Source organism: Nocardia sp. NBC_01503 (assembly GCF_036327755.1).
In the GTDB taxonomy this organism is placed as follows: domain Bacteria; phylum Actinomycetota; class Actinomycetes; order Mycobacteriales; family Mycobacteriaceae; genus Nocardia.
This window is the reverse complement of sequence record NZ_CP109596.1, coordinates 742832-799184: the sequence shown is the minus strand read 5'-3', so window position 1 is coordinate 799184 and position 56353 is coordinate 742832. Positions and strand designations below refer to the sequence as shown.

At 66.3% G+C, this 56353-nt stretch carries 57 protein-coding genes and 2 tRNA genes (2 of these 59 cut by a window edge); 12 read left to right on the top strand and 47 right to left on the bottom strand.

The features are described 5' to 3' along the window. Nucleotides 1-276, bottom strand: the start of a protein-coding gene (locus OHB26_RS03705) for a helix-turn-helix domain-containing protein (RefSeq protein ID WP_330182829.1). 411 nt of this gene lie to the left of the window's left edge; the window shows 276 of its 687 coding nt (coding positions 1-276); it begins with the start codon at nt 274-276; its stop codon lies off the left edge, out of view. Between the two features lie 370 nt (nt 277-646). On the opposite strand from OHB26_RS03705, the gene OHB26_RS03700 reads away from it, so the two are divergent. Further along, nucleotides 647-886, top strand: coding sequence for a hypothetical protein (locus OHB26_RS03700; RefSeq protein WP_330182828.1), 240 nt, complete (start codon nt 647-649; stop codon nt 884-886). Here OHB26_RS03700 and OHB26_RS03695 read toward each other — a convergent pair. From OHB26_RS03695 to OHB26_RS03605, 19 genes are all read right to left on the bottom strand, one after another. After that, nucleotides 858-1442, bottom strand: coding sequence for a hypothetical protein (locus tag OHB26_RS03695; RefSeq protein ID WP_330182827.1), 585 nt, complete (start codon nt 1440-1442; stop codon nt 858-860). The genes OHB26_RS03700 and OHB26_RS03695 overlap by 29 nt on opposite strands. 11 nt (nt 1443-1453) lie before the next feature. Further along, nucleotides 1454-2809 (bottom strand): hypothetical protein, encoded by a 1356-nt coding sequence (locus OHB26_RS03690; protein ID WP_330182826.1) that lies wholly within the window; start codon nt 2807-2809, stop codon nt 1454-1456. Next, complete coding sequence (locus OHB26_RS03685) at nt 2809-4581, bottom strand: hypothetical protein (protein ID WP_330182825.1); 1773 nt, start codon at nt 4579-4581, stop codon at nt 2809-2811. Before OHB26_RS03685 ends, OHB26_RS03690 begins: the two co-directional genes overlap by 1 nt. A gap of 119 nt (nt 4582-4700) precedes the next feature. Next, nucleotides 4701-5000, bottom strand: a complete 300-nt coding sequence (locus OHB26_RS03680) for a hypothetical protein (RefSeq protein ID WP_330182824.1) — start codon at nt 4998-5000, stop codon at nt 4701-4703. A 3-nt stretch (nt 5001-5003) separates the two neighbouring features. Beyond that, entirely contained in the window at nt 5004-5396 is a 393-nt protein-coding gene (locus OHB26_RS03675; RefSeq protein WP_330182823.1) for an HK97 gp10 family phage protein, read from the bottom strand. A 2-nt stretch (nt 5397-5398) separates the two neighbouring features. Continuing rightward, on the bottom strand, nt 5399-5818 hold the full coding sequence (locus OHB26_RS03670) for a hypothetical protein (RefSeq protein WP_330182822.1): 420 nt from the start codon (nt 5816-5818) through the stop codon (nt 5399-5401). Between the two features lie 10 nt (nt 5819-5828). Then, nucleotides 5829-6188, bottom strand: coding sequence for a hypothetical protein (locus OHB26_RS03665; protein ID WP_330182821.1), 360 nt, complete (start codon nt 6186-6188; stop codon nt 5829-5831). Then, complete coding sequence (locus OHB26_RS03660) at nt 6188-6529, bottom strand: phage head-tail connector protein (protein ID WP_330182820.1); 342 nt, start codon at nt 6527-6529, stop codon at nt 6188-6190. Before OHB26_RS03660 ends, OHB26_RS03665 begins: the two co-directional genes overlap by 1 nt. A gap of 11 nt (nt 6530-6540) precedes the next feature. After that, nucleotides 6541-8082, bottom strand: coding sequence for a phage major capsid protein (locus OHB26_RS03655; RefSeq protein WP_330182819.1), 1542 nt, complete (start codon nt 8080-8082; stop codon nt 6541-6543). Then, entirely contained in the window at nt 8079-8357 is a 279-nt protein-coding gene (locus OHB26_RS03650; RefSeq protein ID WP_330182818.1) for a hypothetical protein, read from the bottom strand. Before OHB26_RS03650 ends, OHB26_RS03655 begins: the two co-directional genes overlap by 4 nt. Nucleotides 8358-8483: 126 nt before the next feature. Continuing rightward, on the bottom strand, nt 8484-9113 hold the full coding sequence (locus OHB26_RS03645) for a M15 family metallopeptidase (RefSeq protein WP_330182817.1): 630 nt from the start codon (nt 9111-9113) through the stop codon (nt 8484-8486). Further along, nucleotides 9110-10255 (bottom strand): phage portal protein, encoded by a 1146-nt coding sequence (locus tag OHB26_RS03640; RefSeq protein WP_330182816.1) that lies wholly within the window; start codon nt 10253-10255, stop codon nt 9110-9112. Before OHB26_RS03640 ends, OHB26_RS03645 begins: the two co-directional genes overlap by 4 nt. Nucleotides 10256-10477: 222 nt before the next feature. Then, nucleotides 10478-11905: a terminase large subunit domain-containing protein gene (locus OHB26_RS03635; RefSeq protein WP_330182815.1), complete on the bottom strand. Its 1428-nt coding sequence runs from the start codon at nt 11903-11905 to the stop codon at nt 10478-10480. Beyond that, complete coding sequence (locus OHB26_RS03630; RefSeq protein ID WP_330182814.1) at nt 11856-12254, bottom strand: hypothetical protein; 399 nt, start codon at nt 12252-12254, stop codon at nt 11856-11858. The genes OHB26_RS03635 and OHB26_RS03630 overlap by 50 nt, the downstream gene beginning before the upstream one ends. Nucleotides 12255-12487: 233 nt before the next feature. Further along, complete coding sequence (locus OHB26_RS03625; RefSeq protein WP_330182813.1) at nt 12488-12751, bottom strand: hypothetical protein; 264 nt, start codon at nt 12749-12751, stop codon at nt 12488-12490. A 6-nt stretch (nt 12752-12757) separates the two neighbouring features. Further along, nucleotides 12758-13027 (bottom strand): HNH endonuclease, encoded by a 270-nt coding sequence (locus OHB26_RS03620; RefSeq protein WP_330182812.1) that lies wholly within the window; start codon nt 13025-13027, stop codon nt 12758-12760. Further along, complete coding sequence (locus tag OHB26_RS03615; protein ID WP_330182811.1) at nt 13027-13233, bottom strand: hypothetical protein; 207 nt, start codon at nt 13231-13233, stop codon at nt 13027-13029. The genes OHB26_RS03620 and OHB26_RS03615 overlap by 1 nt, the downstream gene beginning before the upstream one ends. Before the next feature lie 560 nt (nt 13234-13793). Next, entirely contained in the window at nt 13794-14000 is a 207-nt protein-coding gene (locus OHB26_RS03610; protein WP_330182810.1) for a hypothetical protein, read from the bottom strand. A 155-nt stretch (nt 14001-14155) separates the two neighbouring features. Next, nucleotides 14156-14228 (bottom strand) — tRNA-Lys (locus OHB26_RS03605). Nucleotides 14229-14571: 343 nt separating this feature from the next. Between OHB26_RS03605 and OHB26_RS03600 the strand changes: the two genes are divergently transcribed. Next, the gene (locus OHB26_RS03600) at nt 14572-15762 is read left to right on the top strand and encodes a L,D-transpeptidase (RefSeq protein WP_330182809.1); all 1191 of its coding nucleotides are present in this window, start codon (nt 14572-14574) and stop codon (nt 15760-15762) included. Nucleotides 15763-15866: 104 nt separating this feature from the next. Here the strand turns inward: OHB26_RS03600 and OHB26_RS03595 are convergent, their stop codons facing one another. The 3 genes from OHB26_RS03595 to OHB26_RS03585 form a co-directional block, all read right to left on the bottom strand. Beyond that, nucleotides 15867-16235, bottom strand: coding sequence for a hypothetical protein (locus tag OHB26_RS03595; protein ID WP_330182808.1), 369 nt, complete (start codon nt 16233-16235; stop codon nt 15867-15869). A gap of 115 nt (nt 16236-16350) precedes the next feature. After that, nucleotides 16351-16998 carry a cyclase family protein gene (locus tag OHB26_RS03590; protein ID WP_330182807.1) on the bottom strand — a complete coding sequence of 216 codons (648 nt, stop codon included), beginning with the start codon at nt 16996-16998 and terminating at the stop codon, nt 16351-16353. 23 nt (nt 16999-17021) lie between these two features. Beyond that, nucleotides 17022-18500 (bottom strand): FAD-dependent monooxygenase, encoded by a 1479-nt coding sequence (locus tag OHB26_RS03585; protein ID WP_330182806.1) that lies wholly within the window; start codon nt 18498-18500, stop codon nt 17022-17024. 70 nt (nt 18501-18570) lie between these two features. Between OHB26_RS03585 and OHB26_RS03580 the strand changes: the two genes are divergently transcribed. After that, complete coding sequence (locus OHB26_RS03580) at nt 18571-19254, top strand: TetR/AcrR family transcriptional regulator C-terminal domain-containing protein (RefSeq protein WP_330182805.1); 684 nt, start codon at nt 18571-18573, stop codon at nt 19252-19254. A gap of 68 nt (nt 19255-19322) precedes the next feature. Here the strand turns inward: OHB26_RS03580 and OHB26_RS03575 are convergent, their stop codons facing one another. The 4 genes from OHB26_RS03575 to OHB26_RS03560 form a co-directional block, all read right to left on the bottom strand. After that, nucleotides 19323-20870, bottom strand: coding sequence for an amino acid permease (locus tag OHB26_RS03575; protein WP_442942849.1), 1548 nt, complete (start codon nt 20868-20870; stop codon nt 19323-19325). Then, a complete protein-coding gene (locus OHB26_RS03570) occupies nt 20848-21918 on the bottom strand; it encodes a Glu/Leu/Phe/Val family dehydrogenase (protein ID WP_330182803.1) in 1071 nt (356 codons plus the stop codon). The genes OHB26_RS03575 and OHB26_RS03570 overlap by 23 nt, the downstream gene beginning before the upstream one ends. A gap of 140 nt (nt 21919-22058) precedes the next feature. Beyond that, nucleotides 22059-25535: an indolepyruvate ferredoxin oxidoreductase family protein gene (locus OHB26_RS03565; RefSeq protein ID WP_330182802.1), complete on the bottom strand. Its 3477-nt coding sequence runs from the start codon at nt 25533-25535 to the stop codon at nt 22059-22061. Nucleotides 25536-25732: 197 nt separating this feature from the next. Beyond that, a complete protein-coding gene (locus OHB26_RS03560) occupies nt 25733-26209 on the bottom strand; it encodes an Lrp/AsnC family transcriptional regulator (protein ID WP_330182801.1) in 477 nt (158 codons plus the stop codon). Between the two features lie 268 nt (nt 26210-26477). On the opposite strand from OHB26_RS03560, the gene OHB26_RS03555 reads away from it, so the two are divergent. After that, a complete protein-coding gene (locus tag OHB26_RS03555) occupies nt 26478-27311 on the top strand; it encodes a cyclase family protein (RefSeq protein WP_330182800.1) in 834 nt (277 codons plus the stop codon). Nucleotide 27312: 1 nt separating this feature from the next. Here the strand turns inward: OHB26_RS03555 and OHB26_RS03550 are convergent, their stop codons facing one another. The 3 genes from OHB26_RS03550 to orn form a co-directional block, all read right to left on the bottom strand. Beyond that, the gene (locus OHB26_RS03550; RefSeq protein ID WP_330182799.1) at nt 27313-28884 is read right to left on the bottom strand and encodes an FAD-binding oxidoreductase; all 1572 of its coding nucleotides are present in this window, start codon (nt 28882-28884) and stop codon (nt 27313-27315) included. Nucleotides 28885-28956: 72 nt separating this feature from the next. Further along, nucleotides 28957-29029, bottom strand: a tRNA-His gene (locus OHB26_RS03545). A gap of 67 nt (nt 29030-29096) precedes the next feature. Next, on the bottom strand, nt 29097-29717 hold the full coding sequence (orn, locus tag OHB26_RS03540) for an oligoribonuclease (RefSeq protein ID WP_330182798.1): 621 nt from the start codon (nt 29715-29717) through the stop codon (nt 29097-29099). A 179-nt stretch (nt 29718-29896) separates the two neighbouring features. Between orn and OHB26_RS03535 the strand changes: the two genes are divergently transcribed. Next, complete coding sequence (locus OHB26_RS03535) at nt 29897-31672, top strand: helicase HerA-like domain-containing protein (RefSeq protein ID WP_330182797.1); 1776 nt, start codon at nt 29897-29899, stop codon at nt 31670-31672. A gap of 5 nt (nt 31673-31677) precedes the next feature. Here the strand turns inward: OHB26_RS03535 and lysA are convergent, their stop codons facing one another. From lysA to OHB26_RS03505, 6 genes are all read right to left on the bottom strand, one after another. After that, nucleotides 31678-33024: a diaminopimelate decarboxylase gene (gene lysA / locus OHB26_RS03530; protein WP_330182796.1), complete on the bottom strand. Its 1347-nt coding sequence runs from the start codon at nt 33022-33024 to the stop codon at nt 31678-31680. A 129-nt stretch (nt 33025-33153) separates the two neighbouring features. Next, nucleotides 33154-33948: a mycolate reductase gene (gene cmrA / locus OHB26_RS03525; protein WP_330182795.1), complete on the bottom strand. Its 795-nt coding sequence runs from the start codon at nt 33946-33948 to the stop codon at nt 33154-33156. A 120-nt stretch (nt 33949-34068) separates the two neighbouring features. Continuing rightward, the gene (locus OHB26_RS03520) at nt 34069-34656 is read right to left on the bottom strand and encodes a VOC family protein (RefSeq protein ID WP_330182794.1); all 588 of its coding nucleotides are present in this window, start codon (nt 34654-34656) and stop codon (nt 34069-34071) included. Next, a complete protein-coding gene (locus OHB26_RS03515) occupies nt 34656-36683 on the bottom strand; it encodes an NADPH-dependent 2,4-dienoyl-CoA reductase (RefSeq protein WP_330182793.1) in 2028 nt (675 codons plus the stop codon). The genes OHB26_RS03520 and OHB26_RS03515 overlap by 1 nt, the downstream gene beginning before the upstream one ends. After that, entirely contained in the window at nt 36680-37279 is a 600-nt protein-coding gene (locus OHB26_RS03510; RefSeq protein ID WP_330182792.1) for a PadR family transcriptional regulator, read from the bottom strand. Before OHB26_RS03510 ends, OHB26_RS03515 begins: the two co-directional genes overlap by 4 nt. A gap of 148 nt (nt 37280-37427) precedes the next feature. Continuing rightward, nucleotides 37428-38855, bottom strand: coding sequence for an MFS transporter (locus OHB26_RS03505; RefSeq protein ID WP_330182791.1), 1428 nt, complete (start codon nt 38853-38855; stop codon nt 37428-37430). A gap of 102 nt (nt 38856-38957) precedes the next feature. On the opposite strand from OHB26_RS03505, the gene OHB26_RS03500 reads away from it, so the two are divergent. Continuing rightward, nucleotides 38958-40085 (top strand): helix-turn-helix transcriptional regulator, encoded by a 1128-nt coding sequence (locus OHB26_RS03500; RefSeq protein ID WP_330182790.1) that lies wholly within the window; start codon nt 38958-38960, stop codon nt 40083-40085. A gap of 56 nt (nt 40086-40141) precedes the next feature. Further along, nucleotides 40142-41470 (top strand): MFS transporter, encoded by a 1329-nt coding sequence (locus tag OHB26_RS03495; protein ID WP_330182789.1) that lies wholly within the window; start codon nt 40142-40144, stop codon nt 41468-41470. A gap of 4 nt (nt 41471-41474) precedes the next feature. Here the strand turns inward: OHB26_RS03495 and OHB26_RS03490 are convergent, their stop codons facing one another. Further along, nucleotides 41475-42110, bottom strand: a complete 636-nt coding sequence (locus OHB26_RS03490; protein ID WP_330185484.1) for a TetR family transcriptional regulator — start codon at nt 42108-42110, stop codon at nt 41475-41477. Between the two features lie 177 nt (nt 42111-42287). Between OHB26_RS03490 and OHB26_RS03485 the strand changes: the two genes are divergently transcribed. The 3 genes from OHB26_RS03485 to OHB26_RS03475 are packed head-to-tail and all read left to right on the top strand — an operon-like array spanning nt 42288 to nt 44840. Beyond that, complete coding sequence (locus tag OHB26_RS03485) at nt 42288-43349, top strand: ferredoxin reductase (protein WP_330182788.1); 1062 nt, start codon at nt 42288-42290, stop codon at nt 43347-43349. A gap of 12 nt (nt 43350-43361) precedes the next feature. After that, complete coding sequence (locus OHB26_RS03480; RefSeq protein ID WP_330182787.1) at nt 43362-44510, top strand: fatty acid desaturase family protein; 1149 nt, start codon at nt 43362-43364, stop codon at nt 44508-44510. Continuing rightward, a complete protein-coding gene (locus OHB26_RS03475; RefSeq protein WP_330182786.1) occupies nt 44511-44840 on the top strand; it encodes a hypothetical protein in 330 nt (109 codons plus the stop codon). 3 nt (nt 44841-44843) lie between these two features. On the opposite strand, the gene OHB26_RS03470 is transcribed toward OHB26_RS03475, so the two are convergent. The 4 genes from OHB26_RS03470 to OHB26_RS03455 form a co-directional block, all read right to left on the bottom strand. Next, nucleotides 44844-45644, bottom strand: a complete 801-nt coding sequence (locus OHB26_RS03470; protein ID WP_330182785.1) for an aldose epimerase family protein — start codon at nt 45642-45644, stop codon at nt 44844-44846. Nucleotides 45645-45725: 81 nt separating this feature from the next. Continuing rightward, on the bottom strand, nt 45726-46874 hold the full coding sequence (gene galK, locus OHB26_RS03465; protein WP_330185483.1) for a galactokinase: 1149 nt from the start codon (nt 46872-46874) through the stop codon (nt 45726-45728). Between the two features lie 35 nt (nt 46875-46909). After that, entirely contained in the window at nt 46910-47986 is a 1077-nt protein-coding gene (galT, locus tag OHB26_RS03460) for a galactose-1-phosphate uridylyltransferase (protein ID WP_330185482.1), read from the bottom strand. A 149-nt stretch (nt 47987-48135) separates the two neighbouring features. Further along, nucleotides 48136-48747: a DUF4254 domain-containing protein gene (locus OHB26_RS03455; RefSeq protein WP_330182784.1), complete on the bottom strand. Its 612-nt coding sequence runs from the start codon at nt 48745-48747 to the stop codon at nt 48136-48138. 408 nt (nt 48748-49155) lie between these two features. Here OHB26_RS03455 and OHB26_RS03450 point away from each other — a divergent pair, with 408 nt between their 5' ends. Continuing rightward, a complete protein-coding gene (locus OHB26_RS03450) occupies nt 49156-49476 on the top strand; it encodes a hypothetical protein (RefSeq protein ID WP_330182783.1) in 321 nt (106 codons plus the stop codon). A gap of 367 nt (nt 49477-49843) precedes the next feature. Here OHB26_RS03450 and OHB26_RS03445 read toward each other — a convergent pair whose 3' ends face one another. The 4 genes from OHB26_RS03445 to OHB26_RS03430 are packed head-to-tail and all read right to left on the bottom strand — an operon-like array spanning nt 49844 to nt 53796. Further along, nucleotides 49844-50443, bottom strand: a complete 600-nt coding sequence (locus OHB26_RS03445) for a GTP-binding protein (RefSeq protein ID WP_330185481.1) — start codon at nt 50441-50443, stop codon at nt 49844-49846. Continuing rightward, nucleotides 50424-50774 (bottom strand): DUF742 domain-containing protein, encoded by a 351-nt coding sequence (locus OHB26_RS03440; protein ID WP_330182782.1) that lies wholly within the window; start codon nt 50772-50774, stop codon nt 50424-50426. The genes OHB26_RS03445 and OHB26_RS03440 overlap by 20 nt, the downstream gene beginning before the upstream one ends. Beyond that, nucleotides 50771-51199 carry a roadblock/LC7 domain-containing protein gene (locus OHB26_RS03435; protein WP_330182781.1) on the bottom strand — a complete coding sequence of 143 codons (429 nt, stop codon included), beginning with the start codon at nt 51197-51199 and terminating at the stop codon, nt 50771-50773. Before OHB26_RS03435 ends, OHB26_RS03440 begins: the two co-directional genes overlap by 4 nt. After that, nucleotides 51196-53796 (bottom strand): sensor histidine kinase, encoded by a 2601-nt coding sequence (locus OHB26_RS03430; RefSeq protein WP_330182780.1) that lies wholly within the window; start codon nt 53794-53796, stop codon nt 51196-51198. Before OHB26_RS03430 ends, OHB26_RS03435 begins: the two co-directional genes overlap by 4 nt. A 278-nt stretch (nt 53797-54074) precedes the next feature. On the opposite strand from OHB26_RS03430, the gene OHB26_RS03425 reads away from it, so the two are divergent. After that, nucleotides 54075-54737, top strand: coding sequence for a DUF4389 domain-containing protein (locus OHB26_RS03425; protein WP_330182779.1), 663 nt, complete (start codon nt 54075-54077; stop codon nt 54735-54737). 22 nt (nt 54738-54759) lie between these two features. Here the strand turns inward: OHB26_RS03425 and OHB26_RS03420 are convergent, their stop codons facing one another. After that, a complete protein-coding gene (locus tag OHB26_RS03420; protein WP_330185480.1) occupies nt 54760-55635 on the bottom strand; it encodes an ABC transporter ATP-binding protein in 876 nt (291 codons plus the stop codon). A 104-nt stretch (nt 55636-55739) separates the two neighbouring features. Continuing rightward, nucleotides 55740-56353, bottom strand: partial view of an ABC transporter permease gene (locus OHB26_RS03415; RefSeq protein WP_330182778.1) — the 3' portion only. It continues 247 nt past the right edge of the window; 614 of the gene's 861 nt are visible here — the last part of the coding sequence; its start codon lies off the right edge, out of view; it ends in the stop codon at nt 55740-55742.

Sequence of the window (56353 nt, the reverse complement as noted above, 5' to 3'; positions counted from 1 at the left end):
CTGGCAGCTAACCCACCACAGGCCGGAAAGGTCCGGGCCGGTTTGTGTTCGGCGGAACAGCTGACCGGGCGCGAGGTTGAGAGCGTCGGCGATCTTGTCCAGGGTCGAACCGGACGGCTCTTGGTCGCCCTGTTCGTAGCGGCCGACTTGGCGCTTGGTCATTCCAATCGCGTCGGCCAGCTGTTCCTGGGTCATAGGCGGTACGCCTGTCTCCGGGTTAACGGTCTTGTTTCTGAAGTAGGCAATGTTCTGGGCGATTCGGTCTTTGGCGTTCATGTCTGGCTTCGCCTTCATCTCGCGGGGTGAGTGCTCGCCCCAAATGATCGCAGTTCGGGATGCATGGCTAGTCCTACGAAGACTATAGTCCTCATAGGACTAGTCCTCGGAGGACTGATTAGTCCACCACTAACCGGCGGTGCCGATGGTGCTGCCACATAGGGCAGGCGATCGAGATGAGATGGGACGAAGCGCTAATCGCGAAGGTTGATTGTCGAAATCGGGAGTGGCCCAGCTCGAGTACTACGGCCGCACACAACGCGATGCAGGTTCACCGCGAGTGTTTCGTAGGCGAGTGTGCTGCTAAGACAGCCGCATTCGAGACGTTGCGTGAGGCGGGCAAGTTGGTTCCCGACTCGGGGCGGGTGCAATGACGTCGGCGGCCGACGAACCCGAGTACATGGGATGGGTTCAGAACCACGACGGCACTTGGGCGGCGTTGGACCCCAGCGGCTTTCAGGTGCCGGTCGACGCTCCCGATGTCGATGAGCTGATCTCGGCTGGTCTGGTCGAGCTGCGCGATTTCAGAGTGATCGATGTCGAGCCAATCTCGGTGCAGGACACCGAGATTCGAAACGAGGCTAGGGCACTGCCCGAACGTAGGTCATAGTCAGTCGCCCGCGCACATCGGCGAACATCGTCTGTCCGCCGGTGAGCGCGCCGCCTGAATCCTGGGTGACCAGTAGGCGCAGCACATCGTTCACGGCCAAGCGCTTGACGCCCGATGCCATGACGATGTTGTCCCATGAGTTCGCGTTGTCCGCGCGGGCCAGTATCGACCCGGCCGCGCCGGTGTTGTTCTTGGTGATCTTCAGCGCGCGGCGTCCGGTCGCATTGCCCGCCCATGTCCAGACTGCCTCGATGAGGTACAGCCCGGCGACGCGGCACGTCAGCCCGGCTGTTGAGTACTGGGCTTGACCGCCAGGTGCAGTGTCCCATTCGGCCGACTGCCAGGTGACCAAGGTATCCGCGGAGTTGTTCGCGCTCAGGGCGGACGTGCGCACAGCCGATGCCGACGGCGGCGGCGACGCACCGGGCGGAACAGTAGCGGCGGTGAACGTCGCTTCAATCGCGGTCGCGAGCGACTGCATCTGTTGTGCCCCTTGGTATATCGGGTCGGTCGCGACCGGATAGGGCCAGTGGTAGATGGGTGTTTCGGCGGGCATCTGCGGGTCTCCTAGCTGGGTGCGTAGACCAGTGGATTGGTGAGGTACCGGAAGTCGTTCCAGGACACCGACGGCGAGAGCTGACCGGCGGCGTTGGTGCGCCACTGCAATGAGGTGGCGAGTTGATTCCAGAGCACGGCCGCTGTGGTGTTCGTCTTCCAGATGTATTGCAGGGTGGTGCTGATAATCCATCCGCCGTCGTATTCGATGGTGCCTCCGATGATGGCGCATATCGGAATGATGGACGGCAGCCAGGCGGAATAGACCGATGACGAAACGTACACGATGCCTTGCGTTTCCGCTGCCAGCGTGAACACTTCGGCTTCGGCCTGGGAATGGAATCCATTGGTGCGGCGGGTGTCCCACGTGACCGGTGGGTGTTTGGGCAATGCGCCCTCGTACTGTCCGCGCGCCAGGACTTCGGTCACCATCGGGTCGATATGAATTCCGTTGTCTATCCACGATGTGAATTGCACGGTGCGTCGGCCGTTGGTGTCGCCCTCCGGTACCTGCGCCACGGTGGTCACGTCGCCGCCACCGTTGGGTGCATCCTTCCAACCGACCTGTACGCGAGTCACAACACTGTTGGGGGCCAACTGAATTCCGTCGTCGGCCGTGGTGTCGCACCCCGGTAGACCGACGCCCTTGTAGGTCTGTGAGTCGTAGATGATGTTCCCGGCCTGCACGTAGACCAGGCCGTCGGGCATCTGCACGAGGTATATCAGCGCCTCGTAGCTGCGCCGGTACAGATGCCGAATCACATTGGTGTGCGGGTGATATGAGTACGTGTCACCCATGGACATATAGAACTCATCGCACAGCGAATGCAGATCACGGCCCTTCACGTCCAGCGGCCAGCACGAGATATTCACACTTCCGGGGTAGAAATAGAACGCGCTGATTTCCGCCGGAACGGCAGCGTCGGCAATTCGATTGGCGCGCGTGATCATTGTTTCTGTGGGCCAGGTGCCCGGCGACATGACCACGTTTCCGAGATCGGCATCCTTGGCGGCGGCGGTAATGGCAACGATCCATCCGGCCAGGCCGTCACGGTTCGCCGGGCGTGCGGTCGCGCCGGTCACGCGCCCGGCGAACCATCGCTGTGTGATGCCGCTTGCGGTGTGCTCCCACCACAATTCGATGCGGCGGCCGATGATCTGTTTCGCGGCCACCTTGTCGGCAAAGGTCCCGGTGCGGTCGAGCACCGATACCTGCGCGGTGCCGGGGCGCGCGTGGCTGATGTAGTCGTCACGGCCCCAATCGACTTTGATACCGGCCAGTGCCAGCGCGGCCGTGCCGATCAGCTTCGGGTCGCATTGCAGGCGCTCGCCGTCGAGCACGATGTAGGGCACCGGGTTGTAGGGCATCAGGCCACCCGCAGATCAATGGCGGCCGATGCGCCCACGGTGATGTTGCGCCCGGACAGGATGCGCTGAATCTGCAACGCGGTGGCTTGCGGGTCCACCGCCCCTTCCACGGTGATGTTCACGGTGGTGATCTGCGGGGCCGCCATCGATGCGCCCGCCGCAGCGGCGGCCCAGCCCAGCAGCGGCGGCGCGGCGGCGGTCAGCTCCGGGCCGGGCGCGGCGAAGGCATCGAACCCGGCGGGCAGGAATCGCAGCACATCGAACCCGGCGGCGGCGGGCACACCGACCAGCTCAGCGACCGGACCGCCGAACAGACTGGTTAGCCAGCTGGGCGGCGAAGGCCAGTGGATATTTCCTATCCAGTCGACCAGTGAGCGGATGGCGTTGATCACCGCAGTGATCGCGCCGGTGACGATGCTCATCGCGCCTGCTACCGGACCTTGCAACATGCCGACCAGGGAAGCCGCGGCGTCGACTATCGCGATGATCAGCGGCGACAGCGACACCAGCAATTCCGCGAGCGGGGGTAGCAGGGAGGTCACGAGTTCGGCGAAGGTCAGCAGCAAAGGGGCAAGAGCGACAACGAGATTCACGAACGCGCCCACCAGATCGGGCAGCACCGGGGCCAGGGTGTTGATCGCGGACACCAGGGCGGTACCGATCTGGCCAGCGACTTGCGCGAGGACGGGCGCGAGCTGAGTGAACAGCGACGCGACCACGGGTAGGACCGGCATTAGCGCAGCTGCGAGGGCGGTCGCGACCTGCTGTATCGCGGGCGCGAGGGCAACGACGACTTGGGCCAGGCCCCCGATCAGGATCGCGGCGAGCTGGGCGAAGGGCGGTATCAGCGGAGCGAGCGCGGAGAGCAGCTGCGCGAAGGCATTCGCGATCACCGGCAGCACCGGCGCCAGGGCAGAAAACACCTGGACAAGGGCGGTCCCGATGGTGCCCGCCATCTGCTGTAGCGATGGGGTGATTGCGGTCAGCGCACCGCCGAGCGTGGTCGCCAGCGTGCCGAGCACCGGACCCATCACTACGCCCAGCTGCGCGAGGGTCTGAATCAGCGGGCCGACGACTTGACCGATGCCGGTGATCGCTTGGGCGAACCCATCGAACAACGCGGTCAGCGTGCCGTTCGCGGCGAGCTGGGAGAACGCCGAACCGATCTGGTCGAGCACCGACCCGAACGCGGTTCCGATCTTGCCCGCCACCGGTTCGGCAGCGGCCCCGAAATCAAGAAGACCTTGCGTCATGCTGGCCAGCCCCGACCCCAGCGCGCGAACGAATTGCTGTGCGCCGGAAAGCAATTGCGCGAGAGCGGCCGAACCCGGCCCGGCCAGCTGATCGACTACCGCCCCGAACACCGACGACACCGCCGACGCGATGCCCTGCATCTGCGGTGTGATCTGGTCGAGCAGTCCGCCCAGCTTCTCGAACGACGATGCCATCTCGTTGGCGAAGGTGCCGGACACGGCTTCCTTCAACCGGCCCAACGCCGGGGCCGCGCCCTGAGCGGCTTGCTTGATGCCGTCCATACCCAGCGCGACCGCAGCGATAGCGGGCGCGGCGAGCGCGCCGACACCGGCCAGCCCGAGACCGAGTGAACCGACCGCACCGGCCGCCGCCGCAGCGGCACCGGTGAGCGCTGCCATCTTGGTGACCGTGCGTGCCAGTCCGCCGATCGCGGATGCAGTGCGCTCGAGTTCGCGCCGGGCATTGGAACCGTCGCCGATGATCCGCACGGACAGAATCGCGGTGCGGTTCGCTGCCATGGTCTACCCCTTCGCGCGCTCGTTGGCTTCGTGCAATACGTCGATCGCGGTCGCGATCACCTCATCCGGTTCGGCCAGCCACCAGGCGGGCATGGTGTTGGTGGCTACGGCGAGCGCGACTAACTGACGCTCGTACGAACCGGGCTCGTAGGGTCCACCTGTTCGGCCTCGCCCGCTTCGGCGACGGCGGCGGCCTGGCTCACGAACTCATCCCAGTTGCCGGGGAACAGCCCGAGTCGCCGCAGCGCGGCGTAGCCCAGGAAATGCAGGTACGTGATCATGTCGTCCTGCGGGGCATCCCACTTCTGCGCGCGCCGCGTGCGCGCATAGGACATGTGGTCGGCAACGGTGGTCGCAATGTCGGAATGCTCTGTGCCGTCGAGCATTTCGATATCGAGCCGTACGCGCATCACGGCCATGGTTCACACTCCTCTGACTGATTCGATGAGTTCGGTGAGGTGATCGAAGTACTGCTGTGTCCACTGCTCTTCGGTGTCCTGCGCGCCCTTGGTCAGGAACGGGTCGGCGGTGATTCCGCGTGTGGGCCAGCCCCATTCGATGACCCCGGCATAGGGCGTGCGGCCCCGGTAACCGGTACCGGCCTTGAGCACACCGGCCCTCTGGGTGGCGCTGGTGCGGATGGTGCCGACCAGGGCACCCGTGCGGCGCGGTGCGACCGCACGGGCACCACCGGCGGCGGTCTCCGCCACCGCCTTGTTGATTTCCTTCAGCTGGGTCATGTCGGCACCGGCGCGGCGCAGCGTGCGCCGCAATTGCTGAATGCCGTCCACGCGCACCAGCGCGCCGCGCGCCATGGCTACGGCGGCGTCGGGTCGTAGGCGACGGGCTGACCGACCACCGACCACTCGACATCGGCCGTCGGGCGGGTCTTCACGTCACCGCCGATCGCGAGCGGATCGACGGTCAGCGTGCCCTGAAATCCCTTGTCCAGCACGGTGTTCGGCACGAACTTGAACGGCACCTGTTCGCCCGCGTGGGTGAGGCTCCAGGTGTTGATTCCGTTAGTGGACAAGTCCTGAATGATGGTGGCCTTCAGGGTCCAGTCGTAGGTGATCTCACCGGCGAGCACACCACCGCAGAGGGTGTTGAGATCGTCATCCTTGTTCTTGTCCGGCGACAGTGTGGCGCTGGTGATCTGGCACGAAATGTCAATGTTCGTACCGACGTCGCCGAGGGTCAGAGTGCCCGGCCCCATCTTGTAGCTTGCTACCGGCATTGCTTGTCTCCTAACAGGTTTCGAGGTCCACAGTGATTCGGAACGCGGGCAGCGGATCACCGCCGGACGGCAGCGGTACACGCTCGGACAGGGACGTATCGGCATCCGGTGCGATCACGGTCAGCGCCTGGTCGAGCAGACCGGTAAGGGTCTTCAGTGCTTGCGGTACACCGATGTTCGGGGCGATCAGGTAGATATCCGCGGTGACTGTTCCGCCTCCGCCGAGTAAGTCATGGGCGACCGTTCGCGCGGCCACCCACGCACACGGCGGGTTGAGGTCACGCGGGTCCACGCTGGCGCGTATTCCGGCCGCGCGGAGCTGGCTCACCACGATGTCGAGCAGCGCGGCCACGTCGATGCTGTGCGCCATCAGCCCACCGCCGGACGGGCGTACGCGCCCAGGCCGAGCAGATGCGCGATATCGGGATCGTTGCGTTGCACATAGATCGGGCCGAGTTCGCCGAACGACTCCACACCGGACGGCGAATTACGGCGGCGGTAGATCCGCGCGGCGAGCATGACCGCGCCCTGTACCAATCGGTCCGGCCATTCGTCGGCGACGATGACGGCCGGGCCGAACCAGTGCGCCATGAGATCGTTCACCGCGTCCACTACTTCGGTCAGTGCGGCGTCGTCGCTGGTGTCGGTCAGCGACAGATACGCCTTCACGTCGGTGATGCCGATCGCGGGTGGGCCTACAGGTGCGGTCATGCTCGGACTCCTTACGGGGCCGGGGTGATGGTGACTTTCGCAATGCCCTTCGCGTGGTGCAGCAGCGTGGCGTAGTAGCCGAACACCGCGCCGTCGTGGCCGCCGCGCGCCAGGTCCACCGCTTCCACGCGGATAGGCGAACCGCCCAACTCGTAGAAGGTGGCGGCCGGGCGTGCGCCGACGATCACGGTTCCGGCTGGTACGAACTCCGAGGTGGTGAACGCGGACGGGTCGATACCCAGCAGCGCCAGGAACGCGGGCAACTCCTGGGTGGTGATGTCCAGCAACCCCATGAAATCGGTGGGGTTCACCAGCACGAACGTGGCGCGGGCGCGGCTGTTGATCTTCACGTAGTTCGCGCCGGTCGCCACGGCCTTGAGCAGATTCGCCGCAGACCCGGCGGCGGTCGCCGACGCAACGACGAACGCGGCGGCGCGCTGGTCGGACTCGTAGGCGTAGTCCTCCGCCATGGCCCGGAAGTACGACGCAATGAAGTCCTGGTCATTGAAGTCCAGGAACTTGCGGTCAAGATCATGGCCACCGGCGAGCCGCTTCGCCTCCACCGAAACCGATTCGGTGGTAACGGGATTGGTCGGAATCTCCGCCTTGTCTCCGGCGTAGTCGCCAACCTGCGGCTTGGTGACCCAGCGCCAGCCGGTCACCTTCCAATGCGCCAGCGCGCCGGGGGTGAGCAGCGGCACCACCGCCCGCTCGTAGGCGACACCGGACCACAATTCGCCAACCCAGCCATCCGGGGAAACCCAGGGGTTCGCGGTGCGGGTGATATCGGCCAGTGCGGCGGTCAGCGTCATGTCACCGTTGCGCGCGGCCTGCAAGGTGTCGCACACATCGGTGTAGGACATCGGGCGCGGTTCGGTGCGCGCGGCGGCGAGCAGCTGACCGGGGGCGGCGGCCGGCATGGAAAGTGCCGGCTGCGGGGAAAGTGCCGGCGGGGAAACGGCCGGCTGCGGTTCGGGGGTGGCGGCGGCGAGTACGACGGCGGGCGCGTCGATGGTCGCGGCGGCGGGGGTTTCGGTCATCGTGGCCTCTTCCGTTGCGGTGGTTGGGTTTTCAGGTCCGGGGGTGGCTGCGGTCACGGAGTGAACGCGGGCATCGTCGAACGCGGGAATGGCCACCAGGGCCACGCCGTCGAGGGTGGCGCGCACGACGCGCAGACCATCGGGGGACAGCTCCACGCCCGACAGCTCCACGCTCAGGGCATCGCGGATACCTTCGGCCGCATCGGTCAGCGCCAGATCGCCATCTGCGCCGGTGCCGACCTTGAACGTGAGCGACAGACCGGTATCGCCGTCGTCGGCGGCGGTGACGTAGCCGACCGGGGTACCGGTGCCGTCAGGGCGGCGGTGATCGCGGAACAGCTTGACCCGCTTCAGGTCACCGGGAATCGCAATCGCGCCCCGCTCCACGGTCACGCGCCCGCGATTGGTCCGGCCCGCTACGCCGTAGGGCAGCGCCAGACCGGTGATGATGCGACGCGCGGCGTCGGCGATCACGTCGGCGTCGGCGACCATGCACAGCATGTCGTCGGTCATTGCTCGTCCCTCCGGTGTCGGCCGGGGATTGCGGCGGTGGTGGCGGCCAGCACGGGCAACGCGCGCTGTAGCCACGCCTCTACTTCGGGCAGCGCGAGCACGCGCGTGATGACGGCGTTTCCAGCTAGCGCGGCGGCGAGAACGATCGCGGCGCGGGTCTGGCCCAGATTCGCCACCAGCAGCGGCACGAGCGGGCCGAGCCCGACCAGGGTCGCCGCGGTCGATCGGACCGCCGCGCGCGCCGGGTGCTGTACCTGGGTCGGCTCATCGGTCATCGGCGGCCAGCTCCGGCACGCGTCGCGCCTGTAGCGCGTTGGTGATCGACACGAGCAACACCGCCATGGCACCGACGGAAACCATTGCGGTGCAAGCGATTGCGAACGCAAGGATGACGAACCACATCATTTCGCCGCCCCGCCCTTCAGTGCGGCGAGCGCATCCACCAGGCTCAGGTTCTCGCCCTTGGCGTTCTTGCCCAGCTGCGGCCAGCCCTTGCCGCCGGGGCCGCGCAGCTGTTCCCAGACCTCGCGCAGCATTCGCCGATCTTCGTCGGTCATATCGTTGTCCTCCGATGCGTAGATGCCCAGGTATCCGGCGCGCAGCTTCGCCGCGAATCGCGCCAATTCCTGTGCGTCACAATTGATCTGGTAATGCATCTCGTCGGGCCGGTCCCACCAGCGGCCCCAGAACACCGTTCCCTCGAACAGGTCCAGTCCGTGTTCCACGGTGGCCACCCGGTCGGCGGGCATGGTGTATTGCTGCCACGGGTAGCGGGTGGCGTTGATATCAATCGCGGTGCCGCTCAGATGATTTGAGTTCCACACGTCGTTCGTCGCCGACCAGCCCCACTCGTCACGCTGCCCGGTGTCGATACGTTCGACGTTGCGGTGATACCAAGCGGCCCAACCCTTTAGCACCGTGGACACGTCACCCGCGCGCAGCTCCACCACCGCGCGGGTACCAGGCACCGCGCCACGGTCGAGGTTGTCCGCGTCGATCTGCGGCCAGCCGTTCTCGGTGATCAGGGTCATTGGCGCGCTCCTGTCCGTGCGGGGGTTGCCGCGCCCGGCGCAGCGGGGGAAGCGCTGGGCGCGGCGACGGGTCGCTGAGATAGCGGTCCGCCATCGTCGGGAACCTGAACCCGCACAGCGGGCCCGACGAATTCCTCTGGGTCGAACGCGATCCGCACACCGGCGGGCACCATGTCATCCATGCCCAGCCGCGCGGAGATCGCCGACATGTACGGCGCGAGTCCGTAATCCACCAGTTCGGCATTGCGCCCGGCGGTGGTCTCGTAGGTCAGCGACGCCGTGGGGCCGGTCGCGTCGATCACCGTCGCCGGGATACCGGCGGCGCGCGCGATATCCACGGCGGCGGCATTGCGGCCCTCGATGAGCAGATGCTCATTCGGCGCGCCGTGCTCGCGGAGTTCGATCGCGTGATTGGTGTACGCCACACCGCCGTTCGCGCCGCGTCGCGCGGCGGCCCACTGCGACACCAGCGCATTGATCTCGGGCTGCGGCATCGGAGCATCGGTGGTCTGGTGCAGCTCGAGATTCGCCGACGGCGTGTCGGCCACCTTGTCGGCGGCGGCGATCAACTTCGCCGCGTGCCGGATCGCGCGCTGTGCGAAGTACAGAAGACCTTCGTCCACACCGGGAATCAGGCATACCGACGTATCGGCCACCAGCTCGCCATCGATGACGATGCGGCCCACGGTGTCGAACTCCCACCGCTCCCACGGCACGCGGTCGGCGGACACCACGGCCCCGGCCCCGTCGCGCGTGAGCGACCACAGCGACCAGCCCCAGAACAGCAGATCATCAACCGTCCACAGCATCCGATGAAACGGTGACACCGGCCCATCGGTACGGGTCAACCACTCCGGCTGTTGCGACAGGAGATCGTCAATTCGATAGGCGCGCAACGGCATTCGCGCAATCGAACCCGCGATGATGCGCCGCGCACGTGCCATCGCGGGAACGCTCATCGCCTCGATGCGGGTCATCGGTAGTACGTTCTCGAGGCCGACCAGATCGGGCCAGACCACTTGATTCAGGTGCGAGGGATAGGCCGACCAGGGCGACGACACCGTAAGTGTGTTGGGCGACGCGCTACCGGCGACCAGCTCCGGCAGCGAGCGAACCGCTTTCAGCGACGCCAGGAATCCCATGCATCCGATCGTCCGGACCGCGCTGACGTTGCCGTGAGTTCGCAGCGGCCAGCGTGTCGGCCGCGCGCTTGCGCGATGCGAGGTCATCGGCGTGTGCGTGGATCACATGGTTCTGTTGTGCCCGGCGTACTTCCGTGCGGTTCGCGCCCAGGTAGCGCCAGCCGCATTCGCACACCGTGAGCGCGGTGCTGTCGGTCGCGTCTGTCCGGAATAGGTGCGCGCTCATCCGAACACCACCAGCGGCGCGGCGGTCGGGGCGGCCTGGTGGTCGAGCGCCCACGCCGCGAGCGATGCCGCTTCCATGGACGCGATCGACCCGGACGCGCGGCGCGCGAAAGCGAAGGCGTCGCCGACCGTGCGCTTGGCGACGATATCGGCGGCGGCCGAGAACGCCGGATCTGTGCGGAACCGAATCCGCGGTGACCCACCTTCGGCCGGGGCCAGGCGGTCGAGCAGGTTCGCCGCCGCCGCGCAGACCTCACGGGTACCGATCGGCAACAGCTCCAGGCCCGACACCGCGAGTTCGTCCGCGAGCGTTGCCGACGGCCCGCCCCGGTCGATCGCGACACCGTGGTTACGGTGGCGCTCTGCGAGTTCGCGCATCCGCCCGGCCGCCCATCGCACGCCGGGGCGGCAGTCGATCAGCTCCACCACGGGCACGCCGTCGGGGCCGGGCGCGGCGGCAACGATCGCGGTCTCGCTGCGATCGATCGCCACGGCCGCGCCGAACGCCGGGCGCGCATCGGCCGGAATCGCCTCGTCGGTCTGCGCCGCATTGAACACAGCGGGCGGTATGAGCCGCTCGCCCGCGCCGGTGCGCCGGTTGCCGTAGGCGCGGGCGAACTCGCCGGGCTTGTCGCCCAGCTGATCACGCGCCCGCTCGAGGGCGGACATATCGATGGTGTGCCCGTAGGCGGGGTGAGCGGCGGACACGGCCGCCAGGTCGAGCGGGTCCGCGTCGTCGGGTATCGACCATTCGAAGTAGCAGACCGCCGGATCACCGGCGCGGCCCCGGTCCGAAAGCCCATGGAACCATGTGGATTCCGCCGTGCCCATCGTGGACAGGATGATGGTCTGCGCGCCCGGCCGCGTGGCCTGGGTCGGCACGATGGCCTGCATGAGGTTCGCGCCCTGGGCATCGGTGAACACCCATCCCTCGTCAATGTCGTTGAGGTCGGATTGCTTGCCGTGCAAGGCATCTACCGTCGGCGGGTGCGGGCGCAGCTCCGACCCGGTGTGGGTGAAGATCATTCGCGAATCACCCGCGCCCCACTTCACGGACACGAGCGGCGCGAGCGGTGAGCGCAGTAACCGGTTCGCCATTTCGCGCCACTGGTCGCGCGCATCCTGCCCAGTCTGCGCGGTGTGCCAGGCACGCCCGGTCGGCCGGGAGATGCAGCGGTGCACCGCATTCGCCAGGACAAGAGTCGTCTTGCCGGACTGGCGCGGTACGGAGATCACCACGAGCGGATGCACGTACCGCCCGGCGGCGTCCACCTCGAGAGCGGTGTCCGCTACTTGGCGTTGCCAGGGCATGAGCGGCTGGCCCATCGCGGCCGACACCTTGGCGACCGATCCGCCGAAGGTGCGCCGCGACGGGTCACGCTTCGTCGCGAATCGGGGCGGCGGTGTCGGGGGTAGCGAGTTCACGAAGCAGCTCCTGTAGGGCGTCGGTCTGCGCGGCGGCGCGGGTTTCCGGCGTCATGCGAAGTTCTTTGAGCGCGTCCAGGATTGGGTTCACGATCTTCGCCGGACCATAGGGTTTGTTCTGCGCCTCGAACGTGTCCAGCGCCCACATGCCTGCCCGGACCAGCGCGAGCGTGGCGGCGTCGCGCTCGGTCAGCGTGCCGTCGGCGATCTCGGCAGAGATGGCCGATTCAGCGGCGGCGGAGTGGCGGCCGGGCGCGGGACGGATCACCGCCTGGTCGTCGGGCAAGTCCGGGAGCAGGGACGCCTGCCCGTCCTCCGGCGCCCGCGATGGTCTGCGCGGCATGGTCATATCCTTCCTATTGCGTGTCTGACCTGCGGTTTTTCTGTGTACCTACCCCGGTTGTGTTGGGGGCCGGGGAAAATGGACACTGGGCGCGGGGTGTCCTGGGGGCCACCAGCCAAAGAACCGGGGCCATTCGCGCGCATACGGACGCAATCGACGCACCAGCCGCACTCGCAGCGGGGCCGCCAGCGTGCGCCGATGTGGTGGCACGTCTCGTAGTGGTCGAACCACGCCATGACTCAGCTCTCCGTGCCGCCGCTGATGCACAGGTCCGGGCAGCCGGGGCCGGGCTGGTGCAGGGTGTAGAGCGGGGGCACCCCACAGGTACGCGAGGTCGCCAGCGCCGTGCCCTCGAGGGTGTGGCCGATGTTGTCCGTGCTCACTGCCACCGTGCCGTTCTCGCTGGGCTCCACGTCCAGCGGCACCAGCCAGTTATGTTCGATATACCGCCAGGCCAGCGGTGCGCCACACAGACGGCAGAAGGTCTCTATCTCCAGCTCCATTGCTGCTCACCACTTCCGGGAGGGTGCGAGTTGAGGGGCGCGCCGCGCCGCGCGCTGGGCGCGCCAGTCGGCGAGTGGCTGCGCACCGCGCGCGGAGTTGCACGAGTGATGCGCCGGGCGAAGGTTGTCCAGCGAGTCGGGTCCGCCTTTGCTGCGTGGAATCAGGTGATCCGCGGTGGTCGCTCCCGGCCGTCCGCACAGGTGGCAGATATCGCCGTATTCGGCCAGGGTCGCCGCGCGCAGTGCGGCGGCGCGGCGGCCCGCCCATTGCCCCATCACTCCACCACCGGCGCGGGCAGCGGGACCGGGGCGACGGCGACCGGCGGCGGCCCAACGTGTTTCGGTGCCGGGCCGGGCCGCTCGCCCAGTTCGCCGATGATGATGTGTCCGGGTATGCCGATGCGGTCGGCCGGTGCGAGTCGGCCGGATCGGGCTGAGTTCGGTTGTGGTGCAGGGGTGAGCTTGTCCGGGGGTGTCTGCACTACTAGAACCTGTGTCAGTTCACTAGGGGTATCGGTTGCCATTTGGTTACTCGATTCCGTTGTGGTGCATAGATATTCGGGAATGGGTAGGGATATTCCGGAGCGCTGGTCGCCACCCAGCGCCGCCACCCAGTTTTTCCGCTCACCGTTTGCGTCCCCAACGCCTCTGGCCCCGTGTCTGGTGTGACACAAGGGCTTTCGGTATGTCCCACCGTCCACGGGGATCAGTCGAGTCGGGTGAGCCGTACGCCGGTTCGCACGGGATTAGTTGAGTGAGCACGTACCGGAGCAAGTTGGTTAGCGGCGGACTTGCCTGAGAACGCCGGAGAGTCACGGCTATTCGGGGACGGCATCACCCCATCGCGTTACTGATGCCCACCCGTGCCCAGGACGGGACACCGGGCGCGGGCGGGAGTCGGACCCACCGCCGTTGCGACAGTCCGCACAGCGCCATATCTCGCCCGTAGGCAACCGGGGAACCCGGGCACGGGGGTGATAGGGGCGCTCGCACATCGGGCAGCGAGGCAGGGGCGTAGGGCGTCGAATGGCGGGGCGGCGCGTCATGCCGCGCCCCGCTCCAGTTCGTCGGCAAGCTCGCGGAGCTTGGCGACCGCGATCGACACCGGCAGCGCGGCCGGGGCGTCGTCGGTGTGGAACGTATGGGCTACAGCGCATCCGGGCCGATCGGGATCAGCGCCGAGCGTGATCACCGTCGAGGCGTAGTAGACCGCATCGAACAGGTCGGCCGGGGAGGCTTGCCCACTCATGACAAAACCCCCTGTGCCGAAGTTGGCAAGGGGGTTGCGGAAGATGTGTACGACCGGGGGGAACGCGCTACGATTCGGGGATGACCACCACCAGGCAGAGCACGCACGAAAGGGCCGGGGTTCGTAGTCGAACCGAACCCCAGCCCTTCGTTTTGTGCGCCATCAGGGACTTGAACCCCGAACCCGCTGATTAAGAGTCAGCTGCTCTGCCAATTGAGCTAATGGCGCATGCTTTGCGTCCTGGCCTCTCCCTGTCGGTGTTGGCCTCTCTGCGGTGCGGAAAGAACATTAACAGGCTCTGCGATGAAATGTGAAATCGCCCCCTTGAGCTGCGTTTTTGGCGACTTCGACGAACTCGCTGCGCAGTGTTAACGAATCGGGGTCCGGTACGGATGAACCGGTCGAGCCCTGCGGGGGCGGGTGGTATCGGCGTGTGGTGGGTCCATGCTGCCTGGCAGAATGATCGAGGCGTGGTCTCGACCGAACCCCGCGGGCGTGGTGGTCGAGCAGGCGTGGTCGGGGTCGAAGCCTTCGGGGCCGACTACGCACTAGACATGGAGTGGGGTTGTATATGAAGCAGTGGCGGGGATCCGTTGCCGTTCTTTCCGTGCTGGCGATGGCGCTGGTGGGGTGCTCCTCGGGGAATTCGTCGAAGGATTCCTCTTCTGTCGCAATCGATTCCAACCCGGTGAGCGAACTGGTGAAGCCGAAGCTGGTGTCGCCGATCAAGGATGGTCAGAAGGGCGTCTCGCCCGGTGACCCGCTGGTGTTGCAGGTGCAGGACGGCAAGCTCACCAATGTGACGCTCACCAATCCGGAGGGTAAGCCGGTCGGCGGCGAGCTCGCCAAGGACGGCTTGTCCTGGAAGTTGACCGAGCAGTTGGGTTTCGCGCGCAGTTACAAGCTGTCGGTGGATGCCATCGGCCTGGGTGGTGCGAGCAACTCGACCATGACCTTCACCACAATCTCGCCGAACAATCGCACGCACCCGTATCTGCTGCCCGCGGAGAACGAGGTCGTCGGTATCGGCCAGCCGGTGGCGGTGCAGTTCGACGAGAACATTCCGGACCGCAAGGCCGCCCAGAATGCGATCAAGATCACTACGACCCCGGCGGTCGAGGGCGCCTTCTACTGGGTGAACAATCGTGAGGTGCGTTGGCGGCCCGAGCATTTCTGGGCTCCGGGCACCAAGGTCGATATCGCGGTGAACGTGTACGGCAAGGATCTGGGCAACGGCCTGGTCGGTGATACGGACATCACCTCGAACTTCACCATCGGTGAGGCGACCGTCTTTTCCGCCGACGACAACACCAAGATGGTGACCGTCGAGAAGAACGGTCAGGTTGTCAAGACCATGCCGACCTCGATGGGGAAGGATTCCAGCCCCACCAACAACGGCATCTATATCGTCGGCGACCGCTTCGAGAAGATCATCATGGATTCCTCCACCTACGGTGTGGCAGTGAACTCGCCGCAGGGTTACAAGACGCCGGTGGACTGGGCGACGCGAATCTCCTACTCCGGCATCTTCTTCCACTCCGCACCGTGGTCGGTCGGCCAGCAGGGCTACAGCAATACCAGTCACGGCTGCCTGAACCTGAGTCCGGCGGACGCGCGCTGGGTGTACGAGAATTCCAAGCGCGGTGACATCACGATTGTGAAGAACACGGTGGGCGACATCCTGCCCGGAACCGACGGCCTGGGTGACTGGAATATCCCGTGGGCGCAGTGGAAGGCCGGCAACGCCGACGACAACCGCTGATCACGAACATGAAGAAGGGGCACCGGCGCGTAGCCGGTGCCCCTTCTTCATGCGCTCGATCTCCGCGCCCGGCAGCCTCGATCATGCTGCCGGGCGGGTTCGCGCTACAGGGTGGGCAATCCCAGACTGCCCTTGCCGTTCAGGCTGTCGCAGCCGAATCCGGCCTTGCCCAGCACGGTGGAGGCGCTACCGGTGACGGCGCACAGCGTCTTGTAATCGCCGAGCAGCATCTTGTCCAGATTGGGCAGGCCGAACGAGCCGGTGCCGGTGGAGCCGGTGGTCGCGAGCCCGCCCGAGCTGCCGGTCTTGGCCGATCCGGACGCCGATCCGGTGACCTCGGCGGTCATGGGATCGTCATTGGTCGTCGTGGTCGTGGAGGTATCGGTGAGAGTGATCTCCGCGGAGGCGACTGCGGGGGCGGCGCTCAGAATGGCAGCCGTGGCCAGCAGGGTTGTTACGGTACAGCGCTTCACGTAAAGGTCTTCCTTGATCGAGCTCGGATCGGGGGCCCCGACCTCCCCCGTGCTCCCTGGAGTCTACGAAGATCAAGTGGGCCGCGCCACATAATCCGATACAGTGCTGTACCCGTCACAACCCGATGCGAGCGATAGCTCGCACGGGCGCTCCGTCCGCGCCTGGCAGGTTCAGGGGAAGTAGGGAGGCCTCCACGCGCCGGCCCAGCCGTTGTTCGGCCAGCACCTCGTCCAGCGCGGTGAGGTTCTCGGCGATCACAGTGTGCGCGCCGCACAGGATTCTATGCGACGGAATGTCTTGTGCCGGAGTCGGATCCACGCTGAGCGTATCGATCCCGACGGTCCTGATCCCGGCCTCGACCAGATAGGCGGCGGCCTCGGGATCCAGATACGGATGTGCCAGGTAATCGGGTGTTCCCCAGTGCCGCGACCAGCCGGTGGCGATGAACACGATCAGCCCCGGCTGGACCTTCTCCTCGAAATATTCCCGGCCGATCGCCGTGCGCGGCTCGAGCCCGCGTGCGTCGATCACCACCGCCGGTCCCACGAATCGCTCCAGCGGTAGGGCATCGAGCGTAGGTAGCGCGTCATCGATATGGAAGGGCGCGTCCACATGCGTCCCCGTCTGCGATCCCATATCCACATGCAGCACATTCACCCCGTCGGCGGCGACGGTCAGGGCCGTGTGGATATTCACTTCGGGATCGCCGGGATAGACGGGCATTCCGGTCCGCAACGGGACCGACAGGTCGATGATGCGCACGCGCTCAGCCTAGAGCCCGCGGCTCAGGCGGTCGCGCCGAACCAGGTGGCGAGCGCCTCGGCGAGCCCGTCGGCGCCGGGCTCGTCGGTGGCCCAGGCGACATAGCCGTCGGGGCGGATCAGGACCGCGGCGGGGGTGGGGATCCCGCCGACGCCGGGGAGGGTCCAGGTGGCCGCCGGGGTGTCGGCGGTGACGATATCGATGTGCTCGAAACCGGTCGGCAGGGTGGGTGCGGGGGTTCGGTTGAGCAGCAACAGGATCGGGTGAGCGCGGCGGCACAGTTCGAAGAAGCGCGTGGCGCAGGTGCTGGTGATCAGCACGGCGTCGGGCATGCGGCGGCCCGCGAGGGGGTGAGCGCATTTGGTGTCGTAGTCGATATCCAGGGCGGTGATCATGAGGCCCAGGCGGTGCCGGACCTCGGGGAGTTCGACGAGATCGCTCATGACATCGCGCAGGGCGTCGGTGTGTGCGCCCGGGCGCATCAGGGCGGTCTGCGCACGGGTGTTGTGCAGCACCCGCTCGGCGATCGGATGACGCTCGGATTCGTAGGTATCGAAAAGGGTTTCGGGTGCGGTGCCGCGCACGGCGGCGGCCAGCTTCCAGCCCAGGTTCACCGCGTCCTGGATGCCGAGGTTCTGACCCTGACCCCCCGCGGGGAAGTGGATATGCGCGGCATCGCCCGCGAGGAAGACCCGTCCGGCGCGGTATCGCACGGCCTGGCGCGCGGCGTCACCGTAGTGGGTGACCCAGCGCGGGCTGTGCATGCCGTAGTCGGTGCCCGCGAGTTCGATGAAATTGGCGCGGAAATCCTCGAAGCTCAATTCGGTGCCGCGCGGCAGCACCAGGTCGTGGCGTTGCAGGATCAGCCGGTACCAGCCGGGCTGGAACTGTATGACGGAGTAGTCGCCGGAGACCCCGCGCCGGGCGAAGAACGGCTGGGCGGGCGGATCGGCGAGCTCCGCATCGGCGATCATGCCGGTCGCGGTGGCATCGGTGCCGGAGAAGTCGATGCCGGCGATCTTGCGCACCGAACTGCGGCCGCCGTCGCAGCCGACCAGGAACGCGGCCCGGAGGGTGCGCGGTCGCGCACCGCCGATCTCGACCTCGATGCCCGCGTCATCCTGGTGGAAGCCGATGACGGGCGAGCCCCACTGGGTATTGACGCCCAATTCGTCTGCGCGGCCCTCGAGTTCGCGTTCCATGATCGATTGCAGCACCGCGAGCATGTACGGGTGATCGGTATCGAAGTCGGCGAAGTTCAGTGCGAGTCCGCCGAAGTGCCCGGCCTGCATCTGACGGCCCTGCGGTAATAGTCGGCCCAGGATTCCGCGCTGATCGAGGATCTCCATACTGCGGGCGTGAATGCCGCCGGCGCGCGATTCGCCGGTGCGGGCGGGGAGTGCGTCGACCAGGGTCACCTGGACTCCGGCCAGCCGCAGTTCGGTGGCGAGCATGAGTCCGGTGGGACCGCTACCTGCGATGACGACATCCGTGGTGGCCATGACCTTCTCCTTAACAACGTTAAGCCTTTAACGCCGTTAAGGAAAACAGAACGCTGTTAAGGTGTCAACCGTGAGCGAGAAACCGGCCGTGAAGCTCGATGGCAACGCCATTGCCGTGGCCGCCCTGGACCTGCTGGACGAGGCCGGGCTGGACGGCCTGACCATGCGCAAGGTCGCGGCGGCACTGAATGTGCAAGCGCCCGCGCTGTATTGGCATGTGAAGAACAAGCGCGAACTGCTCGACGCCATGGCGCAGCACATCTTCGTCGACGCCGTGGCCGGTCTGGAGGCGCCGCGGCGCGATGAGGGCTGGCAGGACTGGCTGATCCACCTCGCCGCACGCCTGCGGCAATCCATGCTGCGCTATCGCGATGGCGCGCGGGTCGCCGCCGGAACCTTCATCAGTGATGAATCCATGTGGCGCACGGTGGAATTGACACTGCGCACGCTGGAGGACGCGGGCCTGGATCGGCTCGCGGCCGAACGCGTCTTCCCGATCCTGCTGCACTACACCACCGGCTTCGTCATCGAGGAGCAGGCGCGCACCGGGACGGAGTACCGCGAAAACCCCTATACCGCCGACCATCTCGGCGTAGCGGTGGACCCCGCCCGCTATCCGCGCACCGCCCGCATGGTCACCGATTTCGCCACCGCCGACAACGACCGGGAGTACGAGCACGGTTTGCGCGTCATCCTGGCCGGGATCACGGCGGCCGTCGCATCCGTCCCGAACCCGGGATCCGCTACCGGCTGAACGACCACGAGGGCGCGAATCATCCCCCTCATCAGGATGATTCGCACCCTCACCGGTGTGCTGGACGGCTAGCTGACGGGCGTCGCCTCGGGCGTCTCGGCCGCGGTCTGCTTGCGCAGCACCGAATGCTTTCGGCTGTAGGCGAAGTAGACGACAACGCCCACCGCCATCCAGATCACGAAGCGCAGCCAGGTCTCGATGGACAGGTTGAGCATGAGCCACAGGCAGGCCAGGGCGGCCAGGATCGGAACCAGGGGGACGAGCGGAACGCGGAAGCCGCGCTTCAGGTCCGGGCGGGTGCGGCGCAGGATGGGGACGCCGATCGACACCAGGACGAAGGCGACCAGGGTGCCGATATTGACCATTTCCTCGAGGGTGCCGAAGTCGACGAAACCGGCGAGCAGGGCACAGGCGATACCGACGATGACGGTCAGGCGGACCGGGGTGCCGTGCTTGCCGGTATGCGCGAGACCGCGGGGGAGCAGGCCGTCGCGGGCCATGGCGAAGAGCACCCGGGTCTGGCCCAGGAACATGACCATGACCACGGTGGACAGGCCCGCCAGCGCGCCGACGGAGATGATGTTCTTCACCCACATATCGCCGTGGATGGCGAAAGCCGTTGCCAGGGTGGCATTTCCGCTCGAGAGCGCAGTGTAGGGGACCATTCCGGTGAGCACCAGCGAGACCGCGACATAGAGCACTGTCACGATGGCCAGCGAGCCGAAGATGCCGCGCGGCACATTGCGCTGCGGATCGCGCACCTCCTCGGCGGTGGTGGCCACGACATCGAATCCGATGAAGGCGAAGAACACCAGGCTGGCGGCGGCCAGCAGGCCGTACCAGCCGAAGCTGGTGCCGCCGGAACCGGTCAGGAAGCTGAACAGCGACTGATGTACTCCGCCCGCCTTCTCGGACGGCTGCGACGGCGGAATGTACGGGGTCAGGTTGGAGGCCTTGAAGTAGGTCGCGCCGACCACCAGGACCAGGGCGATGACGGCCAGCTTGATGGCGACCGCGATGGCCGAGACCCGCGAGGAGAGCTTGGTTCCGGTGGCCAGCAGCACGCCGACCGCGGCGATGATGAGCACCGCGCCCCAATCGAAGTGGATCGAACCCAGCTCCAGGATGGGCGGCCGGGAGCCGAGCACCTCACCGAGATACTGCGACCACCCCTTGGCCACCACCGAGACCGCGAGCGCGAACTCCAGAATCAGATCCCAGCCGATGATCCACGCGATGATCTCGCCGAAGGTCGCGTACGCGAAGGTGTACGCGCTACCCGCTACCGGCACCGTCGAGGCGAATTCGGCGTAGCAGAGCGCGGTCAGCCCGCACGCGATCGCCGCGAAGACGAAGGCGAGCGAGACCGACGGCCCCGCAACGGTTCCCGCCGTCCGCGCGGTGAGGGTGAAGATGCCCGCACCGATGACCACGGCGACACCGAAGACAGTGAGGTCCTTGGCCGTCAGATCCTTGCGTAACTTGGCATCCGGATCATCGGTGTCCCGGATCGACTGTTCAACTGATTTGGTGCGGAATAATCCGCTGGTGATCGCCACTTCTGGTCTCCTCCTTGAAACTCCGGCGTCGCGGTCAGATCGACCGCGGGATGGCATCGAGGCGCCGCTCGGCGAATCGATTCGCCGCCGCGCCCGTACCGATGCCGGAAGCCTTTGCCGCCGTGATGATGTCGCGGCAGCGGTCGTAGATGGCCGTCACATCGGCTTCGATGGCGGCCGGATCGGCGGTGCGCAGTTCGCCCGCCACCTGCATGAGGCCGCCGGCATTGGCGACGAAATCGGGGACCCAGGTAATGCCGCGCTCATTGAGCGCGTGCTCGATATCCGGGGTCGCGAGCTGGTTGTTGGCCGCTCCGCAGACGAGTTTGGCCTCGATGGCCTCGGCGCTGGACGCGGTGAGGGTACCGCCGAGAGCGCAGGGGGCGTACACGTCGACGGGTGCGGTGGATACGGTGCTGAGCAGCCGGACCGAGGGGTGCACCTGGGAAACGCGTTGCAGGGCGACATCGTTCACATCGGTGACGCAGACCTCCGCGCCATCGGCCAGCAGCATGCCGATGAGTTCGCTGCCGACCTTGCCCGCACCCTCGACGCCTACCGTGCGGTTGGCGAGTGAGGCTGTGCCCCAGACGGATTCGGCTCCGGCGCGCATGGAGTGAAAGACGCCGAGCGCGGTCAGCCGGGCGCTGTCACCGGAACCGCCCGCGGCAGCGCTGCGTCCGGTCACGAACGGCGTGTGCTTTCCGATGATGTCGAGGTCGTCGGTGTTCGTGCCGACATCGCCCGCCGTGATGTACCGCCCGCCAAGGGTATTCACGAACCGCGCGTACGCCGCGAGCAGCTCCTCGGTCTTGGCGACGGCCGGATCACCGATGATGACGGCCTTGCCGCCACCCAGATCGACCCCGGCGGCAGCGGCCTTGTAGGTCATACCCCACGACAGTCGCAGCACATCTTGCAGCGCGGCCGACTCATCGGCATACGGATAGAATCGGGTGCCACCGAGTGCGGGACCCAAGGCGGTCGAGTGGATGGCGATGATCGCCTTCAGCCCCGTCTTGTCGTCCTCGCAGAACACGACCTGCTCATGAGCCCGCGAGCTCACCTCGTGCGAGCGCCCGAAAACGCCTGTCTCGGTGTGCATTGCAGTCACAATCCATTCCTCTCTCGATGCCGTTCGTGGCGGCGCTTCACTGCGGAAACCGGCTGGGTTTGCCGGTGTGGATCCCGGCCGAAGACGTGCCGGGATGGCGGGGGTTGCCCGCCTGTTCAGGGTTTTGCTGCTCAGCGGTTGTCGAGGCCCAGGTCGCGCAGGGCGTTCCAGTACAGCTCGACATTGGCGAGCTTCACGTCCTCGTAGCCGCGCACGAGGTCGGGGAGGGCGGCGGCCTTGACCGCGGTGTCGTAGGTGTCCGTGGTCAGGCTGACGGCCAGCTGGCGCATCAGTCCGGTGTAGTGGGAGAGCAGTTCGCGCTCCACTTTTCGGACGTGAGCGTAGCCGAAGGGGTCCAGGCGGGTGCCGCGCAAAACCTTCCCCTTGGCGAGAAGCCGCAGGGCCACATGGGATTTCGGGGTGAGGCCGATCTTCTTCTTACGGCCCAGTGCGCGCAGCACGGGTGGGTGGAGTTTGTAGGTGAGGTTCTCGCCACCGGGGACCTGTTCGCGCACCTGCGCCAGGAAGGCCGGATCGACCAGCAGGCGCGCCACCTCGTACTCGTCCTTGTAGGCGGTGAACTTGTGCAGTCCGCGTGCCACCGCCTCGCTGAAGTCGGTGCGGTCGGTGACCGAACGCTCTGCGGCCCAGATGGATTGGACGGTATCGAGGTAGCGGCGGGCGATCTTGGCGCTCTGGAACCGCACCAGCTCGTTGGCGCGCAGTTCGACCAGGCGGCGTACCTCGCCCTCGAAGGTGGTGCCGGTCAGCAGCTCCGCGGGTAGGGCGGGCAGGGTGTGCTGCGGCGCAACGGATTCGACGGCCGCCGCGAAGGCGGTGGGGTCCGCGATAGCCACTCGTCCCCAGCGGAACGCGTCGATATTGGCCGCCACCGCAACACCATTGATGCCGATGGCCTCCTCGATGGCGGCGGCGGGTAGGCGAAGTCCACCTGTCTGGAAGGCCGCGCCGACCATCAGGAAGTTCGCCGCTGCGGTATTGCCGAACAACTTCTCGGCTGCTGCCAGCGCATCGAAATGGCTGAGCGAATTCGATACCGCGGCAAGGCGATCCAGTAGCGGCTGGGTCTCCGGATACGCGACCGACTTGTCGTACACCATATCGCCGGTGGGTGTGCGGCTGGTGGAGGCGATCGCGATCGTGCCGGACGGGTTCGCGTACTGGAGGTTCTTGGGATCGGCCGCGGTCAGCAGGTCGATGGCGATAACGCAGTCCGCGCTACCGGGGGTGAGCCGGTTGGACGGCTCCAATTCGGTGCTGGAGAAGCGCAGATGCGAGATGACCGGCCCCGCCTTCTGACTCAGGCCGATCTGATCCAGGCTCTCCACCTCGTATCCGGCGCGCAGCGCGGCGGTGGCCAGCACCTGGTTGACCGTCACGATGCCGGTGCCGCCGATGCCCGCGAGCAATACATTCTGCGTGCCCCGCGGTGCGGCCAGGCCGGGATCGGACACCATCGGCGGCTCGGCCTGCTTGCGGGATTTACCGCGCCCCTTGCTATCAGGTGTCACTTCCACCGTCACGAACGACGGGCAGTCACCGTCCAGGCAGCTGTAATCGGTATTGCAGGAGGTCTGATCGATCCGCGTCTTACGCCCGAACTCCGTCTCGACCGGTTGCACCGAAAGGCAATTCGACTTCACCCCGCAATCACCGCAGCCCTCACACACCGCCTCGTTGATCACCACGCGGGTATTACGCACCGGCAGGGTGCCGCGCTTGCGCTGCCGCCGCGCGTCGGCCGCGCAGTGCTGGTCGTAGATCAGCACCGTGACGCCCTTGATCTCACGCAGTATCCGCTGCGCCTCGTCGAGCCGATCGCGATGCCACAGCAGTGTGCCCTTGGCCAGCGCCCGCCTATCGTGCCGCTTGGGCTCGTCGGCGCAGATGATGATCTGCTTGACGCCCTCGGTGGTCAGCTTGTGCGTCAACTGCGCGACCGACAGGATGCCGATGGCGTCCTGTGCGCCGGTCATGGCGACGACCTCGTTGTAGAGCAGCTTGTAGGTGATATTCACCCCGGCCGCCACGCACGCCTGCACCGCCAGCTGTCCGGAGTGGAAGAACGTTCCGTCGCCGATGTTCTGGAACAGATGCGGCACATCGGTGAAGGGCGCCTGGCCGATCCACTGACTGCCCTCGCCACCCATCTGGGTGAGCCCGGTGACCGCGCTGTCACCGCGACCGGAGAGCGTCACCAGGGTGTGGCAGCCGATTCCGCCGCCGCCGATGGACCCCTCGGGCAGGGCGGTGGAGCGATTGTGCGGGCAGCCGCTGCAGAAGTACGGGGTCCGCTTGGCGGAGAGCACCTCCAGTGAAAGTGGCGGGGGCGCGGCTCTTTTCAGCTCGACATGGGCGCGCAGCACCCGGCGCAGCGGTCCGAGCAGTCGCCCGGGGGTCAGCTCGCCGTCGGCGGGCATGAGCAGCGCGCCGCGCGCGTCCTTCTTGCCGACGATCTGCGGCGCAGCCACTGTGCCGTAAAGGATTTCACGAATCTGAGTCTCGATGAAGGCGGTCTTGTCCTCCACCACGATGACCTGTTCGAGTCCGCGTGCGAATTCGGTGACCCGCTGCGATCCCACGGGATACGGCATTCCGATACGCAGTAGTCGAATCCCGGCGCGATGCATGGCCGCGTCATCCACGCCGAGATCGAGCAGCGCCTGCCGGACCGCGTCGAAAGTGGTTCCGGTGGCGGCGATTCCGAGCTTGGCATCGGCCGGGTTCACTTCGATGACATCGATATCGTTCAGCGCGCCGAATTCGCGCACCATGGCCCAGCGGGGGCCGTACAGATCGGCTTCGGCCAGCACGCTGTCCGTCGGCGCGGCCATGGGCCGCTGCCGGTAGACGAAAGGCTTTCCCTCCCAGAGTACTTCGGGAGTGATCAGTGGCAGATCGGCTACCGAGGCGTCCACCGTCCAGGCCCCGTCCGCCACATCGGCGACAATCTTCATGGCCACCACACAGCCGGAGGCTCGCGAGAGCGCCACCCCCGCCATCCCCATGGTGATGATCTCCTCGGCATTGCGCGGGAACAGCACCGGCACACCCATGGCCGCCAGCGACCGCTCGCTCACCGCGGGCACGGTGGAGGATTTCGAGGCCGGATCATCGCCGACCAGCAGCAGCACGCCGCCCCTGCCATTGACCCCGTACATATTCGCGTGCCGAATGGCATCGGTGGCACGGTCGACACCGGGTCCCTTGCCGTACCAGACCCCGACCACCCCGTCATGGGTCGCGCGCCCGGCGGGCAGATCGGCCTGACTGCCCCAGACCGAGGTGGCGGCGAGCTCCTCATTGAGACCGGGTACGAAGGTGATGTCGTGTTCGGCAAGCACATTCGGCATGCCCAGCAGCATCTTGTCCACACCGCCCAGCGGGCTGCCCTGATATCCGGAGACGAAGGTCGCCACGCGGCGACCGGCGCGAATATCGCGGACATGCTGTTCCACCAGTAACCGGGCGATGGCCTGCACGCCGGTCAACAGGACCGGTCCGGCGCCGGAGCGATACCGGTCGGCGAGGTCGTACGGGGCGGCCGGTTCGGCCTGCTGCGAGGACGGGCAGGCAAGGCTGGTCATGAACAGTCACCACACTCTCCACAGCCCAGATCGTGAGCTGCAAACGAAGGCACTAGCAATCGGTGTAGCGAAATCTGCCGTCGAGGGGTGATCTGTGTCAACAGATGGGTGAAAAGTTGATCAGACTGCTCAAAAGTGATCTGTAGCACTCCGGGCGGTGCGGCATTCTGCTCGAGGAATGCGAGACCCGGGTCACATCAGGCCGGGTCGGTCAGATGCTCGACCAAGGGGAGTGAGCGGTACTCGATCGGGGTGGCCAGGGCCAGCATGGTTTCGGTATGCCGGACGCCGTGGATGGCGTGCACCCGTTGGATGATGCCGAGCAGATCCTGCTGTGATTGCGCCGCGATCCGCACCAGCAGATCCGAGCGTCCGGTGGTGGCGTGCACCTCGAGCACATTGGGGAAGTCGCGCAGCGCCTCGACAATTCCGTCGATCTTGTTCTGGTCCAGTTCGACGCCCAGGAACGCGTGTACGGCGAACCCGATCGCCTGCAGATCGATCGCCGGTGGATACCCCCGCACCGCACCCGATGATTCCAGCCGCTTCATTCGCGCCTGCACGGTGTTGCGCGCGATCCGCAATCGCTGCGCCAGCTCCAGAATCGGCGCCCGCGGGTCCGCCGCCAATTCCTTCAGCAGCGCGGCATCGAGCGCATCGATCTTGATGGTCATGCCGCATTTTCGCATAGCGTATGGCCGACGAAGCGACACAGCCGGAGTCCGATTGCCATGGAATCGGGGTCGTGCGGTGGGGTGGGCTGCCCGATCCCGATTCCATTCCGGATCCGGTGATCAACGACCGGCGGTTACGAGACTGCGCTTTTGGCCGGGAACCACCGTGGCGGTGATCCCGGCCAAAAACATGCCGGGATGACGGGAGGTACGTGCTCGGACATAGGATGCGGCGGTCCGATCCGAGTCGTGGGGGAGTTGCCGGCCGATGTGTTCGCCGCGGATTGTTCAGGTCGCTCATCAGGAGGCGGCCGTCGCGCCCCGGATGAGTCGGCGGGCCTGGCTGGGTGCGGCGGCGGGTGCGTTCACCGCCGTCGCGGCCGGTTCGGGAATCGCTGTGGCGCAAGAGGTTCCGGGTGGTTCGGTGGTGGACCTCACACATACCCTGTCGCCGGGGCTGCCGGTGTGGCCGGGCAATCCGCCATTCGCGATGGTGCCGGTGGCCTGGCATGACAATGGCGGGTTCGGGCAGCACGCGCTGGCGTTCTGGGAGCATTCGGGGACGCATATCGACGCGCCTCTGCACCGGGATCGCCATGGCGCGTCCGTCGATCGGATTGCCGCGGCCGATCTGGTCGCACCGCTGGTCGTAATCGATATCTCGGCCCGGGCCGCCGCCGATGCCGATGCGACGCTGACGGTTTCGGATATCGACGAATGGGAGGCCGCGCACGGGAGGATTCCGGCGCGCGCCTTCATCGCCATGTACTCGGGCTGGGAGCGGCGACTGGCCACGCCCGGCTCGTTTCTGAATCTGGATGCCGAGGGGCGAACGCACGCACCGGGTTTCGCTCCGGCCGCCGCCGAATTCCTTGTGGCACAGCGGGATATCGTCGGCGCGGGGGTGGACACCCTCAGCCTGGATCGGTCGGCGAGCCGGGATTACGGTGCGCACACCGCCTTTCTCGGCGCGGGCCGCTACGGGGTCGAGATGCTGGCGAATCTGGACCGACTGCCGCCGACCGGTGCGCGCCTGATCGTCGGAGCACCCAAGCACGAGGGCGGCACCGGCGGCCCCTGCCGGGTGCTGGCACTGACCTGAGTCACTGCCCGATCGAAAGACCGTGCTGGAACACATTGTTCGGATCCCACCGCGCCTTGATCGCGCACAGCCGGTCATAGTTCGCGCCGTAGTAGAGCTCATGCCAAGGCGCGCCCGAGGTGTTCCACCGCGCATCAGCGAGATCGGGATCGGGATAGTTGATATAGCTCCCGCCATTGGCGGCATTCGGCACCGGTACACCACCGGTCTCGGCGTACAGCTCACCGAAGGTCTCCCGCGCCCACCCCACGAATCGTTCGTCATCACCGGGCAGTCGCCAGGCGGCGTGGATCAGCATCTTCATGAACGAGTCCCGCGCGGGCGCCGCCGTGGCATCGGCCGCCACCGCGTTCACCGCCCCGCCGAAAGGCATGAATTCCAGCTGGGATTCGCCGAGGAACCGGATATCGGCGAAGTAGCGGTAGAGGATTCGCAATTGCTCGGTGGAGTACGCCTTGCGCAGGTAGGCGGACTTGGCTTTCACCCGGAAACCGGGCATACCGGCCGCGTAGTAGACATTCGCGACGGTGTCGGCGTAACCGGTCCGCTGCAACGGCGATTGGATCAGGGCCGCGCCGACGCCCGCCGTGATCGCCGCCACGAACTCGTCGAACCTGGCCGGTGCGTCCGGTCCGTCCGCATTGAGCAGCACCAGTATCTCGGAGTCGACGATCCCCGGTTTGATCATCAGCGGCGCGTACAGGGCGGTGAACGGATCGCCCGGTGCGCTGTGCCGCTCGAAGAAGGCCAGATAGTTCCCGAGCAGGCGCACGAACGACTCCTCGTCCAACAGCGGCAGGATGAGCCGCGTATTGAGCATGCTGCCCGGCGATTTCGGCAGTGCGAGTGCCGGGTCGCCGCCATCGGAGCCGGGTGAGCGCAGCAGATATCGGCTCACCACACCGAAATTGCCGCCGCCACCGCCGGTATGCGCCCACAGCAGATCGGCATTCGGACCGTCCCGGGTGGCCAGCACGGTGGTGGCGGTGCCGTCCTTGCCGACGGTGATGACCTCGACGCCGTACAGGTGGTCGGCCATGAGCCCGAGTTGCCGTGAGAGCGGACCGTATCCGCCGCCGGCGATATGTCCGCCCGCGCCGACGCCCTTGCAGATTCCGGCCGGAACGGTGACGCCGAAGCCGTCGAGCCGCTCGTACACCGTGCCCAGCAGGGTTCCGGCATCGACGGAGAACGCGCCCTGGGTCTCATCCCAGTACACCGCGCCCATCCGATTCAGATCGATGATGGCCTGGGTGCGGTCGTTGTCGACGAAGTTCTCGAACCCGTGCCCGCCCGATCGCACCGCGATACGCAGTCCGTCGCGGACCGCCGCCTCGACGGCGAGCCGAATCTCCTCGGTGCTGGTCGGCACATGAATCCGCTGCGGGCGCGCGGTGAAGCGGCGGTTGTAGCCGCGCTGGGTGAGCGTGGCGTACGCGGGATCGGTGGCGACCACGACCGTCGGCGCCTGGGCTCGTGCGGGTGCGATGCCCGGTGTGAACGGTATGGGCAGTGTGCTCGCGGCGGCGCCCGCCGCGGACGCGATCAGGAATCGACGACGCGAAAACAGCAAGATGAGTCCCCCGGGTCGTGCTCAGATACAGGTCAGGCCCGAGGTATGAAACCTCGGGCCTGACCTGCTAGGGGTGACCGACGGGACTCGAACCCGCGACAGCCAGGATCACAACCTGGTGCTCTACCAACTGAACTACGGTCACCATTGCCGGTGTGTTTCCGGCGCGGTAGATCGTATCGCGATCCGCCGCTGAGTACCTAATCGGCTGGTTACGCGGTATTTCCGGTCGGTTTTTCGCTCAGTTCGGCCGCGACGGCGGCAATCTCCGCGGTGGACGGGCCGGGGGCGGCGACGAAGGCGGTGCGGCGGTAGTACTGGAGTTCGCGGATGGACTCCTTGATATCGGCGAGCGCGCGATGCGCCAGGCCCTTCTCCGGCTGGCCGAAGTAGATGCGCGGGTACCAGCGACGGGCCAGCTCCTTGATGGAGCTGACATCGATCATGCGGTAGTGCAGGTGCGCGTCGAGGGTGGGCATATCGCGGGCGATGAAACCGCGATCGGTGGCAATGGAGTTACCGGCCAGCGGAACCGTGCGCGGGGTCGGCACGTACTGCTTGATGTACTCCAGAATCTGCTCTTCGGCCTCGGCCATGGTGACGGTGGAGCGGCGCACCTCTTCGGTGAGTCCGGAGCGCGCGTGCATCTCGGTGACCACCTTGGGCATGGCGGCCAACGCCTCGTCATCGGCGTGAATGACGATATCCACACCGTCGCCGAGGATATTGAGATCACTGTCCGTCACGAGTGCGGCCACCTCGATCAGCTTGTCGCTGTCCAGGCGTAGGCCGGTCATCTCGCAATCCATCCACACCACGTACTTATCGGTCACCGTGGTCAGAGTAGACGTTTGGTCGTTATCGGCCTTTACGCCCGGCCGCGTCGGGCCCGCTTTGCGTTCCGACCGGGCAGTATCGTTGCAGCAGATCCGCGTGCGTACAGAGCGGTCGGCTTGTTGGCAGGACAGTTCCCGGAGCAGTCGCAGTTGGCAGAGCAGACGGAGGAAGCGCGATGACCACCCCGCAGGAGAAGGCAGCGGCGGCACGCAAGGCCGCGGAGGAGGCCGCGCGGATCGCGGCAGAGGCGGTAGCGGCGGCGGAGGCGGCCGAGCAGGAAGCGGCGGAGCAGGAGGCCGCGGATAAGGCCGCCGCGGCGCAGGCGAAGGATGCTGCCGCACCCGGCGCCGCCGCGAAGACCGGTGCTGACGCGAAAGCCGCTGCGAGCAAATCGGATTCGACGGCAAGCGGAGCTGCCTCGCCGGATGAGGTTGCGGCGCAACAGATCACGGCAGGATATGCCTTCGAGGGATTGGCGCTCGAGCTCGGTACCGTCATGGTGGACGGGAAGGTGCATCCCGATGCGCGCGTGCGCATTCCGATGAAGACGATGAACCGGCACGGGCTCATCGCGGGTGCGACCGGTACCGGTAAGACCAAGACCGTGCAGGGCATCGCCGAGCAGTTGTCGGCGGCGGGCGTGCCGGTGGTGGTGGCCGATATCAAGGGCGACCTCTCCGGCCTGGCTCAGCCCGGTGAGTCCAATGACAAGCTGCTGACCCGCGCCCAGGAGACCGGTTGCCCGGATTGGCAGCCGCGCGGCTTCCCGGTCGAATTCGTCTCGCTCGGCACCGAGGGCATCGGGGTGCCGATTCGCGCCACCATCACCTCGTTCGGGCCGATCTTGCTGTCGAAGGTGCTGGGGCTCAACGAGACTCAGGAGTCCACGCTCGGGCTGATCTTCCACTGGTCGGATCAGAACGGCTTCGCGCTGTTGGATCTGAAGGATCTGCGGGCGGTCATCCAATTCCTCACCAGCCCGGAGGGCAAGGAGGAGTTGAAGGGGATCGGCGGGGTTTCGGCGACCACCGCCGGAGTGATCCTGCGCGCCCTGATCAACCTCGAGGCCGAGGGCGGTGACACCTTCTTCGGTGAGCCGGAGATGGATCCGGCCGACCTCATGCGCATGGCCGGTGGGCTGGGGGTGATCACCCTGTTCGAGTTGGGCGCGCAGGCATCGCGCCCGCAGATGTTCTCCACCTTCCTGATGTGGGTGCTGGCGGACCTGTTCCAGACGCTGCCCGAAATCGGCGATATGGATAAGCCCAAGCTGGTCTTCATCTTCGATGAGGCGCATCTGCTGTTCACCGGGGCGTCGAAGGCGTTCCTGCAGCAGGTGGAGCAGACCGTGAAGCTCATTCGCTCCAAGGGCGTCGGCGTGTTCTTCTGCACCCAGTTGCCCACCGATATCCCCAATGCCGTTCTCTCCCAATTGGGTGCGCGAGTGCAGCATGCTTTGCGTGCCTTCACGCCGGAAGATCAAGCGGCGCTGACGAAGACGGTACGCACGTATCCCAAGACCACCACCTACGATCTCGAAAAGGCGTTGACCTCACTGGGCATCGGTGAGGCGGTGGTCACCGTGCTGTCGGAGAAGGGCGCGCCGACCCCGGTCGCCTGGGCGCGAATGCAGCCGCCGCGCTCACTCATGGACACCATCGGCGACGACGGAATCCGTTCTCGCGCACAACAATCCACGCTGTACAGCAAATACGGCCAGACCATCGACCGCGACTCCGCCTACGAGATCCTGGCCGAGAAGCTGGCCAAGGCGGCCGAGGACGCCCCCGAACCGGCTCCCTCGCGCGGCCGGGCCAAGGCGCAACCGGTGGACGAATCCATGGCCGAGAAGATCGTCAACAACACCGCCTTCAAGAATTTCCTGCGCTCGGCCGCGACCGTGGCCGGTCGTGAGATCGGCCGCAGTATCTTCGGCACGCGTAAGCGCTAGCGCTGTCAACGGCCGATATCGCGGCTCAGCAGATCCTGAATCGTCTCGCGGCGCACCAGTTCCCGGGTGCTGCCGTCGCGGACGGCGATGATGGGCGGGCGGCCGACGCCGTTGTAGGACGAGGAGAGGCTGTGGTGGTAGGCCCCGGTGCAGGGCATGGCGAGGACCTCGCCGGGGCGTAGGTCGGCGGGGAGGCGGACGTCGGTGGCGAGGATGTCACCGGCTTCGCAGTAGCGGCCCGCGATATTGGCGGTCATATGTTCGCCGGTGGGGTGGCGGTTGGCGACCACGACGTCGTAGCGGGCGCCGTAGCGGGTGACGCGCGGATTGTCGCTCATACCGCCGTCCACGGTCACGTAGGTGTGGCCGCCCTCGACATGTTTGATGGACAGCACGCGGTAGAGGGTGACGCCCGCGCGGGCCACCACGGCCCGGCCCGGTTCGAGCGCTATCACCGGGCGCGGGAAGGCATATCGCGCGCAGGCGGCGTCGAGGGAGTCCTCGATGATGTCGGCGAGTTCGGGCAGATTCATCTCGGCATCGCCGGGGCGGTAGGCGACCGCATGCCCGCCGCCGAGGTCCAGGGTGGTGAGGGTGACACCGTAATCGTCACGGATTCTCGCCATTTCGCCGATCATGCGGCGCACGGCCTCACCATAGGGGAACGTGTCGCAGATCTGGGATCCGATATGGCAGTGCAGGCCGACGAACTCCAGATTGGGTTGGCGCACAATGCGTTCCACGGCCTCATCGAGTGCGTGACTGCCGATGGTGAAGCCGAACTTCTGATCCGCGACACCGGTGCGCACCGCCGGATGCGCGGGTACGTCGACATCGGGGCAGACGCGCAGCAGAACCCGCTGCGGTTTGCTCGCCAGCGCGGACAGCAGGGTGATCTCGGTCAGCGAGTCGATGACCACCCGGCCGATGCCGCAGTTGATCGCCGTCTCCAGTTCGGCGAAGGGTTTTCCATTGCCGTGCAGCATGATTCGCTGCGGGTCCACCCGGGAGGACAGGGCGACGGCGAGTTCACCGGCCGAGCAAACATCGAGGGTGAGCCCCTCCTCGCTCACCCATTCGGCGACCGCACGGGTGAGCAGCGCCTTGCTCGCGTAGATGACCTCGGCGTCCGGGAAGTGCCGCCGGTACGCCTGACAGCGCGAGCGCACCTCGCTCTCGTCGAGGACGTAGGTGGGGGTGCCGTAGTGGTCGGCGATATCGGCCAGCGCGACTCCGCCGACGGTAATGCGGCCGTCGGCGTCGTAGTGGGTCTCCCGGGGCCAGACCGAGGGGTCCAGGCGCGGAATCATGCCCCCGGACCGCAGCGACGGGAAGATGTCGAGCAGCGTCACGATGTCTCCGTTGTCCGTCCCCGCTATTCCGTATGCGGGGCCGAGTTCAGGACTACGCCGGATCGCGTAGCCGGGCCATCCCGGCTACGCGCCCTTTACGAGTGGACGCTTGATCTTGACGGATTGCGGTCAGCTACCGAGCTTCTTGTACGCCGCCCCCGCGACCAGTGAGGTGATCGAGCGCGGCCCGAACTGCCCGGCCAGGCTCATACCCTTGCTGATCAGGCCCGGAACCACGCGCATCTTATTGCGGGCCAGGGCATCGATGGTGATCTTGGCGGTATGCGCGGCGGTGACCCAGATGAACTCCGGAATCTTGTTGCCGACCTCTTCCTGATCCGGATTGTCGGTGCGCACCGGGCCGGGGGCCAGCAGCGTGACGTGTACGCCGTGCTCCTTCATCTCCCCGCGCAGCGATTCGGCCCAGGTATTGGTGAACGCCTTGGAGGCGGCGTAGGTGGCATTGTTCGGAATCGGCATATTGCCCGCCGCGGATCCGGTGACGAGGATGCCGCCGCTGCCGCGCTCGACCATGTTCGGCAGCACCGCGAGCGACAGATCGTGCACCGCGACGGCATTGAGCTCCATGATGTCCCGCTCATAATCCAGGTCCAGCTTGGCCAGCGACCCGAAGGTGGCGACACCGGCGTTGTTGCACAGGATCGCGATATCGCGCTCCGCCAACTCCTTGGCCAGCGGTGCGCGCTGCTCCCGGTTCGAGAGATCGACCGCCCGTACCTCGGCGGTGATCCCGTATCGATCGGTCAGCTTCTTGGCCAACTCGTTGAGCAGATCCTCGCGGCGGGCGACCAGGATCAGCGAATACCCGCGCGAGGCGAGCTCCTCAGCGAGCGCGACCCCGATCCCCGAAGAGGACCCGGTCACAACGGCACGATTATCAGCGGTAGGCGCAGGCAAGCTCACGATCGCGAAGCCTACCCACTCTCACCCCACTCGCACCCACGAGTGTGCGACCAATCCGCACGAGTGTGCAGCTACGGCGGGAAGAACCCGAAAACACCGCCCTGAGTGCACACTCGCGGGTCAGGCTCGCGGCTTGGGTTCCATGAGGGCTATGCCCCAGTTGAGGTGGCCCTGCCAGACGGGGGCGATGCGGCCGCCCTGGACTGCGGGGCGGGGGTCGCCTATGGGGCCGCCTGCGGCGCGGATGGCGGTGACGGCCGCATCGAGGTCGGGGGTTAGGAAGGCGACGCCCGCGAGTTTGGGCGGGCGGCCTGAGCCGACCGCTTCGATGAAGGGGTCGCCGACGCGGTAGAAGGCCATCTCGGGGCCATCGGGGCCGCGCGGGAAGAAGCGGCGGCGTGGGGGAATGCCCAGTACCGCGGTCAGATTGGCCGCGCCTTCGTCCAGGTTCGGCATCCAGTAGACGACGTGGTCGACAATCGTCACGCCGTTCGGGTGTTCGCCGGAGGTCGTCGGGTTGTCGGTGGCTGTCAGGTACGGCACCTCGAGAAGCTCTGGGGTGGCGCGGGTTTCATCGAAACCCCAGGCCGCTTCGCCCAAGGTGCAGGTGACCTGGCCGATCTGGATTGTTCCGTTGTCGACCGTGAAACCCAATGCCGCCCACGCCTGCTCGTTTCCGGGCAGACCCAGGCGGGTGAGGATCGGCATCAGAGGGCTGCCGCCAGGCGGGTGCCCTGGTTGATGGCGCGCTTGGCATCGAGTTCGGAGGCCAGGTCGGCTCCGCCGATGAGATGGCACTGAACGCCCGCGGTCTTCAAGGGTTCCTCCAGGTCGCGGACGGATTCCTGGCCGGCGCAGAGGATTACGTTATCGCATTCGATAATGGTGGGGCGCTGACGCTTCTCGCCGAAACTGATGTGCAGGCCCTTGTCGTCGATGCGTTCGTAGTTGACGCCGCCGATCTGCTCCACGCCTTTGGCCTTGACGGCGGCGCGGTGCACCCAGCCGGAGGTCTTGCCCAGATCCTTGCCGAACGAAGAGGCCTTGCGCTGCAACAGCACCACCTCGCGGGCGGCGGGGGAGGGCTTGGGGGCGGTGAGGAAGCCGCGGGTGTTCGGGTCATCGGAGACGCCCCACTCTTCCTTCCACTCGTCGAGCTTGAGGCTGGGATGGCCTTCGACGGTGAGGAATTCGCTCACATCGAAGCCGATACCGCCCGCGCCGATGACGGCGACCTTCTTGCCGACCGGCTTACCCTCGCGGACCAGCTCGGCGTAGGTGAGCACCTTCGGGTGGTCGATACCCGGAATGTTCGGGATGCGCGGCTTCACGCCGGTGGCGAGAACGGCCTCGTCGTAGCCGCCCGCGATCAGCTGATCGGCGGTGGCGCGGGTGTTGAGATGTACACGGACGCCGGTGATTTCGAGCTGGCGGGTGAAGTAGCGGACGGTCTCGCTGAACTCTTCCTTACCGGGGATGCGGCGCGCGATATCGAACTGGCCGCCGATCTTGTCATCGGCTTCGAAGAGATCGACGTGGTGTCCGCGCTGGGCCAGGCTCACCGCGGCGGAGAGTCCGGCGGGCCCCGCGCCCACGACCGCGAACTTGCGGGTGCGGCGGGTGGGCAGCAGCTTCAGTTCGGTTTCGTGTCCGGCGCGCGGATTCAGCAGGCAGGACACGGTTTTCATCTGGAAGGCGTGGTCCAGGCAGGCCTGGTTGCAGGCGATACAGGTATTGATCTCGTCGACCCGGGCCTCCTGCGCCTTGCGCGTCCACTCGGGATCGGCGAGCAGCGGGCGGGCCAGGGAGACCAGATGCGAGTCGCCGCGAGTGAGGATCTCCTCGGCGGTCTCGGGCATATTGATGCGGTTCGAGGCGCAGACCGGAATGCTCACAATGTCTTTGACCTTGGCGGTCCACTCCACGAACGCCGCGCGCGGCACCGAGGTCACGATGGTGGGGACGCGGGCCTCATGCCAGCCGATATCGGTATTGATAATGGTGGCTCCGGCGGCCTCCACATCCTTGGCGACGGCGGCGATCTCGTCCCAGGTCTGGCCGTTCTCCACGAAATCGGCCATGGACAAACGGAATACGATGATGAAGTCCGGGCCCACGGCCTTGCGGACCCGGCGCACGATCTCACTCGCGATGCGGCGACGGTTCTCCGATGTGCCGCCCCACTTGTCCTTACGCTTATTGGTGCGCGGTGCGAGGAACTGGTTGATGAAATACCCTTCACCACCCATGATTTCGACGCCGTCGTAACCGGCGAACTTGGCCAGGGCGGCGCAGCGGGCGTAGTCGTCGATGGTCTGTTCGACGCCCTTGCCCGAGAGCGCGCGCGGGCGCAGCGGATTGATCGGGGCCTTGATCGAGGAGGCCGAAACACTGCCGGGCATATAGGAGTAGCGGCCCGCGTGCAGGATCTGCAGGGCGATCTTGCCGCCCTCGGCGTGCACCGCCTTGGTGATGGCGCGATGCCGGTACGCCTCGGTTTTATTGGTCAGCTTCGCGCCGAACGGCATCAGCCAGCCGGTGCGGTTGGGGGCGTAGCCACCCGTGATGATAAGGCCGACACCACCTTTGGCGCGCTCGGCGAAGTAGGCCGCGAGTCGATTGGTATGCCAGGCCCGATCCTCGAGACCGGTGTGCATGGAACCCATGACCACGCGATTGCGCAGTGTGGTGAATCCCAGGTCCAGGGGTTCGAATAGGTGCGGGTATGCGCTCATCGCCGAGTGCCTTTCGGGTCGGACGCCTGCGACCGGGCTGAGTCGGCAGGGCTGGCGGGTTGATCTTGATGCAGGGCGGCAAGTACTTCGTCGCACCAGTCGAGGAAGCCCTCCTCCACGCGGATGCCGCCGCGCAGGACGAGGTACTGGTGCAGGGTGCGGCCGGAGAGCTGATCCGGTGCGGGGTAGTCCTTCTTCTCGAAGGCGCGGTACAGGTCCAGGCGATGTGCGTGCTGATCGCGGTGCCGCTGGAATTCGGCGGCAATGGTCTGAGTATCGCCGAGCGAGGCGGCGCGCAGTTTCACGCCGAGTTCATTGCGCAGCGGGCCCATATCGCCGGGTTCGGCGATCCATCGGGTGAGTTCCGCGCGGCCGGCGTCGCTGACGGTGTAGACCTTCTTGTCGGGACGGCCCTCCTGGGCGACGGCCTCGGCGGTGACCCAACCCTGTTCCTCCATGCGCTTGAGCACACGGTAGATCTGCTGGTGGGTGGCGTTCCAGAAGAATCCGATGGATTTGTCGAAGCGCCGCGCCAGGTCGTACCCCGAACTCGCGCGTTCGGTCAGCGATACCAGCAGCGCGTGTTCGAGGGCCATGCGGCCAGGGTAACTGAGACTCGACGTACTATGCAATTCAGTGCATAGGGAGATTCTGAAGCGGGGCACCCCGCGCGGGGTGCCCCGCTATTCACGCATCAGGCCTGGTAATCCCTGTCACCGCGTGCTCAGCGCGCGGCGGCCGTCCTCACCGGGCGGCGCGGGCGGCCAGGACCGACGCCGCCAGCACCGTCACCCCCTCCACAATGGCCGTGATGCCGACCGCATGCGAGGCCGAGACGGTGGTGCTCCCGGCCAGGCTCAGGAAGACCGAGCCGAAGCTGGCGATACCGACCACGGTGCCCAACTGCACATTGGTGACCAGGATGCCGCTGGCATCGGCGGCCAGCGCGAGCGGAATCTTGCCGGTGGTGCGGGCCATGAGCGGGCTGAACGAGAGTCCGAAGCCGATACCCATTATGCCGAAGACGGTCAGTTCGAGCGGTCCGAAGTCCGCACCGTCACGCAGTAGCAGGCCCATGATCACCATGGTGACGGCCGCCAGCACCAGACCCGCGGGAATCATGGTGGCGTGCAACCGTTCCGGGATGCGCTGCCAGTTCAGGCTGGCCAGGGCGAAGGTGATGCCCATGGGCAGGAACAGCAGTCCGGCGTGCAGGGCGGTGTAGCCGAGCGTGCTCTGCAGATGGATGGCCATGACGAACAGCCAGCCGCCGAAGGTGCACATCACCGTGAAAAGTGTTGCCGCGGTGAGTATCAGCCCGGGTGCGCGCAGGACCTGATCGGCGAAGAGCGGTGCCCCGCCACGCTTGTGCACCCAGCGCTCGACCCGCAGGAAGCCCACGAATCCCGCTGCGGCGGCGGCCAATGCGATCCAGGTCCACACCGGCCAGTCCTGCTCGTGGCCGAGGACCAGCGGTACCACCAGCAGCAGCACCGCCGGGGTGAGCACCGCGAGTCCGGCCAGGTCCAGTTTGCGTTCGGTGCGGACGGTGACCGGCAGGATCGCCGGTGCGACGGCCAGCAGTACCAGGCCGATCGGCACATTCACCAGAAACACTCCGCGCCAGGAGGTTCCGGCCAGATCGGCGCTGACGATGAGTCCGCCGAGAATCTGCCCGACCACCATGCCGCCGGAGATGACGGCCGCGTAGGCCGAGAGTGCCCGGGCCCGCGTGTTTCCGGTGAATTCGCGCTGGATCAAGGTCATGACCTGTGGAATCATGGCCGCCGATCCGATGCCCTGCAGGAATCGGAAGATAATGAGCACCGGGGTATTCCACGCCAGCCCACACGCCAGCGAGGCGATGGTGAAGAGAGCGAGCCCGGTCAGGAACATGGTCCGCTGCCCGAACCGATCACCCAGCCGGGCGCCGGTCACCAGCAGTACGGCGTAGGCGATCACATATCCGGAGACGATCAGTTGCAGCCCGGAACCGCTGGCGTGCAACGAGGTCCGCATGGCCGGAATGGCGACATTGACAATGGAGGCGTCGATGACGGCCATGAACTGTCCGAGCAGAATCACGGCGAGAATGGCGAGCGAGCGGCGACTGGACCCGGCGACCGCCGGAGCCGCCACCGTCGGTGGGGATTTGGTCAGGCTCTGTGTCATGTGACCGAGCCTGCGCCGCCGCTCGAGCCGGTAACAGGAGTCTGCTTATACGGGTACTGCCACCACCTGGATACGGGTGCCGAATGCGGTCACTATGGAACGGTGAACTCCGCAGCCAGGAATAACGCGACCGCGACGACCACCGGTCACCCGGTGGACGGTGACCCGGCCGAGCGCACCACCCCGGACGCGGATCCGTCGCACCGCGAGCCGCCCGGCTCGATCGCCTTCGGACCGGATATCGGCGCGCGCTGGAGTGGGTTGTCCCGCCCCGCCGAATTGCTCACCGCCGAATCCGCTCCGGTCGCGGGTACGGATGGGGCGAATCCCGTTGCGGCTGATGCGCGAGCCGTGCGCAAGACGCGGCGCGAGGAGTTGTCCGCGTTCTTGAAGTCGCGGCGGGCTCGGATCACGCCGCAGGAGGTGGGGCTGCCGGTGGGATCGCGGCGGCGCACGCCCGGGTTGCGGCGCGAGGAGGTCGCACAGCTCTCGGGGGTGGGGGTCACCTGGTACACGTGGCTGGAGCAGGGCCGCGATATCAAGGTGAGTGTGCAGGTGCTGGATGCCATTTCACGCACGCTGGGCCTGGACGGGGTGGAGCGCGCGCACCTGTACGCACTGGCCGATGTGCCCGCGATTCCCACACTGCACGTGGCCGAGCCGGTGCTGGAGGAAATACAGATGATTCTGGATCATCTGTACCCGCTGCCCGCGGTGCTCTGCTCCGCGCGCTATGACGTGCTCGCCCACAACGGCGCCTACGCCGCGCTGTTTCCCGGCTTCCTCGTCGGGACCAAGAACATTCTGCGGAAGGTGTTCCTCACGCCCGCGTGCTGTAATCCGTATACCGCGAACAAGGAGTACCTGGGGCGGATGGTCGGCTACCTGCGCGCCGCCTACGTCAAGAATCTGCACGACCCGGTGTGGGTGGACTTCATCGATCAAATGTGTTCGGACAGTCCCTTGTTCGCGGAATTGTGGGCGCGCAACGATGTGGGCTTCCCGGTGGGGCGCACCAGGGCGATTCGCAATCTGGTGACCAAGGATGTGGACATGATCATGACCAGCATGTCGCTGCCGTCGATCGTGGGCGCCTGGGTCCAGATCATGACTCCGGCCGACGAGGACGGCTGGACCGCGCTGCGTGCGCTGCTCGCCATGAGTGTGGAGGAGCGGGAGCGGCCCTGGCTGGAGCATTTCGCCGAATCGCATTCGGGAGCTCCGGCCTGAGCGCGCCTTTGCCGGGAATGCATCGGCTCGCGGTGCGTTCCGCCTAAGCTGCGCGGATGGCTGAGGTTTCCGGGCGGGAGACGATCGGGTCGGCTGCGGGGCGCGGGCCGGTACTGGCTTGGGGGCTGTGGGATTGGGGCGGGGCCGCGTTCAACGCGGTGATTCTGACCTTCGTCTTCTCGGTGTATCTGACCGATAAGGTGGGCGAGGATCTGCCCGGGGGAGTGTCGGCGAGCGCCTGGCTGGGCTGGGCACTGGGGCTGGCGGGTTTGGTGGTGGCGTTGACGGCCCCGGTGAGCGGGCAGTTCTTCGATGCCACCGCCAAGCGCAAGCTGTCGCTGGGCGTGCTGACCTCGATCACCGTAATGCTCATGGCCGCAATGTTTTTCGTGCACAAGGACTACCACTACCTGTGGCTGGGCCTGGTGCTGCTCGGTATCGGTTCGGCGACCTTCGAGCTCTCGCATGTGCCGTACAACTCGATGCTGCGTCAGGTCTCCACGCCCGGCACGGTCGGCCGGGTCTCCGGATTCGGCTGGGCCATGGGCTATTTCGGCGGCATCATGCTGCTGCTCATCGTCTATTTCGGCTTCATCTCCGGTAAGGGCGACTACCGCGGACTACTCGGTGTCCCCATCGACGACGGTCTCAATATCCGCCTGGTGGCCCTGGTGGCGGCAGTCTGGTTCGCCGCCTTCGCGGTTCCACTGTTCCTCTTCGTCCCCGAATTACCCCGCACCACCGCCGATCCCGGCGCGGACACCCGCAAAATCACCGACGCCTATCGCGTCCTGTGGCGCGATGTCCGTGAACTCTGGCGCGACGACCGCCGCGCGGTCGGCTTCCTCTTCGCCAGCGCCGTCTTCCGCGACGGCCTGGCGGGTGTCTTCACCTTCGGCGCGGTGCTGGCGGTCCGCGTCTACGGTATCGCCGACTCCGACGTCCTGCTCTTCGGCATAGCCGCGAATGTCGTTGCCGCCCTTGGTGCGATCACCGCGGGCCGCTTCGACGACCGCATCGGCCCCAAACCCGTCATCGTGGTGTCCCTCGCCGCGATGATCGTCTGCGGCCTGGCCCTGCTGGTGGTCTCCGGCCCGCTCATGTTCTGGATCTTCGGCCTGCTGCTCACCGTATTCGTCGGCCCCGCACAGTCTTCGGCGCGTACCTTCCTGGTGCGCCTCACCAAGCCGGGCCGCGAAGGCCAGATGTTCGGCCTCTACGCCACCACCGGCCGTGCCGTATCCTTCCTGGCCCCTATCCTTTTCGGTTTCTTCGTCTGGGCATTCGGCTCGGAGCGCGCGGGTATTATCGGCATTGTCCTGGTATTGGCGCTGGGCCTGGCCGCGCTGGTCCCGGTGCGGGCGGATGATCTCCGAGGTCGCTGAACCGCTAAGCGGTAGCGGCGTCCGGGTCCCATGCGCCCATGCCGAGCGCGATGAGGCGCACATGCAGGACGACCCGGTCGACGATGCGAGGGCGTTCGCGCGGGGTGGCTACGACATAGTCGGCGATGCGGTCGGCGACCGTGGCGACTATGAGGTCGGCGGCGAGTTCGAGGTCTTCGGGGGACCAGTGGTCCAGGGTGCGCACCCGGGACAGGTCCACCACGAGTTCGCGGACGATGAGCTGCATTTCGACGGCGATGGCGCCGCGCAGGGCCGCCGAACCGCCGTGGCGTTCGCGGATCAGGAAACCCCAGAGGTCGGTTTTGCTGTCGACCTGTTCGAAGACGAAGCGGACGGTCTCGGCGAGGCGGGCGTCGGGGGTGCGGCGCATTTCGCGCAGCGCCAGCCGAAGTTGGCGGACGCCCTCCTCGACCAGGGTGGTGCCGAGCTCGTCGAGGGAGGTGAAGTGCCGGTAGAAGGCGGTGGGGACGATGCCCGCGGAGCGGGCGATCTCACGCAGGCTCAGGGCTGCGAAGCCGCGGTCGGCGGCCAATGCGAGGGTGCCGTCCAGTAATGCCGCGCGAGTGCGTTCCTTGCGCTCGACTCTGGTTGCTGCCTGCTCGCTCACGTCGATGAGCATACATTCGTTCACATTCGTTCCATTCGCGAGATGTCGTGTGGGTCACACGAACTGCCGGTTGAACTCGATGGCCTCTACGCGGCACACTAGTTCAGTGTACAGATGTGCACCGAAATCGAGTGCTCATCATTTAAGCGAAGGGCGTCGCCCAGCCCGGCGACGCGACAGGAGGCCCGCATGGTTGGACTCATCGACCTCGTGGAGAAACTGACCACCCCGCATCCGCTGGACCGCTACCTGGAGCTGGTCCGGCCCACCTTCACGCTGCGCCAGATGCGCGCGGAGATCACCCATGTGCGCCGCAGTGCGGTCGGCTCGGTGACGCTCACGCTGCGCCCGACCCGGCAGTGGCAGGGGCATGTGGCGGGGCAGTACGTACAGATCGGCGTGGTCATCGACGGTGTGCGCCACACCCGTTGCTATTCACCGGTGAACAGTGACCGCCGCCGCGACAGGCACATCGAACTCACCGTCAAGGCGCATCCGCACGGCCTGGTCTCGAACTACCTGCACGAGAACGCGATTCCCGGCATGGTGGTCGACCTCGCACCCGCGGCAGGGATTTTCCATCTGCCGGAGCAGCGGCCGGACCGGATCGTGCTGATCACCGGCGGCAGCGGCATCACCCCCGCGCTGTCCATGCTGCGTACGCTCGCCACCGAAGGGTATGCGGGCAAAGTGTTGTTCCTGCACTACAACCGTTCACCGGAGTATGTGCCGCATCGCACCGAGCTGGAGGCGCTCGCCCTGCAGCACAACAACTTCCGGGTCGAAATGCTGTACCCCGAGCTCGGCACCGACGCGAATTTCAGCTACGACGAGCTGGAGCGCCTCGCGCCGTGGTTCGCGTCCGCGCAGACCTACCTCTGCGGCCCGCCCGGACTCATGAAGGCCGTGCGCACCGTCTACGAGGCCGAACAGCTGGCCGACCGGCTGCACAGCGAGGAGTTCGTCCTCACCGTCGCGCCCGGCGATCCCGCCACCGCCGAGGGCGAGATTACTTTCTCCGGCAGTGGGAAGACCATCGAGAACACCGGCGCGAGCCTGCTCGAGCAGGCCGAAGTCGCCGGTCTCACCCCCGAATACGGCTGCCGCATGGGGATTTGCTTCACCTGCACGGCCGTCAAACGCACCGGTTGCACCCGCAACCTGCGAACCGGCGAGGTCGACGCGGACCCCGACCAGCCCATCCAACTCTGTATCAACGCCCCCGTCGGGGACGTCGACATCGCTATTTGAGGGGAGCACATCATGGCGATGCTTACCGAAACACCCGCAGGTCCCGTCGTACTGAGCCGCGAGCAGATCGAGGAGATCGGCGCGGCACTCGATGAGATCCGCGCCCGCGTCACCGACGATCTGGGCGAGCGGGATCGCGAATACATCTACTCGATCATCAAGGCGCAGCGCGGTTTCGAGATCGCCGGCCGCGGCCTGATGTACCTGGGCTTCCTGCCGCCGTTCTGGCTGGCGGGCGTGGCCGCGCTGTCGGTCTCGAAGATTCTCGACAATATGGAGATCGGCCACAATGTCATGCACGGCCAGTACGACTGGATGCGTGAACCCGGCCTGAACTCGCGGGTCTTCGAATGGGATACGGTCTGCCCGTCCGATCAGTGGCGGCACTCGCACAACTACATGCACCACACGTACACCAACATCCACGGTATGGACCGCGATATCGGCTACGGCATCCTGCGCGTGGACGAGGCGCAGCCGTGGAATCCGCTGCGGCTGGGCAATCCGGTGTACGCGTTCTTCCTCATGCTGGCGTTCGAATGGGGCGTGATGGGGCACGACCTGGAGGTGGAGAACATCGTCCAGGGCAAGCGTAAGTGGCTGGATGTGAAGGCACTGCTCAAGGGCCAGATCCGCAAGGCCGGTCGGCAGGTGCTCAAGGATTACGTGGTGTTCCCGGCGCTGACCGGGCCGCTGTTCCTGTCCACGCTGGCCGGTAACTTCACCGCCAATATCGTGCGCAACCTGTGGACCTTCTCGATCATCTTCTGCGGTCACTTTCCATCGGGTGTACAGACGTTCTCCGAGGAGGACTGTGCCGAGGAGACCCAGGGTGAGTGGTATGTACGTCAGATGCTGGGGTCGGCCAATATCGACGGCAGCCGCCTGTTTCACATCATGAGCGGCAACCTCTCGCATCAGATCGAGCACCACCTCTTCCCGGATCTGCCCGCCAACCGGTACCCGGAGATCGCGCCCGAGGTGAAGGCGCTGTGCGAGAAGCACGGTCTGCCGTACAACACCGGCAGCTTCAGCCAGCAGATCGGTTCGGTCTGGGCCAAGCTCTTCAAACTCGCACTGCCTCCCGTGCTCGCCGGGAAGCCGCAACCTGCCGGTGTTATCGTGGTGCGCCGGGGGCAGGACAGCGAAGTGGGCGTGTAAATGATCTCCAAATTCGAGAGCAATAAGGATCTGATCCAGGAACTGACGTCGTCCGGAGCACGGCACGTCGGCGCGATCGCCTCGATCATCACCGGGACCGTCGCGGAGGTGACCAAGGAGATCGGCGACTGGATCACCGACGCCATCGAAATGCGTGAGGCCGCCGCGGCGGCCGCGCAGGACGCGCGCGCCAACCGGGCCGATTCACTGGCCGACGAGGATTTCGACGATGAGCCGGAATTCCCTGTCGCGCAGGCAGATACGGTCAAGCCGACGCCGTCGGCCGCCGGTGACGCGGTAATCGACGCCGAGGTCGTCGACCGCTACTGATCCTTATTCGACACCCTCGAGGCTCCGCCAGCGCCACCGCATCGCACAGCGCAGCGGGGACTCGGGGGTGACCGCCCGCGGCAGGGTATTGAGGCCGTCGGGCGGACCGGACTGTGGTTCGACACAGACGCTGTCCGCGGGCATGTCGTAGATGACGACCCACTCCAGCGGACTGGTCACCGTCAGTTCGAGTGCCCCGGGCCAGGTCAGCGTGGCCCGCACGCCATCGGGCATACCGAAGCAGTCGTCCCGGGGGCCGGGCAGCGGCGGGATGCGGGTGCCGTCGGGCAGATGGTCCGGGCCGCGATGCTCCTGCCAGGCGGGCTCGAAATCCAATTCCAGGTCGCCGCCGGTATTCAAGCGCCGGGCGAACCACGGATGCCAACCGGCTTGTGCCGGAAAGGGTTCCGACTCCGCTGTGACGGTCATACCGAAGGACGCGGACTCCGGCGTGAGCTCGATCGACCGGGTGACTTCGCCCGGGAACGGCCACGGCGGTGCGAGTCGTTGCGTCAGCACGATGCTCGCCTCCGAGTGGCCGCGAATCTCCCACGGATGCTGACGTACCAGTCCGTGAATGGCATGGGGTCCGTCATTGCGCGGAAACTCGTGGACGGTGCCGCGCCAGGTGAGTACCCCGTCCCGCATCCGCCCGCACCACGGGGCCATCGGGAATTCGCCGAAATGCGCTCCTGGAGTGAGTACCTCGTGCTCGCCGATTCGGAAGGACGTAACCCGCCCGGTTCCGGTATCGACGCTCATGCGCGCATCGCCCGCTGCCAGATCGACATTCGCGTCGCTCATCGATTCACTCCTGGTGTCTGCTGGGGATCGGTTGACCGGTGTGGATCCCGGCCAAAAGCATGCCGGGATGACGGGGATGGCTCAACCGATTCGTTGTGCGCCCGCTGATGCGATTGCGACGAAGGAGCGCGGCGGGGCGAAGGCGTGGCGCAGGAAGCCGTCGTCGATATTGGCCGCGATACCCGCCACGGCTGCCGCGTCGACCAGGGCGATAATACTGCCGCCGAAGCCGCCGCCGACCATGCGAGCTCCATACGCACCTGTGGCACAGGCTATTTCGACCGCAGTGTCGAGTTCTTCGGTGGAGACCTCGAAGTCGTCGCGGAGTGAGGCGTGCGCCGCGGAGAGGGTAGGGCCGATCAGTCTCGGATCGCTACCCGCCGACAATAGTTGGACGACCTCGAGCACGCGCGCGTTCTCGGTGACCACGTGCCGGGCGCGACGGCGCAATACCGGATCGCTCAGTCGATCGACGGCGCTGGGATCGGTGATCTCGCGCAGCAGCTTCACCCCGAGTTCAGCTGCGGCCCTTTCACATTGGGTGCGGCGTTCGGCGTACTCACCGCCGACCAGCTGGTGTGGCGCATTGGTGTCGACCACCAGCAGTGCCAGCTCCGAGGCTGCCAGATCGAATGGAACCTGTTCGCGCGCACCGGTATTCGCATCGAGGAAGAGCGCATGACCGGCCGTGCAATGGATGGAGGCGGACTGGTCCAGAATCCCGCTGGGTACCCCGACATAGTCGTTCTCCGCGGTGTGCGCGATATCGACGAGTTCGTCATCGCCGATCCCCGGTGCGAACAGATCCCGAAGTGCCACCGCCACAGCGCATTCCACCGCCGCCGAGGAGGAGAGTCCGGCCCCGGCGGGCACATTGCCGTCGAGCGCCAGATCCACTCCCGGGAGTCGATATCCCCGCCGCTGGAACTCGCGCACCACGCCCAGTGGATACCGCGCCCACCCGGTGATCGAGGCATCGTCCAATCCGTCGATCGGCGCGGCGACCCACCCGCCGTCCTGTTGTCGCGACGATACCCGCACGGTCTCGTCCGCCCGCCGGGTTACCGCGCAGGATACGGTGTGTGGCAAGGCGATCGGCAGCATATAGCCGCCGTTGTAATCGGTGTGCTCCCCGATGATGTTCACCCGCCCCGGCGCGGCCCACACGCCATCGCGCCCCAGCTCGGCGCTGTCGCCCTTCGCGGTTTCGGCGCTGCCGCCCTTCGTCATCCCGGCATGCTTTTGGCCGGGATCCACATCCCGCGTCACGCCAGCTCCCGCAACTCCGCCGCGACGGTCTCGGGCAGGGTGTCGCTGATGAACACCCCCATACCGGATTCCGAGCCCGCGAGGTATTTGAGTTTGTTCGCGGCGCGACGGAAGGAGAAGACCTGCAGGTGCAGCCACCAGTCGTCGCGGGGGAGTTCGGCTCGGGGCGTGGGTGGTTGGTTCCAGGCGGCGATATACGGCATGGGTGTGTCGAAGCGGCGAGCGAAGCGGCCGAGGATATCGAGGTACAGCTCGGCGAAGCCATCGCGTTGCGCGTCGTCCAGGTCGGGGATATCCGCCGTGCGGCGCCGCGGTTGCAACGTGACCTCGTACGGCCAGCGGGCGAAAGGCGGTACGAACGCGGTCCATTCGGAGTTCTCCGCGACCACGCGAATCCGGGCGGTGCGTTCGGTCTCGAGCAGGTCACCGAAGAGATTGCCGCCGTGTGCTTTCCGATACTCGGCGAGGTTGCGGGTGATAGCCGTGACGCGCGGAGCCACGAACGGGTAGGCGTAGATCTGCCCGTGCGGGTGCGCGAGGGTCACCCCGATCTCCTCGCCGTGGTTCTCGAAGCAGTAAACCTGTGCCACACCGTCTTTCGCCCCGAGTTCGGCGGTGCGGTCGGCCCACGCATCCAGGACCAGTCGAGCCCGTGCCGGGTCGAGCTGAGCGAACGAGGAGTTGTGATCGCTGGTGAAGCACACCACTTCGCAGTGTCCGAAACCATTGCGCAGCAGGGTGATCGGTGAACCATCCACCGTCGGAGGAAACTCGGCGGGATGGCCGGACAGCGAGGGAAACCGGTTGTCGAACACCGCGACCTGGTAGTCGCTCTCCGGGATCTCGGTCGGCCGTTCGGGTGTGGACGGACAGAGCGGGCACAGGTCCGCGGGCGGCAGGAAGGTGCGGGCCTGCCGGTGCGAGGCCACCACCACCCACTGCCCGAGCAGCGGGTCGAACCGGGTCTGTGAATGTGTGGTGGCGGGTGGCAGCTCACGGGTGTCGACGGCTGTGCGCGGCACGGGTCCGGTGTCGTAGTACCGGATCCGCCGACCGTCGGCGAGGGTGCGCAGGGTGCGGTGGAATCGGCCGAGACCGGCGGTCGAGCCGCTGACCGGGGCGTGTGCGCTCAAGGTCGTACCTCCTCCATGCTGGAAGCTCGGACGGCCGTGCGGGAGTGGAGCCGGCCTTCAGCATAGGGAGGTTGATCGTGAGCGGGTTCTCACCACACCGGTAGGCGCCTGCGGTGCTGTGCCACCTCGGTGATGAGATCCCGGTATCCGTCGGCGAGTTCGGCCAGGCGATACCACTGCAGGTGCGCCTCGCTGTCCGCGCGCCGGGGCGGCTCGCCCAGGTGCGGACTGCCGCGTCGCCGTCCGCGTCCCTCGGTGAGTTTGAGCCGGGGCGCCGTGTCCGGTGGCGGAACTCCCAAAGCCTGTTGTGCCGCAACCCATTTCGCTGCCATGCGGTCGATCACCGCGCCGAGGGTCTCGGTATGAAGTGAGGCCCCGGTGCGATGCGGGATATTGATCGCCACCCATTCGTCGATGCGGGCCACCAGTTCGGTTCGGCGCGCGTCGATCTCCTCAACCGTTTGAACGCAGTCGGTCACCCGTCGTGGCGTGGCTCCGGCGGCGTGTGCCGCCTCCTGCGCGCGGTGTCGTCGCTCATGGCATTGCACCAGGTCATGGGCCGCTTCCAGCACCTCTCGGAGGCGCGGGTCGGCGGCGGGGTCGGAGAGGAGGGTGGCGACGGGTTCCCGGAAGGCGCGCAGCAGCGTTGTCGGCGATGGAAGCTCGGCTCCGTACCCCGTACCGGTGTATTCGGTTGCCATATTTCCCACCCTTAGCCAGTGCAGTTTTGGATGCGCCAGAGCCGAGGAGGTTTCGGGGAGGGGCTCCCCTCGGCTCCGGCGCAGGCCCGCATGCCGGGACGCACAGCCCACCACAAACGGCACGGTGAAGAAACCGGGAAATTCGCGACGGTGCGATGGGGAGACTGTCCGAAATACGGGACATATTCAGGAAAGCGCGATAGTCGGACGGGCGCAACCATTCGGCGCTGGATCGGCGAACCTGCCGGAGAATCGTTACACAGCATTACAACTCGGTCACGTGGGTGCTGCGAAAGTGGGCTGATCGTCACCCGCGGTGCTGCCGAGCCCGTTACTCGAGCTTATGAATAGCTATCGGCGCGGCGCGCCGGAAGCGGTGCGTGGCGTACTCGGTTAGCCTGGGTATTTGTGCCCGCATATGCGTCCTCACCGGAGCTGCGCTTCGGTTTCATGTTCGCGCTGGAAGACCCGGAGCGAATCGCCGAAGTCGTGCGCACTCTGATTGTTCGCCGACGGGTGTCCGTCTTCCGCCTCGCGCACCTGTCCAATGACGACGGACCGCCGGAGCGCTATGTCGTGAACTGGGCTGCGGTACCGCAGATCTCGGTCACCACCGCCGCGCCGACGCAGGAGGAGCTGCACTCCTCGGGAACGATGCTGGTCAACGCCTTTCTGGGGGAGGACGGCGAAGTCAGCCTGTATGCGGCGGACGGTCACTCGCCCCGCTAGTGTGGCGGGCGACACACCGTAATTCAGCTACCTCTCAGCTACTGGCCAGGGTTGTGTAAGGGAGCCCCGCAATGGTGGGTCACGTCGCCGGATGGAAATCCCGAACGGCGGCGAGACCAACAGAGAGGTTGAAAACTTATGATTCCCGTCATCATCGATACCGGTTCCGCTGCCCTCAACGGCCTGTTCAACACCGGTTCCGCTGCGTTCAGCGGCATCCTCGACACGCTCTTCACCGGTTCGTTCGGCGGCCGCTAAACCTTAATCCCCAGAAGGGTTTTCGGGACACTGCCCCGAGTGCTTGCGCACTCGGGGCAGATTTGTGGGTGGGTGGGGGTGCCTCGAAGCCGCAGATTTCCGTTCGGGGTCAGCGTGCGAGGGCGGGGGAGCGGCGCGACTGGAGGATTTGTTCCAGCAGGGCAACGAGGACGGTCTTCACCGATTCCCGGTCGCGCGCATCGCATTCCAGCAGTTGGATGCTCGGGTTGATGTCGAGGGCTTCGCGGACCTCGTCGAGTGCGAAGGCCGGTGCGGTCTCGAATCGGTTGACCGCCACCACGAATGGCGTGCGGCGCTGCTCGAAGTAGTCCAGGACCGGGTAGCAGTCTTCGACGCGATCGGTGTCGACCAGAATCACTCCGCCGAGAGCTCCGTCCAGCAGGTCGTCCCAGAGGAATTCGAAGCGTTCCTGCCCCGGCGTGCCGAAGAGGTAGAGCACCAGGGATCGGTCCAAGGTGATGCGGCCGAAGTCCAATGCCACCGTCGTGGTGGTCGTGCCGGTATCGCGGCCCGGATTGTCGATGCCGACCGAGACCTCGGTCATGGCGGCCTCGGTGGCGAGTGGCTCGATCTCGGAGATGGCCCCGATGAGTGTGGTCTTACCGACCCCGAATCCGCCGCTGACCACGATCTTCACCGAGGAGGCGAGCGGTGCGGGGGAGGGTGTCTCAGAGTGCCCGAACAAGATCCCGGATCCTTTCGATCGCGGAGATGGACAATTCACTGCCCTGGCTCACCGTCACATGACCGGCGGCGACCAGATCGCTGACCAGTACCCGCGCCACGCCGACCGGTACCCGCAGGGCGGCTCCGATCTCGGCAATGGAGTACGGCCGCTGGCACAGCCGCACCACCCGCTCCAATTCGAAGCGCAGTGGCGCCGAGAGCGCGGCGGGGGTGGCCCGCACCAGGGTTTCGATGCGCAGCCCGTCGACCAGGGGCGTGGTGCGTCCGGCGGTCATCATGAACGGTCGCACCACCTGCGCGTCGGCCTCGTCGGCCCCGGTCGAATCATTCATCGGCCCAGCGATTCCCGCAGTTCGGTAATGAGCGCGGGGGTGAGCAGGGCCCCGGCGCGCTCGGCGAGAATGGCCATCTGATATCCGACCAGGCCCACATCGGCATTGCTGTCGGCGATGACGCCGACGCAGCTGCCATTGGTCATGGACGACACCAGCAGGAAACCGCGGCCCATCTCGATCATGATGAGGCGCAGGCCGTCGAAATCGTAACTGCGCGAGGCACTTCGGCCCAGGCTGGTGAGTCCGGAGACAATCGCCGAGAGTCGGTCCGCCCCGGCTCGATCCAGCCCCTCGGACATGGCCATGAGCAGGCCGTCGGAGGAGACGGCGACGGCATCGCGGACGCCGTCGGTGCCGCGCACGAAATCGGCCAGCAGCCAATTGAACGCGTGCGGGTCGGTCTCGGGGTAGTGGGTCGTCACCTGCGGTCCTCCTGGGTATTCGTGCCGGGCCGGGATGATGCGCCCGTATCACCGTGTGGCACACCGCGTTCGCCGCGCTGATGCCCGGCGCGGAAACCGGCCAGCATGCTGCGCACCTCATCCGGGGTGCGATCGATATGCGGGGCGGTGGGCGGGGACGGCGGCGCGGGTTGGGCGCCACCCGGCGTGGCACCCGAATTCTCACGAGTCTTCCTGCTGCGCTTGACGAGACCGTTTCGTGTGCGTTGCACCTGCGGGGCGGAACCCGTAACACCTGAAGTGTCATCCGGTGAGGTCGGCCCGTTCGAAACGGTATCGGCGGCGGGCGCGGCCGGAATCGGTGGCACGCCACCGCGATCGATGGCCTCGCCGAGGGGTATGAGCTTGGCCGCGCTTCCGGCCGTCGGTACCGTTCGTGCGCCATTGGCGTATCGACCGCGCGGGTCCACCGGCTCGATGACCGCGGCGGTGCTCAGCGTCCCGGTGGTGAAGGCGATCTCGGCATTGCGATCGGTCTCGCGGTCGGCCGGTGCCACCGCGGGTTCGGCGGGCGCGGGCAGTGCGGGCCGGTGGCGACCGTACGTGGGTTCGGGCATGACGGCCGGAAGCTCCGCCGTGGCAGCGTGTTTGGCGTCGAGTGTGCCGAGTTCGGGAATGGCGGGCCGGGCCTGTTCGCCGAGCAGGGCCTCGGGCAGGAACAGTCGGGCCACCACACCGCTCACGGGTGAGACGGTCAGTTCCACCTCGATACCCAGCCGCTTCGCGAGTCGGCCGACGACGAAATGACCGAGATAGCGGGTGGGGGCGACCAGGAAGTCGGCCTCACCGCGCAGGCGCGCGTTGGCGACGGCGAGTTGGTCCGGCGGCATGCCGACACCGTGATCGACAATGGCGATGAGGTACCGCCCACCCTGGCGGCGGCCATAGATCTCCACCTCGAGATCCGGTGGGCTGAAGGACAATCCGTTCTCGATGAGCTCGGCGAGCATATGCGCGAGCTCGCTCACCGCCGAGCCCGCGATGGCGGCGTCATCCACGCGGCGCAAGACCACGCGGCGGTAGTCGTCCACTTCGGACAGGCCCGCCCGGATCACATCGGTGAGTGCGATGGACTGCGACCAGCGGCGCGGACTGGACTCGCCGACCAGCACCAGCAGGCTCTCGGCATTGCGGCGCATGCGCGTCGCCAGATGGTCGAGTTCGAAGAGATTGGACAGCGCCTTGGGATCGAGCTCCTCGCGCTCGAAATCACTGATCAACCCGAGTTGGCGGCGCACCAGATTCTGATTGCGCCGGGCCAGATTCGACAGCGATTCGGTGGTATTGCGGCGCAGTCGCGCCTGCGCCGAGGCGAGTTCGAAGGCGGTGGCCTGGACGCGATCCAAAGCCTTTGCCACCGAGAGGATTTCGGTCCCCGCCGCCGCATCGGCCCGGACCGGTTCGGGTGGCGCCGGATCGCCGCCGGAGCTGTCCTGCCATTCGGCGATGAGCTGTGGCAGCCGCTGTTCGGCCACCGCGTCCGCCTCGGCGGCGAGATCGGCCAGCGGTCGCACAATGGCGCGCGCGGTGGTGACCACCACCGCCACCATGGCGCAGATGGCGGTCAGTGCGGCCAGTACGTAGAGGCCCAGCTCCAGGGCCGCGTGCCGCCGCAGTTCGGCCGCGCGGGTGTGGATCTCATCGCCGACGAAGCGCTGTACCCCGCGCTCGGAGTCGATGACCGAGGTCATCTCACGCCACCAGTCGGCCGGATTCACCTGCTCCAGCAGCGGTCCGCGCATCGATCCGATGGCGACCGCCTCGGCCTCGGCGGCGCGCACCGATTCGTCGGTGCGCATGGCGGCATAGAGCTGGGAGCGCTCCTCGGAGGTGGCATTGCGTTCGAAAGCCGTAATGGCGGATTGTTTTCCGGCGCGGATATCGAGGAACTGCACGTACTCGCCGGTGCCGAATCCGCCCGCGGCGAAGACGCCATTGAGAAAGCCGCGCTGCTGTCCGGTGAGCTCCTTGACATCGCCGAGGGCATAGAGCGTCTGCATCCCGCGCCAGAGTCTGCTGTCCTGCGCGGTCTCCAGCCCGGGCCGGGCTTGGTTCAAGGCCAGAATCGCACTGGTGTAGAAGGTGAACGAGGCCGATCGGTCGACGCGGTTGGCATCCACATCGCCGCGTTTGGCGCTGATTCCGGAGAGCTGATCGAGTGCGGCGCGCACCTGGTCCGTGCCGGGGGCGTTCTCGCCGAGCTCGGAATTCAATTGCCGCAGAGCGGTATCCACCGCGAGTCGTTCGGCCGCGACCGCGGGCCGCACCGATCCGTCACCGCCGAGCAGACCATTGGTGAGGCCGCGCTCGCGCTGCAGTTCATGCACCAGATCCTGCACCGAGAGCGCGAGATCGACCGCGTGCGCGGCACTTCCGGTATCGCGGTAGCGCCCGATCTCGCCATTGATGATGACCGCCAGCAGCGCCAGCACCAGCACCACCGCGACCAGCAGAATACGGCGCAGCCGCGCGCGAATTGTGGGTGGCCGCAGGAATTCCGATGCAGGCGTGAGGATTACGTTACCGTGCGGCAACAAACGTGCCGGACGCAAATTCACACTCACTCCTGAACATCGGCCGTCCGTGCCGACTCGGATCGAGCGCACGGGGAATTATCAGCAACGTCGCACAATCTGGCGGTCGCCGCAATTCGAACGGTGACCGGTGTGGCTGGTGGAACTCGACCGGGTTTGCGCTATTACAAATATGCTCACAATCGGTGAGAACCAGATGTGATCTTGACGTCCCCGGGAAGACAATGGGGTGAACAACGGCAGCACCGCTGTTTCCGGCGGCCGACCCTTCGGTCGCCGACGCTCGAGAGGGGTGTCGCATCATGCAACCAAGTGCTCCCGGTTATCCCGTCCGGGTGCGCGGCGATCTCGATCCGGGGTTGTCCCGCTGGATGTGGCTGGTCAAGTGGATTCTCGCGATTCCACACGTGATCGTGCTGATCTTCCTGTACATCGCCTACTTCGTCGTCACCATCGTGGCCTTCTTCGCAATTCTGTTCACCGGCAAGTTCCCGCGCGCGCTCTTCGATTTCAATGTGGGCGTGAAGCGTTGGGCCTGGCGGGTGCGGTTCTACGGTTACACCGTGCTGGGGACCGATCGGTACCCACCGTTCGGCCTGCAACCCGATCCGAACTATCCGGCGGATCTGGAGGTCGACTATCCGGAACAGTTGAACCGCTGGCTGGTCCTGATCAAATGGTGGCTGCTGGCGATTCCGCACTATCTGATCCTGGCCGCGTTGCTGGGTGGCGGCCGGTACCAGATGACACTGCTGCCGATCCTGATCATCGTGGCGGCGATCGGATTGCTATTCACCGGTCGATATCCGCGCGGGCTCTACGATTTCGTGCTCGGTATCAATCGCTGGGCGATCCGGGTTTACGCCTACGCGAGTCTGATGACCGACGCGTATCCGCCGTTCCGATTGGATCAGGGACCGAACGAACCGGAGCAGGGGCTGCGCAACGACTCCGAGCTGTCCTGATCGCCAACCATTTTCGACGCGCTCAGGAGAGCGGGTGCGCCGCGGCCTCGTAGATGCGGCGCACCACATCCTCGATATCGGGCTCTTCGATGGAGAGGTCCCGCACCTCCGCTCGCGCCGAGACCGCCGCGAGTAGCTGGGCGGCCGTGGTGCTCTCGGTATCGAAGGCGAGTCGCTGGCGGATACCGCCGCCCTCGCTGTCGAGCAGTTTCGCACCCGGCAGATCGGTGAGATCGGCCGTGGGCTCGGCCAGGTCGACGGTGAGTACCCGGTGCGCCCCGACGGTGGCGGCCAGTCCGGTGAGGGATCCGTCGTAGACCAGACTGCCCTGGTCGACCACCAGCACCCGTTCGCAGAGTCGCTCGATATCGCCCATATCGTGCGTGGTGAGCAGCAGTGTGGTGCCGCGGCTGCTGCGCTCATATCGCAGGAATTCACGTAATCGCTGTTTGGACAGCACATCCAGGCCGATGGTCGGCTCATCCAGAATGACCAGCTCCGGTGAGTGCAGCAGGGCCGCCGCGACCTCCGCGCGCATGCGCTGCCCGAGCGAGAGCTGCCGCACCGGGGTATCGAGCGTGCTGCCCATCTCCAGCTGCTCCACCAGTTCGGTGGTGCGGCGCCGTGCCGCCCCCGGCTCGAGCCGGTGAATGGCCGACAGGATCGAGAACGATTCGCGCAGTGGCAGATCCCACCACAGCTGCGAGCGCTGCCCGAACACCACCCCGATGCGCCCGGCCAGTTCGCGCCGCTGCCGCACCGGATCGAGTCCGCAGGTGCGCAGTCGTCCGGCGGAGGGCACCAGAATTCCGGTGATCATTTTGATGGTGGTGGATTTACCCGCGCCGTTCGCGCCGATATATCCGACGGCCGCGCCGGGTTCGACGGTGAAGCTCATATCGTCCACCGCGGTCAGCACCTCGCGTCGTCTGCGCCACCGTCCTTCCCGGCGCCGCAGGACGAAAGTCCGTGTCAGCCCGGCGATATCGATAATGGGTTCGGTCACCCGCCGCCTCCTTGATAGTGCCTGGTGCCGAGCCGCCAGGAATACATAGCGAGTACCCATACCCATAGCGCCGCAAGTGGGGATGCCCAAGCCAGCCAATTCGGCAGTAGTGCCGGGCCGGGCAGTCCCAGCAGTGCGATGGCGGGCAGATAGGAACTGAACGCGACCGGGATGAGGAAGGCGAAGACGAGTTTCATCGGGGTGGGGAAGACCGAGGTCGGTTGCATGGAGGCGTAGGAGCCGCCGTAGGTGAAGGCATTGGTCAGCTCCGAGCCGTCGATGAGGAAGAACTGCACCCCGGCGGCGGTGACGAAGAGTCCGGCGAAGATGGCCACGCCCGCGCCGAGGGTGATCGCGAAGAGCGCGAGATGCGCTGCGCTCCAATCGATGTCATTGCGGGCCAGGCCGAAGCCGAGCACGGTGCCCGCGACCGCGATGCGCGCCACCCGGCGCAACGCGATATCGCTGGTCATGAGTTGCAGCAGCAGCGGTTGCGGCCGCAGATAGAAGGCGTCGAGTTTGCCCATCCGGATATAGGTGGGCAGCGTATCCGCGTGCCCGACAAGCATATCCGCCACCGCGAAGCTGGTATTGCTCATTCCGAACAGCA

Bases quoted from the DNA above. Each gene is read 5' to 3' on its own strand.
- OHB26_RS03700 (WP_330182828.1), top strand. From the start codon at position 647: ATGACGTCGGCGGCCGACGAACCCGAGTACATGGGATGGGTTCAGAAC.
- OHB26_RS03695 (WP_330182827.1), bottom strand. From the start codon at position 1,442: ATGCCCGCCGAAACACCCATCTACCACTGGCCCTATCCGGTCGCGACC.
- OHB26_RS03690 (WP_330182826.1), bottom strand. From the start codon at position 2,809: ATGCCCTACAACCCGGTGCCCTACATCGTGCTCGACGGCGAGCGCCTG.
- OHB26_RS03685 (WP_330182825.1), bottom strand. From the start codon at position 4,581: ATGGCAGCGAACCGCACCGCGATTCTGTCCGTGCGGATCATCGGCGAC.
- OHB26_RS03680 (WP_330182824.1), bottom strand. From the start codon at position 5,000: ATGGCCGTGATGCGCGTACGGCTCGATATCGAAATGCTCGACGGCACA.
- OHB26_RS03675 (WP_330182823.1), bottom strand. From the start codon at position 5,396: ATGGCGCGCGGCGCGCTGGTGCGCGTGGACGGCATTCAGCAATTGCGG.
- OHB26_RS03670 (WP_330182822.1), bottom strand. From the start codon at position 5,818: ATGCCGGTAGCAAGCTACAAGATGGGGCCGGGCACTCTGACCCTCGGC.
- OHB26_RS03665 (WP_330182821.1), bottom strand. From the start codon at position 6,188: ATGGCGCACAGCATCGACGTGGCCGCGCTGCTCGACATCGTGGTGAGC.
- OHB26_RS03660 (WP_330182820.1), bottom strand. From the start codon at position 6,529: ATGACCGCACCTGTAGGCCCACCCGCGATCGGCATCACCGACGTGAAG.
- OHB26_RS03655 (WP_330182819.1), bottom strand. From the start codon at position 8,082: ATGACCGACGACATGCTGTGCATGGTCGCCGACGCCGACGTGATCGCC.
- OHB26_RS03650 (WP_330182818.1), bottom strand. From the start codon at position 8,357: ATGACCGATGAGCCGACCCAGGTACAGCACCCGGCGCGCGCGGCGGTC.
- OHB26_RS03645 (WP_330182817.1), bottom strand. From the start codon at position 9,113: ATGACCCTGATCACCGAGAACGGCTGGCCGCAGATCGACGCGGACAAC.
- OHB26_RS03640 (WP_330182816.1), bottom strand. From the start codon at position 10,255: ATGGGATTCCTGGCGTCGCTGAAAGCGGTTCGCTCGCTGCCGGAGCTG.
- OHB26_RS03630 (WP_330182814.1), bottom strand. From the start codon at position 12,254: ATGACCATGCCGCGCAGACCATCGCGGGCGCCGGAGGACGGGCAGGCG.
- OHB26_RS03625 (WP_330182813.1), bottom strand. From the start codon at position 12,751: ATGGAGCTGGAGATAGAGACCTTCTGCCGTCTGTGTGGCGCACCGCTG.
- OHB26_RS03620 (WP_330182812.1), bottom strand. From the start codon at position 13,027: ATGGGGCAATGGGCGGGCCGCCGCGCCGCCGCACTGCGCGCGGCGACC.
- OHB26_RS03610 (WP_330182810.1), bottom strand. From the start codon at position 14,000: ATGAGTGGGCAAGCCTCCCCGGCCGACCTGTTCGATGCGGTCTACTAC.
- OHB26_RS03600 (WP_330182809.1), top strand. From the start codon at position 14,572: ATGAAGCAGTGGCGGGGATCCGTTGCCGTTCTTTCCGTGCTGGCGATG.
- OHB26_RS03585 (WP_330182806.1), bottom strand. From the start codon at position 18,500: ATGGCCACCACGGATGTCGTCATCGCAGGTAGCGGTCCCACCGGACTC.
- OHB26_RS03575 (WP_442942849.1), bottom strand. From the start codon at position 20,870: ATGCCATCCCGCGGTCGATCTGACCGCGACGCCGGAGTTTCAAGGAGG.
- OHB26_RS03570 (WP_330182803.1), bottom strand. From the start codon at position 21,918: ATGCACACCGAGACAGGCGTTTTCGGGCGCTCGCACGAGGTGAGCTCG.
- OHB26_RS03565 (WP_330182802.1), bottom strand. From the start codon at position 25,535: ATGACCAGCCTTGCCTGCCCGTCCTCGCAGCAGGCCGAACCGGCCGCC.
- OHB26_RS03560 (WP_330182801.1), bottom strand. From the start codon at position 26,209: ATGACCATCAAGATCGATGCGCTCGATGCCGCGCTGCTGAAGGAATTG.
- OHB26_RS03555 (WP_330182800.1), top strand. From the start codon at position 26,478: ATGTGTTCGCCGCGGATTGTTCAGGTCGCTCATCAGGAGGCGGCCGTC.
- OHB26_RS03535 (WP_330182797.1), top strand. From the start codon at position 29,897: ATGACCACCCCGCAGGAGAAGGCAGCGGCGGCACGCAAGGCCGCGGAG.
- OHB26_RS03520 (WP_330182794.1), bottom strand. From the start codon at position 34,656: ATGCCGATCCTCACCCGCCTGGGTCTGCCCGGAAACGAGCAGGCGTGG.
- OHB26_RS03515 (WP_330182793.1), bottom strand. From the start codon at position 36,683: ATGAGCGCATACCCGCACCTATTCGAACCCCTGGACCTGGGATTCACC.
- OHB26_RS03510 (WP_330182792.1), bottom strand. From the start codon at position 37,279: ATGGCCCTCGAACACGCGCTGCTGGTATCGCTGACCGAACGCGCGAGT.
- OHB26_RS03505 (WP_330182791.1), bottom strand. From the start codon at position 38,855: ATGACACAGAGCCTGACCAAATCCCCACCGACGGTGGCGGCTCCGGCG.
- OHB26_RS03495 (WP_330182789.1), top strand. From the start codon at position 40,142: ATGGCTGAGGTTTCCGGGCGGGAGACGATCGGGTCGGCTGCGGGGCGC.
- OHB26_RS03490 (WP_330185484.1), bottom strand. From the start codon at position 42,110: ATGCTCATCGACGTGAGCGAGCAGGCAGCAACCAGAGTCGAGCGCAAG.
- OHB26_RS03485 (WP_330182788.1), top strand. From the start codon at position 42,288: ATGGTTGGACTCATCGACCTCGTGGAGAAACTGACCACCCCGCATCCG.
- OHB26_RS03480 (WP_330182787.1), top strand. From the start codon at position 43,362: ATGGCGATGCTTACCGAAACACCCGCAGGTCCCGTCGTACTGAGCCGC.
- OHB26_RS03475 (WP_330182786.1), top strand. From the start codon at position 44,511: ATGATCTCCAAATTCGAGAGCAATAAGGATCTGATCCAGGAACTGACG.
- OHB26_RS03470 (WP_330182785.1), bottom strand. From the start codon at position 45,644: ATGAGCGACGCGAATGTCGATCTGGCAGCGGGCGATGCGCGCATGAGC.
- galK (WP_330185483.1), bottom strand. From the start codon at position 46,874: ATGACGAAGGGCGGCAGCGCCGAAACCGCGAAGGGCGACAGCGCCGAG.
- OHB26_RS03455 (WP_330182784.1), bottom strand. From the start codon at position 48,747: ATGGCAACCGAATACACCGGTACGGGGTACGGAGCCGAGCTTCCATCG.
- OHB26_RS03440 (WP_330182782.1), bottom strand. From the start codon at position 50,774: ATGAATGATTCGACCGGGGCCGACGAGGCCGACGCGCAGGTGGTGCGA.
- OHB26_RS03425 (WP_330182779.1), top strand. From the start codon at position 54,075: ATGCAACCAAGTGCTCCCGGTTATCCCGTCCGGGTGCGCGGCGATCTC.
- OHB26_RS03420 (WP_330185480.1), bottom strand. From the start codon at position 55,635: ATGAGCTTCACCGTCGAACCCGGCGCGGCCGTCGGATATATCGGCGCG.